Genomic DNA, 55,790 nt, shown 5'->3' on the forward strand with positions numbered 1-55,790 from the left:
CCGGGGCCCGGGTCGTCGAGCGCCGGCACCGGCGGACCGCCGTCCTCCGGGAGCGCCGTCGGCGGCTCGTCCTCGACCCGCAGCGCGGCGGTCGGCGCCTCCAGCCGACCGCCGGCGTCGGACAGGCTCACGGCTCGCTCCCGACCGCCATCGCCGGCTTCGCCCCGCCGGGGCCCTCGCCGAGAAGCTCGTGGCAGGCCTCGTCGGCCCGCTTGAAGCGCGGCGAGTCGGGCCGCGGGCCGCCGCCGGCCTTGCCCTTCGGTCCGCCGATCCGCATCGTCACCGCGCCGTCGCCGCTGAACTGCGGGTCGGGCATGTCGACGCCCTTCTGGCGCATGCAGCGCGTGTAGCGCAGGAAGCGGTCGCGCATCTTCGCCTGCTCGGCGGGGGAGGGCGGCGGCCCGGCGCCCTCCTGCAGGAACTTCTGGCAGGCCTTGTCGGCGGCCTGCATCTTGCCGTCGTCGGGGCCGTCGCGTCCGGCCCGCTTCGAGGTGATCGCGATCCCGCCGTTGCCCTGGCGCTTCGGGTCGGGCATGTCGACGCCGTGCTCGCGCATGCACTTGGCGAACTTCAGCGCGCCGTCGTAGGCGCGGTCGGCCTGGGCGGTCGGGTCGTCCTTGGCGTCGGCGCCGCAGGCGGCCAGCGTGGCCGCGCAGAGCGCGACGGCGGCAAGCCGCGCCAGCCGCGCGGGGGTGGGGGTCGTGCGGAGGAGCTGCATCGTCGCCCGATCCCACCGCCCGCGGGTGAGGAGACGATGAGCCGCGCCGAGGACGCTCGTGAGCGGCGCCTAGGAATCCGCTGAGGACGGCGCCGCGACCGTCGGCAGCGTCAGCCGCAGCAGCGCCCCGCCGCCGGCGGCGTTGGCCGCCTCGACCCGCCCGTCGTGGCCCTCGGCGACGTGGCGGACGATCGCCAGCCCCAGCCCCGACCCGGGCAGGCCGCGGGCGGCGGGGGCGCGCCAGAAGCGGTCGAAGACGTGCGGCAGGTCGCCGGGGTCGACGCCGGGGCCGTGGTCGCGGACGGTGACCGTCCCGTCGCGCACGTCGACCTCCACCGTCGCCCCGTCGGGGCTGAACTTGGCCGCGTTGTCGAGCAGGTTGGAGACCGCCCGCGTCAGCCGCATCCGCGAGCCGCGGACGACGGTCGGCGCCCGCTCAAGCGCGAACCGGACCCGCGGCGCGTTGCGCTGGGCGCGGGCGACGGCGTCGGCCACCAGCGCGTCGAGGTCGAGCTCCTCGGGCTCGTCGACCAGCTGCTCGCGCGGGCGCGCCAGGTCGACCAGGTCGCCGACCAGCACGGTCAGCTCCTCCAGCTGCCGGCGGACGTCGCCGAGCGCCGTCGCCCGCTCGTCCGCCGGAAGGTCGGGCGCCCGCTGCAGCAGCTCGATGTTCGCCCGCGCGCTGGTCAGCGGGGTCCGCAGCTCGTGCGAGGCGTCGGCCACCAGCGCCCGCTGGGCGTCGCGCGAGGCCTCCAGCGCGCCCAGCATCCGGTTGAAGGAGCGGGCCAGCCGCCCCAGCTCGTCCTCGCCGGGCTGATCGATCCGGTGGCCCAGGTCGCCGGTCTCCGTCACCTGCTCGGCGGCGTCGGTCAGCCGCGCGACCGGCCGCACCGTCGCCCGCGAGACGCCGAGCCCGAGCCCGCCGCCGACCACCAGCCCGCCGAGGCAGACGGCCAGCAGGATCCAGCGCAGGCGGGCGAGCGCGTCGTCGACCTCGGTCAGCGGCCGCGCCACCTGGAGCGCGCCGCCGAAGCCGTCGCGGACGGTCAGCACCCGCACGTGGCGGCCGCGGACGGTCTCGTCCCGCAGCAGCAGCTCGTCGTCGCCGCGGGCCACCGCGCGGGCGGCGCCGTCGACCGGCAGCATCGGCGCCGCCATCGTGCTGACCACCACGTCGCCGGTCGGCGTGACCACCTGGGCGACCCCGCTGGCGCCGCCCAGCTCGTCGCGGGGGACGCGGATCCGCAGCTGCGTGATCGGCTTGCCGGGCTCGCCGCCGACCCGCTCGACCTCGGCGCTGAGCGCGTCGAGCGCCTTGCGCCAGGCCCGCTCGCCGGCGGGGTCGTCGGCCCGCCGGCCCTTGGGATCGAGCAGCCGCAGCGCCGCCTCGGGACGGACGGCGGTGCGACCCGCGCGGCGGGCCCCCGTGGTCGCGCTCGGCGGCGACAGCGCGCCGTCGACGGCCCGCGGGTCGAGCGGGGCGTCGGCGGTCGCCGGCAGCGCGGGGGCCACCGTCACCTGCGGGGCCAGCTGCTTGAGCGCGGTGTCGACCTGGTCGCGGAGGTTGCCCCGGACGACCGCGTAGGTGACCACCGACGCCAGCACGATCGCCAGCGAGACCGCGCCGGCGGTCAGCAGCACCAGGCGGCGGCGGAGGCTCATCCGGCGCTCGCGGATCGGAGCACGTAGCCGACCCCGCGGACCGTGTGCAGCAGCCGCGGCTCGCCCTCCGCCTCGAGCTTGCGCCGCAGGTAGCCGACGTAGACCTGGAGCGCGTTCGAGGTCGGGCCGAAGTCGTAGCCCCAGACCGCCTCGAAGATCTGCTCGCGGGTCAGCACCTGCCGCGGGTGGCGGAGGAACAGCTCCAGCAGCAGGAACTCGGTCCGGGTCAGCTCGATCGGGCGCTCGCCGCGGGCGACCTCGTGGGCGCGCGGATCGAGGGTCAGGTCGTCGACCCGCAGCGGCCGCCGGTCGCCCTCGTCGCCGTCGGCGTCCCACTGCGAGCGCCGCAGCAGCGCCCGCAGCCGGGCCAGCAGCTCGTCGAGCTCGAACGGCTTCGGCAGGTAGTCGTCGGCGCCGGCGTCGAGCCCGTCGACGCGGTCGCCGAGCTGGTCGCGGGCGGTCAGCATCAGCACCGGCACGTGGTCGCCGGCCGCCCGCAGCCGGCGGCAGACCTCGAGCCCGTCGCAGCCGGGCATCATCACGTCGAGCAGCAGCACGTCGGCCGGCGTCGCCGCGTGCTGCTGGAGCGCCTCGATCCCGTCGGCGGCCAGCCGCACCGCGTAGCCCTCGTGGTGCAGCACCCGCTCGAGCGCCGTGCGGACCGCCGGCTCGTCGTCGACGACCAGGACCGTCATGGCCGCCATCTTCCCGCAGCATTGTGAGAGCCGTGTGAGCGGCGCGGAGGCCCGCGCCGCTCCGGCCCGGCCTAGCGGCGGACGGTCCGCTGGGCCTGCACCGTCCGCGTGCGGCCGCTGGTGCGGCCGGTGGCGCGGACGGTCACCCGGTAGCGGCCCGCGGGCAGCCGCCGGAGCGTGCGCCGGATCGTCGTCGCCCGCCGCGGCGCGGTGGCCGAGAGCCGCCGCACGGTCCGCCAGCTGGTGCGGGTCCGGACCCGGCCGCCGCTCCGCACCCGCCGCACGCCGCGGCGGGCGATCGCCACCCGGACGGTCGCCGGCGAGGAGACGCGCAGCGACAGCCGGCGGGCGGCGAGCCGGATCCGCGTCACCCGCGGGCGCGCGCGGCTGGCGGCGGCGCCGGGAGCGGTCGGCAGCGCGGCGCGGACGGTCGGCCGCTGGTCGGCGAGCGGCACCACCGGGATCCGCAGCGGCGACGGCACGCCCGGCTGGAGGCTGATCGAGACCGGCGTCGGCACCGTCGACCCGCGGAAGGCCAGGTCGCCGCCGGCGACGACCAGCCGGAAGCGGTGGCCGCGCGGGAAGCGGTGGACGATCCCCGGCAGGCTGACGGTGATCGGGCGGCCGTCGGTCGGCACCCGCACCGGCGCGGTCTGCTCGGCCGGCAGCTCGACCGTGCCGTCCGGATGCAGATCCTCCAGCCGCACGAAGACGACGGCCTGGCCCAGCTCGCCGAGCAGCGCGCCAGTGACGCCGGCCAGCCCGGGGTTGATCCGCAGCCGCACCGTCGGGATCCCGACCACGTCGGTGTCGGCGGTCAGCGGCGCGCTGGTGAAGCTGGTCGAGGTGCCCGGCAAGTCGACCGGCTGCGAGCCGAGCTCGAAGAGGCTGAAGGTCGTGAGACCGGTCGGCAGCCCGGCGACGGTGGTCAGGAAGCTCGGGTCGCCGGTCTTCGTCGGTGCCCCCTCCGGCTGCAGCGTGCCGTCGGCCGAGAGCGAGTAGGCGGCGGTCCGGCCGGGCGGCGGGAAGCTGGCCGAGCGGGCGTAGGCCGGCGTCGCGTCGCCGCGGTACGGGGCCCACTCGCGGAAGTAGCTGAAGTCGAGCGAGGGGACCTTCGGGTCGTCCTTCAGCCAGTGCGCGAACCAGTCCAGGAAGGCGGTGCTCTCGTAGGCGGGGGTCCGGAACGAGACGTCCTGCTCGCCGGGGACGCGGCCGCCGCTGTGGCCGGCGTGGTGCCAGATCAGCTTCACCGGCACGCCCTGGGCCCGCAGCGCGTCGTAGGTGGCGACCGACTCCTGGAGGTTGAAGAGCGAGTCCTCCTGGCCCTGCGCCAGCAGCGTCGGGATCCGGATCCGCTGCACGTAGTCGGCGACCGAGGCGTGGCGGAGGATCCGCGCCAGCCCGGTCGGCGGGTAGCCCTGGACGAGCGCGGCGCCGGCGGCGGCGCACAGCTGGAGGTCGAAGCCGGGGCAGACGAGCGCCCGCTGGCCGGGATCGACGGTCAGCCCGTTGACCCCGTTGACCAGGCCCATCGTGAAGAAGCCCAGGCTCCAGAGCAGCTTCAGCGCGCCGGGCTCGGCCGACTGGACGCCGGGCCGGAGGTCGGCGTTGTTCGGCGCCAGTGCGTAGCGGAGGTCGTTCCAGGTGTTCTGGGGGACGATCGTGTCGAGCCGGGGATCGACGCCGGCGGTGGCGAACTGGATCTGGCCGCCGTAGGAGCCGCCGATCATCCCCGAGCGCGGGTCGTTCGGCCGGACCGTGCCGTCGTGGGCCTTCTGGTCGCGGCGGACGAAGTCGACCGGGCGGCCGCCGGGCACGCGGGCCCCGCCCAGGTAGGAGAGCAGCGCGCTGGCGGCGCGGCCGTCGTAGTCGGGGTCGTCGAGGGTGATCTTGCAGCCCGAGTTGCCCCAGCCGAGGCCGGAGTACGGCAGCGTCACGTAGCCCTTGCGGGCCAGGCCGGCGGCCTGCGAGCGCTCGCCGGCGACGTTGCCGCCGAAGCCGTTGGTGATCATGATCGCCGGCGCCGGACGGGCCGCCGTGGCCGAGCTCGGGCGGAACAGCTCGGCCTCGAGCTGGCAGGTCTGGACGTCGCCGACGCCGACCCGGACGGTGAACATCAGCGGCTGGACGCTGTAGCCGTCCTTGCGCTCGATCGGGCCCTCGACCACCCGCACCGGCACCGGCAGGTCGGCCGCCGCCGCGCTGCTGACGCCCACGCCGGTCGCCGCCGCGGTCGCCGCCAGCAGCAGCCCCGCGCGCACGGCGCGTCCCCTCCCGATCCCGCTCATCGCACAGCTCCCTCTGCGCCCGCGCCCAGTGCGCGGACCTCCCGCCGGCGAACCTACCACCGGTCGCGTCTTGGCGCGTACGGCCGTCCGTCGGGGCCGGCGCTAACGTTGCACGGGTGCAACCTTCGCGGGAGCCTCGATGAGCAGCCGCCGGACCGCCGCGCCGATCGCCTCGGTCGGCGGGCACCCGAACGGCCAGGTGCCGCGGGCGCTGCGCGAGGAGCAGCTGCTCGACACCGCGCTCAGCGTCTTCGCCGAGCAGGGCTACGAGGCGACCTCGATCGTCGACATCGCCGCCGCCGCCGGGATCACGCGGCCGGTGGTCTACAAGCACTACGGCTCGAAGGACGGCATCTACCTGGCCTGCCTGCGGCGCGCCCGCCAGCAGCTGGAGCAGCAGCTGGCCGAGGCGATCGACCCCGACGACGACGCCGAGGGCCAGCTGCGGGCGGGGATCGACGCCTACTTCCGGTTCGTCGAGGACAACGGCCGCGAGTGGGACGTGCTGTTCGGCAACGGGATGCCGGTCTCCGGCCCGGCGGCCGACGGCGCGCTCGAGCTGCGCCAGACCACCGCCTCGGTGATCGGCGCGCTGCTGGCCCAGACCGCGCCGGGGATCGACGCCCAGTCGATCGACGCCTTCGCCCAGGGGCTCAACGGCAGCGGGGTCGAGCTGGCGCGCTGGTGGCGGCGCAACCCGCACCTGACCCGCGAGCAGGTCGTCGAGTACCACCTGACCTTCGCCTGGGCCGGGCTCGGCAGCGTGGTCCGCGGGACGACGGCGCCGCGATGAGCGGGCCGATCCTCGTCACCGGGGCGACCGGCACCCAGGGCGGTGCGGTCCTGCGCGGCCTGCGGGCGGCCGGCCACCAGGTCGCGGCGCTGGTCCGCGACCCGGACGCGCCGCGGGCGCGGGCGCTGGCCGCCGACGGCGTCGAGCTGCGGCGCGGCGACCTGACCGACGTCGACGGGCTGCGCGCGGCGTTCGCCGGCGCGGCGGCGGTCTACGCGGTCACGACCCCGTTCGGCGACGGCGCCGACGCGGAGGTCGCCCAGGGCGAGGCGATCGTCGCCGCCGCCGAGGCCTCGCGGCTGCCGTGGCTGATCCTGGCCTCGGTCGCCTCCGCCGGCCGCGCGCCGGTCCCGCACTTCGAGAGCAAGGCCCGGATCGAGCAGCGGCTGCGGGCGGCCGACGTCCCCTGGACGATCGTCGCGCCGAGCTACTTCTACGAGAACGTCGCCCGCCCCGAGGGCCCGGACCCGGTGCTGTCGCTGGCGCTGCCGGCCGACGCCCCGCTCCACCAGCTGGCGCTCGACGACCTGGCCGCCGCCGCCGCCGCGATCGCCAGCCGCCGCGAGGAGCACCTCGGCGCCCGGGTCGAGCTGGCCGGCGACGCCCCGACCCCGCAGCAGATGGCCGCCGCGCTCGGGGCCCGCTTCGAGCGCCGCCCGCTGGCCGAGGTCGAGGCCCGCAGCCACGACCTCGGGGCGATGTACCGCTTCCTGACCGAGACCGGCTACGGGATCGACGTCGCCGCCGTGCGGGCCCGCTACCCCGAGGTCGCCTGGCGCTCGTTCGCGAGCTGGGCCAGCGGCGGCGCCGTCCCGCGGTAGCGGATCAGCTGCGGGGCCCAGGCGCTCAGCGCCAGCAGCACCGCGACGAACAGCAGCGCGCTGACGAAGGTCGTCGGCCCGACGCCGTGGCGGTCGGCGAGCACGCCCAGCACCAGCGAGGAGAGCGGGATCATCCCGATCGCCAGCTCCTGGAGGCCGAGCGCGCGACCGTGGACGGCGGGCTCGGTGGCGGTCAGCAGCAGCGTGGTCTGGAGGACGCCGAACGAGGCCCCGGTGGCCCCGATCCCGACCATCAGCGCGAACGCGACGGCGACGTCGTGGGAGAGGGCGAAGAGCGCCCACAGGAGCCCCCAGGCGACCGTGCCGAAGACGAACAGGCCGCCCTTGAAGCGGAAGTCGCCGAGCCCGGCGACGACCACCGACCCGATCAGCCCGCCGACGCCGGCGCAGGTCAGCAGCCAGCCGAGGCCGGCGGCGTCGAGGTCGAGCGAGCGGGCGGCGAAGACCGGCATGAACGCCTGCGAGACCGACCACAGGAAGATGTTCGCCGCGACGGTGATCAGCAGCACCGCGACGGCGATCCGGTTGCGGGAGATCGCCCGCAGGCCGCCGCCGACCATCGCCAGCAGCGACTCCGCCGCCCGCGGCCCGGCCGCGGCCGCCGCCCCGCCGCGGTCGCGCAGCGGCAGCAGCAGGAGCAGCGAGACGGCGTACCAGGCACCGGAGATCCAGAGCGCGGTCGCCGCCCCGACCGCGCCGATCAGGACCCCGCCGATCGCCGGGCCGGCGACCTGGGTGGCGCTGAGGGCGATCGAGTTCCAGGCGTTGGCGGTGCTCAGCCGCTCGCGGCCGACCAGGTCGAGGACCAGCGCCGAGCGGGCCGGCTGCGACGGCGAGTGGGCCATCCCGATCGCCAGCCCGCCGACCAGCAGCGCGCCGTAGGGCGCCGCGTCGAGCGAGACCAGCAGCGCCAGCGCCACGGTCGCCGCCAGCGCCCAGCCGCAGGCGACCACCAGCAGCCGCACCCGGTCGTGGTGGTCGGCCAGCGCGCCCGCCAGCGGCCCCAGCAGCAGCGGCGCCAGCCGGGCGGCGGTGAAGATCGCCACCAGCAGCTCCGACCCGGTGGTGTCGAAGACCAGCCAGCCGAGCACCAGCGTCTGGGTCCAGATCCCGCCGAAGAAGAGCAGGTTCGAGCACCACAGCAGCCGGAACGGGCGGTTGCCGCGCAGCGACGCTGGCGCGTCGGGGCGCGGGGGCGGGGGTGGGCGATGCGCCAAGCGGCCTCCTCGTCGGTCGGTGCCGGGAGGGCATGGCCAGCCGGCGACCCGTCTCCCGCCGCGAACCGCCGGGGCCGGCCGTCCGCGGGCGCGATCGTGGCAGGAGGGCGTCCGGGCCCGCCGGGCGCCCGACCGTTCCAGGCATAACCGCTGGTTCTGTCGCGGCCGGTGGGCGGCGGCAACCGAACGGCAACCGGAGCGCCGCGGCCGTGCTCTAGCGTCGCCCGCCATGCCGATCGCCGACCGCCCCGACCCGTCGCTGGCCGCGATCGGCCGCGCGTGGGGGCGGATCGGCTGCCTCGGCTTCGGCGGGCCGCCGGCCCACGTCGCGATGCTGCGCGAGACGGTGGTCGAGCGCCACGGCTGGATCGACGCCGAGGCCTTCGAGGACGCCGTCGCGATCACCAACCTGCTGCCGGGCCCGGGCTCGACCCAGCTCTCGATCCTCTGCGCCTGGCGGCTGCGGGGCGCCGCCGGGGCGCTGGTCGGCGGGCTCGCCTTCGTCTTCCCCGGCCTGCTGCTGATCGTCGCCCTCGCCGCCGCCTTCCTGGCCGACGCGCCGCCCGCCTGGCTGCGCGGCGCGGGCGCGGGGGCCGGCGCGGTGGTGGCCGCGATCGCGCTCCACGCCGGCTGGGGGCTGCTGGGCCCGAGCTGGACCCGGGCCGCGGGCGACCGCCGCGTCCGCTGGCTGGCCTACGTCGCGCTGGGGGCGATCGCGGCGGTCGTCGCCGGGCCGTGGCTGGTGCTGGTGCTACTGGCCTGCGGGGCGGCCGAGCTGGCCGTCCGGCGGCCGCCACGGCCGGCCGGCGACGGCGCGTCGGGCGCGCCCGGCGGGTCCGGCCGGCTGGGCCTCCACGCCTGGCCGCTGCTGGCCGCGGCGGCGGTCGGCGCCGGCGGCCTCGGCGCGCTCGCCTGGACGGCGCTGAAGGTCGGCGCGCTCTCCTACGGCGGTGGCTTCGTGATCGTGCCGCTGATGCAGGCCGACGCCGTCGACCACCACCACTGGATGAGCGCCGCCCGCTTCCTCGACGCGGTCGCGCTCGGCCAGGTGACGCCCGGCCCGGTCGTCCACACCGTCTCCGCCGTCGGCTACGCGGCGGCCGGGATCGGCGGGGCGCTGCTGGCGGCGGTGGTCGCCTTCTCGCCCTCGTTCGCCGTCGTCCTGCTCGGCGGCCGGCGGCTGGAGCGGCTGCGCGGCGACGCGCGCGTGCGGGCCTTCCTCGACGGCGCCGGACCGGCGGCGCTGGGCGCTATCCTCGGCGCCGCGGTGCCGCTGGCGGCCGCGATCGGCGAGCCGTGGCAGGCCGGCCTGCTGGCCGCCGCCGTGGTCGTGCTGCTGGTGCTGCGGGGCGGGGTGGTGACGACGCTGCTCGGGGCCGGCGCCGTCGGGGCGCTGGTCGCCGCGGCCGGTGGGCCGCTGCCGACCTGAGGTGCGCTCGCGCGGCGCCGCGCTCGGCTGAGCGCGGCGCCGCTACGGAGCCCCCCCGGGCTGGTGCCCCCCCGGGCTGCTCCTCGAGCCGGTCGCGGCCAGGCCATGACCGGCGAGGAACACGTTCTGCGGGTCCCAGGCGGCCTTGACCGCCTGCAGCCTGCGGAACGATTGGTCGCGGAAGGCGCGCGCCGAGTCCTCGGCGCGGTCCGCGAAGTTCAGGTAGCGGCGGCCCTGGCCCCAGGGCGCCACCGCGGCGGCGACCTCGGCCACCCGCCGCTCGGCCGCGCGGGTCGCGGCGTCGTCGGCGGCCGCGACGTGGGCCACCGCCAGCAGCGCGAACGCGGCGTCGATCGTGCCGAGCGCGCCGTGGTCCGCGCGCGGGACCGCCAGCGCCCCGCCCAGCTGCCGCAGCTCGACCGAGGCCAGCGGCGAGCCGCCGGCGTCGAGCACGGCGCCGGCGAGCGCGTCGAGCGCGGCGTCCGGCAGCTCGTCGAGCAGCACGTGGTCGCTGAGCAACGCCGTCGGCCCGCTCGGGTCCATGTGCAGGCCCCCGAGGGCCGGCGCGCCGACGGTCGCGACCGTGTCGAGCGCCGGGTCGAGCGCCCGCAGCGGGGCCAGCAGCGGGTCGGCGCTCTCGGCCGCCGCCAGGCAGGCGACCTCGACGACGACGAACGCTCCCGGGCCCAGCCGCTCGATCGGATGGCCGCCCTCGGCCGCTGCGGCCGGCGGCAGCCAGACCACGCGGCCGACCGAGGTGATCTCGTCGGGGACGGTCGCGCACCAGCCGCGCCAGGCCCGCAGCACCTCGCCGGTGCGCGCGGCCGGCCAGATCAGGGCACCGGCCTGGACGGCGACGATCGGGTGCAGCCGCAGCTCGACCGCGGTCACCACCCCGAGCCCGCCGCCACCCCCGCGGAGGGCCCAGAACAGCTCCGGCTCGTCGTCGGCGCCGACCCGCACCAGCGCGCCGTTGGCCGTCACCAGCTCGATCGCGACGACGTCCTCGGCCGCCAGCCCGTAGCGGCGCGCGAGCCAGCCGATCCCGCCGCCGAGCAGGTAGCCGACCACCCCGACGTCGTCGGCGGCGCCGGCGTGCGCGGCCAGGCCGTGCTCGGCCGCCGCGGCGGTCACCTCGCCCCAGCAGGCGCCGGCGGCGACCCGCGCCCGGCGGCGGGCGGGGTCGACGTGGACCCCGCGCAGGCCGCCGGTCCGTACCAGCAGCGCCTCGTCGAGCGGACCGAGCGCGCGGGCGCCGTGGCCGGTCGCCTGGACGGCGACCCGCAGCCCGGCGCGGCCGGCGGCCCGGACCAGCTCGGCGACCTCGCCGGCGCTGGTCGGCGCGGCGGCCGCGGCGGGCCGCTGGTCGACGGCCAGGTTCCAGGCCCGGCGGGCGTCGTCGTAGCCAGCGGCGCCGGGCAGCAGCAGGCCCGGCAGGCGGCGGCGGTCGAGGGTGGACACGGTCACGGACGGATGGAAGTGGGAGGAGACGCCCCGAGGCCGCGGCTGAATCGGCGTGTGCGTCCGCCAGATGGGACCCACCGGTTCACGGGGGAACGCGACCGGTGGAGGCCGCGGCCTCGGGGCGTGGATCGGCAATCTAGGAGCGCCCTCGGGGAGCGTCCAGGGGGCCGGACCCCAACCATCACCCTGATGTTCACGGCCCGGGTGAGGACGACCCCCCGAACGAGGTGCCGTCCTGGCGCGTACGACCATCTAGGATGCCCAGCGTCATGGGGGATCGGCCGCTGCTCGAACGTGAAGAGGAGCTGGACGAGATCGCGGACCTGGTCGCACGCGCCGCGGCCGGTGACGGCGGGGTCGCCATCGTCGAAGGCGCTGCGGGACTGGGCAAGACGGCGCTGTTGCGCGCCGGCCGCGAGATCGCCGGCACGAAGGGACTGACCGTCCAATGGGCGACGGCGTCCCGACTCGATCGCGACTTCGCCTTCGGCGTCGTCCGCCAGCTGCTGGAGCCAGCGCTGGCCGCGGCCACCGACGAGCAGCGCGAGCGGATCCTCGGCGGCTACGCCAGCCACGCCGAGCCGGTCCTCGGCGGCGCCCCGACCGGCCCGGCGGACGCCGCGCTCGGGCACGCCGTCCTCCACGGGCTCTACTGGGCGGTCGCGAACCTGGCCGAGGAGGGCCCGCTGGCGCTCTTCGTCGACGACCTGCAGTGGGCCGACGAGCCGTCGCTGCGGCTGCTGGAGTTCGTCGGCCGGCGGCTCGACGGCGTCCCGGTCGTGGTCGCCGGCAGCGTCCGGACCGGCGAGCCCGACGCCCCCCAGGAGCTGCTGGAGGCGCTGCGCAACGGCCCCCGGGCGCTGGTCCTGCAGCCCGACGCGCTCTCCGAGCAGGGCGTCGCCGCGGTCCTCGAGGAGCGGCTCGGCCAGGCGCCGGAGGAGCGCTTCGTGCGGACCGTGCGCGAGGCCTGCGGCGGCAACCCGCTGCTGCTGAACGAGGTCGCCCGCAGCGCTTCCGAGCGCGGCCTGCGCGGGATCGACGCCGACGCCGACCAGGTTCGCCGGACCGCCGGCAGCGACCTGGCCGCCACCATCCGCCGCCGGCTGACCCAGCTCGGCGACGCCGCGGCGACGGTCGCCCAGGCGATCGCGATCCTCGACCGGCGGGCGACCGTCCCGGCCGTCTCCGCCGTCACCGGGCTCGACGCCCAGGCCACCGCCCGCGCGATCGACCTGCTGATCGCGGCCCAGGTGCTGGCCGACGACGCGGTCGCCTTCGTCCACCCGCTCGTGCGCGAGGCGGTCGTGGCGACGCTGGCCCCCGGCCTGCGGGCCGCGCTCCACGGCGCCGTCGCCCGGCGGCTGGCCGACGAGGGCGCCGCCCCCGACGTGATCGCCCCGCACCTGCTGGCCGTCGAGCCGGCCGGCGACCCGTGGGTGGCCCGGACCCTGGCCGCGGCCGCCGACAGCGCCGCCAGCGAGGGCGCCGACCGCAGCGCCGTCGCGCTCCGCCGCCGGGCACTGGCCGAGCCGCCGCCGGACGACGAGCGGCTGCCGATGCTGATCGCGCTCGGCGAGGGCGAGCTGGCCGTCGGCGAGGCGTCGGGGATGCGGCGGCTGCAGGACGCGCTGGCCGCCGGCGCCGGCGGCGACCACGCCGCCCGCTGCTACGCGGCGATCGCCACCGTCCAGTTCGTCGGCTCCGACCCCGGGGCCGCGCTCTCGACGCTCGAGGCGGGGATCGCCGCGGCCGAGGACCCGGGCCTAGCCGACCGGCTGCGCGGGTCGATGCTGGAGGCGACGCTCTACAGCCTCAAGCTCGGCTCCCGCCACCGCCAGCTGCTGGAGCGGTTCGGGAACGAGATCCCCGACGCCCCCAGCGTGCTGCTCCACCAGGGCTACGACCTGGTGATGCGCGACCCCGCCGACCCGCGGGCGCTGGAGCTGATCCGGCGCGCGATCGGCGACGAGCGGCTGGTCGCGGTGCGGCAGCCGTTCTCGCTGCTGAACCTGGCCGTCCACGGGATGCGCCACCTGGAGCGCTTCGACCTGGTCGAGCCGCTGCTGACCCTCGGCGGGCGGCTGGAGCGCGAGCGCGGATCGCTGATGGGCCGCGGCTACAACGGCCACGCGCGGGCGATCACCCAGTGGTCGTTCGGCTCGCTGGCCTCGGCCGAGGGCGCGGCCCGCGAGGCGATGGAGGCCACGATCGAGGCCGACTTCGCGTTCGGCCGGCTGGCGATCGGCGGCGTCCTCTGCGACGTCCTGGTCGAGCGCGGCGAGCTGGAGGAGGCGACGGCGCTGATCGAGGAGATCGGGCTCGACACCCCGGTCCTCTACACCAGCACCGGGCCGGCGACGCTGGCCTGCCGCGGCTGGATCCGGCGGCTCAACGGCCGCCTGGAGGAGGCCGAGGCCGACCTCCGGCGCGCGATCGAGCTGAAGAACGACGAGCAGTGGATCTCGCCGACCAACGTCCGCGCGGGCGTCCGGCTGGTCGAGCTGCTGGCCTCGACCGATCGCCGCGACGAGGCGGTCGAGCTGGCCCGCGAGGAGGTCGAGCGCGGCCGTCGCACCGGCCTCTCCGGGGCGACCGGCGTGGCGCTCTCGGCGCTCGGGCTGGCGCTCGGCGACGAGGAGGGGATCGCGACCCTGCGCGAGGCCGAGGAGCTCCTGGCCGAGAGTCCGCTCGGGCTCGACCGCGCCTGGGCCCGCTACCGGCTGGGGCTGCTGCTGCGGCGGGCCCGCAAGGCGACCGAGGCCCGCGAGCCGTTGCGCGAGGCGTTGGCGGCGGCGGATCAGCTGGGGGCGGCGCGGTTGGCGGGGTTGGCGCGGGACGAGTTGGCGGCGGCGGGGGCGCGTCCGCGGCGGACGGCGTTGCGGGGTCCGTCGAGCCTGACGCCGGCGGAGCGGCGGGTGGCGGAGTTGGCCACCAAGGGGCTGGGCAATCGCGAGATCGCCGAGACGCTGTGGGTGACGCGCAAGACGGTCGAGGTGCACCTGGGCAACGCCTACGGCAAGCTCGGGATCCGTTCGCGCACGCAGCTGGCCGAGGCGCTGGGCCTGCGGTCGACCACCGACGAGCCGGCCGTCGCGGCCACGGGCGCCGAGTGACCGGTCACGGCTCAGGCCGCCCGGTGGCGTTCGGCGCCGCCGGGTGAGGGGTAGGAGGGTCGGGGGTGCTGCTGGAGCGGGAACGCGAGCTGGCCGAGATCCGGGCCGCGACCGACGCGGTGACGGGCGGCGACGGCCGGGTGCTGATCGCCACCGGCGCCGCCGGGCTGGGCAAGACGGCGCTGCTGCGGACGGCCCGCGCGCAGCTGGTCGAGGCCGGGCTGGCCGTCCACTGGGCGACCGCCTCGCGGCTCGATCGCGACTTCGCCTTCGGGATCGCCCGCCAGCTGCTGGAGCCCGCGCTGGCCGGCGCCGCGCCCGAGCGCCGCGGCCGGATCCTGGGCGGCTACGCCAGCCACGCCGAGCCGGTCCTCGGCGGCCGGCCGGTCGCCCCGGCCGACGACGCGACGCTCGGCCACGCGGTCCTCCACGGGCTCTACTGGGCGATCGCGAACCTGGCCGAGGAGCGGCCGCTGGCGCTGCTGGTCGACGACCTGCAGTGGGCCGACGAGCCGTCGCTGCGGCTGCTGGAGTTCCTCGGCCGGCGGCTCGACGGAGTGCCGGTGCTGCTGGCCGCGACGGTCCGCAGCGGCGAGCCGGACGCCCCGCAGGTGCTGCTGGGGGCGATCGAGGAGGGTCCCCGCGCGCGCCTGCTGCAACCGGCGGCGCTGTCGCCGCAGGCGGTCGGGACGCTGGTCGAGCGGGCCCTCGGCGCGCCGCCCGAGCCGCCGTTCGTGACCGCCGTCCACCGCGCCTGCGGCGGCAACCCGCTGCTGCTGAACGAGGTCGCCCGCAGCGCCGGCGAGCGCGGCCTGCGGGGCGTCGCCGCCGACGCCGACCAGGTCGAGCGGACCGCCGGCAGCGACCTGGCCGCGACCGTCCGCCGGCGGCTGGCCGACCTCGGCCCCGACGCCGCCCGGGTCGCCCAGCTGGTGGCGCTGCTCGGCCGCCAGGCGACGGCGCCGCGGATCGCCGCGGTCGCCGGGCTCGACCTGGCCACCACCACCCGCGCGCTCGACCGGCTGACCGTCGCCGAGGTGCTGGCCCGTGACGAGCTGGCCTTCGTCCACCCGCTGGTCCGCGAGGCGGTCGGCGCGACGATGCGCTCCGGCGAGCGGGCGGTCCTCCACGGCACGGTCGCCCGCGCGCTCGGCGACGACGGCGTCGAGCCCGAGCACCTGGCCCCGCACCTGCTGGCGACCGCCCCTGCCGCCGACCCGTGGGTGGCGTCGACCCTGATCGCCGCCGCCGACGCCGCGGCCCGCGGCGGCGGGCTGGCCAGCGCGGTCGCCTACCGTCGCCGGGCGCTGGCCGAGCCGCCGGCCGCCGAGGCGCGGCTGGAGCTGCTGGTCGCGCTCGGCGAGGGCGAGCTGGCGCTGGGTGAGCCCGAGGGCATGCCGCACCTGCAGCAGGCGCTGGCCGGGGGCGCGTCCGGCGACCTCGCCGCGCGGGCCTACGCGGCGATCGCCAGCGTCCAGTTCGTCGGCTCCGACCCCGGCGCGGCGCTCTCGACGCTGGAGGCCGGGATCGCGGCCGCCGAGGATCCGGGCCTGGCCGACCGGCTGCGGGGGTCGATGCTGGAGGCGACGCTCTACAGCCTGCCGCTGGCCGACCGCCACCGGCAGCTGCTGGAGCGGTTCGGTCGCGACACGCCCGGCGCGCCGGCGGTGCTGCTGCACGAGGCGTACGACCTCAGCACCCACGCCCCCGACGACCCGCGGGCGGTCGAGCTGCTGCGGCGGGCGGTCGCCGACGAGGCGCTGCTGCGCGCCGGTCAGCCGTACTCGCTGCTGAACCTGGCCGTCCACGGGCTCCGGCACCTGGAGCGGGCGGACCTGATCGAGCCGGTGCTGATGCTGGCCGGCCGCGAGGAGCGGCTGCGCGGATCGCTGCTCGGGCGGGCCTACAACGGCAACGGGCGCGCGATCACCCAGTGGTGCTTCGGCTCGCTGGCCTCGGCCGAGGGCGCCGCCCGCGAGGCGCTGGCGGCGACCGACGAGGGCGGCTTCGCGTTCGGCCGGCTGGCGATCGGCGGCGTCCTCTGCGACGTCCTCGTCGAGCGCGGCGAGCTCGACGAGGCGGCGGCGCTGGTCGAGGAGATCGGCCTCGACACGCCGCTGCTCTACACCTCGGCGGGTCCCTCGACGCTGGCCTGCCGCGGGCGGATCCGGCGGCTGACCGGCCGCACTGAGGAGGCCGAGGCCGACCTGCGCCGGGCGCTGGAGCTGAAGCGCGACGCCGGCTGGGTCTCGCCCAGCAACTGCCGCGCGGGCCTGCGGCTGGTCGAGCTGCTGGCCGCGACCGGCCGCCGCGACGAGGCGGTCGCGCTGGCCGAGGAGGAGGTCGCCCTCGGCCGCCGCAGTGGGCTGGCGGGGGCGACCGGGATGGCGCTGGCGGCGCTCGGGCTGGCTCAGGGCGGCGAGGCCGGGATCGCCACCCTGCGCGAGGCCGGCGCGGCGCTCGACCGCAGCCCGCTGGCGCTGGAGCGGGCCTGGGCGAGCTTCCGGCTCGGCGTGCTGCTGCGCCACGCCCGCCGCACCGCCGAGGCCCGCGAGCCGTTGCGCGAGGCGTTGGCGGCGGCCGATCAGCTGGGGGCGGCGCGGTTGGCGGGGTTGGCGCGGGACGAGTTGGCGGCGGCGGGGGCGCGTCCGCGGCGGACGGCGTTGCGGGGTCCGTCGAGCCTGACGCCGGCGGAGCGGCGGGTGGCGGAGTTGGCCACCAAGGGGCTGGGCAATCGCGAGATCGCCGAGACGCTGTGGGTGACGCGCAAGACGGTCGAGGTGCACCTGGGCAACGCCTACGGCAAGCTCGGGATCCGTTCGCGCACGCAGCTGGCCGAGGCGCTCGGCCTGACCGACGACGCCGACGACGCGGCGGTCGCGGCGGCCGGCTGAGGGCGGTCAGCGGGCCGCCAGCCGGGCGGCGATCCAGGCCACCATCGCGGGGCCGGCCTGGCCGTCGCCGGTGATGTCGACGTGGCTGGCGGTCAGGTGGCGGACGTACTCCAGGTCGGCGCCGCGCTCGCGCTGGACCCGCACGATCTCCTCCGTGTTGGTGAACGGCGCCACCAGGTCGAGCAGCCCGTGGTCGATCCGGACCGGCGTCCGCCCGAGGTCGATCCGGCGCACGTCGTTGGCGTCGAGCGCGCGGTAGAGCAGCGGCTGGGCCTCCGCGAACCGCGGGCCGGGGATCGCCGCCGGCGCCAGCCCGCCCCACGAGTCGGAGTGGCCCAGCTCGACCAGGCAGCGCTGCTCGACGTGGGCCAGCAGCGCCGTCGCCCGCGGGCTGAGCGCGCCCTCGCGGACCAGCCGGCCGAGCGCCGGATCGGCGTCCGCGACCCCGGCCACGACCAGCCCGCCGAGCGCCGTCATGGCGTCCAGCGGCGGCAGCGACAGCGGCACGTGGCGGAGCGTGTCGAGCGTCTCCCGCATCGCCGTCACCGGCGCCGCGGCCGCCGCCCCGCGCAGGTCCAGGTCGGGCGCCAGCTGCCGGGCGAGGCTGGCGCTGAAGAGCGACGAGACCGCGCCCTCGGAGTGCCCGGCCGCGACCCAGCGGCGGGCCAGCCGCGGCTCCAGCTGGCGGGCGGCGCGCACGATCTCGGTCTGGGCGCGGGCCAGCGACGGGCCGACCAGGTAGGGGTGGGGACCGGGCGTGCCGATCCCCTCGCCGTCGCTGCGGACGACCGCGATCCCGGCCGCCAGCAGCCGGCTGGTGATCGCGTCGCCGCGGGTCATCCGCTCCCGCTCGGGGCTCTCCGGCGTCACCCGGCTGGGGGCGCAGGAGTCGGCCGAGCCGGTGGTGACGTGCTGCCACGAGACCACCGGCCAGCCGCCGGCCGGCGGCGTCCCGTGGGGCACCAGCAGCACGCCGGAGACGGCGATCGGGCGCCCGGCCAGGTTGCGCGAGCGGTAGAGCAGCAGCCGGCTGCGGGCGGCCGCCGGCAGCGCCGCCAGGCCGGTCGCCGGCCGCGACCAGATCAGCGAGCCGGCCGGACCAGGCACCAGCGCCGCCGGCGGCACGTAGAAGCGGTCGCCGGCCGGGCCGGCCAGCGGTGGCGGGGACGTCGGGGCGGGGGCGACGGCGACCGGCCGTCGCCCGTGGCCGTGGACGCCGGCGCTGGCCGCGGCCAGCCGCGCGTCGCGGATCGCGGCCGGCGATCCGCCGGCCGTCGCGGCCGGCGTCAGGGCGACCGCCAGGGCGGCGACGAGGGCGATCCGGGGCGGGCGCGGCACGGCGGTCAGTCTCGCGCCGCCGCCGTTGTGCGCTCCCACAACCAGGCGGCCACGGCGCGGGAGCCGGTCACAGCCCGTCCCGCGTCAGGCTGCGCCGAACGGGTCGATGGGGCCCGGGACGGAGAGAGGACGCGGGATGAGGACGAGGACGGTGCCGGGCGCCGGCGCGATCGGGCGCTGGCTGCTGGCGACGGTGGTCGCCGTCGTGGGGCTGGGCTTCGTGACCGGCACGGCCGTGGCGGCGCCGACGGCGACCCCGACCCCGGCGGCGCCCGGCGTGCCGTCGACCGCCGAGATCCTCGGCTGGACGACCGACCTCGTCGACCTCGGGCCGCGCCGCACCGGCACCCCCGGCGGCCGCCGCGCGGCCGACTACGTGGCCGACCACTTCCGCCGCTTCGGGCTCCAGGACGTCCACTTCGAGGAGGCCACCTCGTACCGCTGGCAGGCCGAGCGGCACGGGCTGCGGGTCGGCGGCACCGCCTTCGACAGCTTCCCCTCGCAGCACTCGTTCATCGGCGGGCCGACCTGGACCGGCCGCTTCTCGACCGGCCCCGGCGGCCGCAGCGCCGAGCTGGTCGACGTCGGCGACGGCGACGCGTCCGGCTTCGGCGGCAAGGACGTGCGCGGCAAGATCGTGCTCTTCAACCTCCGCTTCCAGGTTCCCAACCTGCTGCTGGCGCTGGTGATGGAGCACCTCTTCGACCCTCAGCTGAGCCTCTTCACCGAGCCCGAGACGGTCCTCCAGGCGAACCCCTACCTGACCAACTACGTCACGGCCCTGAACCGCGCGCAGGCGGCCGGCGCGGTCGGCTTCGTCGGCGTCCTGGCCGACTACTTCGACTCCAACCGGTACCACAACGAGTACTACCGCCGGCAGCCGGTGACGGTCCCCGGGCTGTGGGTGACCGCCGGCGTCGGGGCCCAGATCCGCTCGCGGCTGCGCGACGGCCAGCGCCAGGCCACGATCGACCTCGAGGGCGACCGCCGCGCCGTCACCGCCCGGACCGTCGTCGGCGCCCTGCCCGGCAGCAGCCGCGAGACGATCATGATCCAGTCGCACCACGACTCGATCGGCCCGGGCGCGGTCGAGGACGCCACCGGCACCGCCGAGGTGCTGGCGCTGGCCAAGCGGTTCGGCGCCGAGCCGGCCGGCCGCCGCCGCAAGACGCTGCTCTTCACCACCTTCGACAGCCACTTCACCGGCTACCAGAGCCACGAGGCGTTCGTCCGCAAGTACCTGTGGGCGCGCAGCACGCCCTACGACATCGTCGCCAACGTGACGCTCGAGCACATCGCCCGCAACGGCCGGGTCAAGGACGGCCGGCTGCTGGTGACCGACAAGCCCGAGCCGCGCGGCGTCTTCCGCGGCGCCGGCCTGGCTACCTGGCCGATCGTCAACCAGGCGATCGCCGAGCACGGGCTCGACCGGACCCTGACGCTGTCGGCCGCGACCCTCGGCGGGATGCCGACCGACGCCGACCCGATCTACCGCGCCGGCGGCGTGCCGACGATCAGCCTGATCTCCGGCCCGGTCTACATGTACGACGACCTCGACACGATCGACAAGGTCCACGTGCCGTCGCTGCGGCCGGTCGCCGCGGCCTTCAGCCAGGTCGTCGACCGGATGGACGCGCTCAGCAAGGCGCAGCTGCGCGAGCCGCCTCACTGAGCCCGGCTCCGCCGGGACCCGTCACTCGGCGCGCTGCTCGAGGGCGGCGCGCCGCAGGGCCAGCTCGATCCCGGTCAGGGCGGCGGGCGAGCGGAGCGAGGCGCCGGTCGCCTGCTCGTAGCGGTGCAGCCGGTTGCGGACCGTGTTGGCGTGGACGAACAGCGCCCGCGCGGTCGGCTCGACGGCCAGGTCGTGGGCCAGGTAGGCCCGGACCGTGTCGAGCACCTCACCGGCGCCGGCCAGCGGCGCGACGTAGCGGGCCAGCAGCTCGCCGGCGACGTCGGCGTCGGCCAGCGCCAGCGCCTCCAGCGGCAGGTCGGCCAGGGCCAGGACCCCGCTGCGTCCGAACGCGGCGGCGGTCTTCACCACCCGCGACGCGATCGCGAACGACCGCGGCAGGTCGCCGAGCGCGACCGCAGGACCGACCCCGATCACCACCCCGGGCGCGGGGACGATCGTCGGCCGCGCCGCGGCGAAGCCGACGATGTCGTCCTCGTACGGCGCCACGGCCGCGTCCTCCAGCGCGCCCGGGACCTGCAGGTCGAGCAGCAGCTCGCGGGCGTCGCCGTCGGGGTGGCGGGCCCGCAGCGCCACGAAGCGCCCGCCCGGGGTCACCCACGAGGCCAGCGCCGCCGCCGACGAGGTTCCGCCCGGGGTCAGCAACACGCTGTGGACGAGCGCCGTCCGCCGCTGGCTGTCGGCGACGGTCTGGCGCAGCTCGCGGTGGCGGTACGAGGAGACCGCCACGTCCATCATCGGGTCGGCGTAGCGCCAGACGTCGCGCATCAGGCCCAGCACCTGGCCGTGGTCGAGCCGGCCGTCGCGGCTCTCCTCCCACAGCAGGCTGAAGATCTCGTCGATCGTGAACCGGTAGACCCGCAGCATCGCCTCCATCGGCACCCGCTGGCGGGCACGGGTGTCGCCGATCGTCCCCATCGCCGCGCGCTCGTCGTCGGTCAGCGGCCGCCCCTCGACCATCGCGGCCATCCCGCGGGCCAGGTCGGCGGCGATCCCGGCGGCGATCTCCCGCTCGTCGATCCGCTCGTACTCGGGCAGCTCGCGCTTGGCCCGCCGGGCGGCGTTGGCGACCACGTCCGGCAGCCGGTGCGCGACCGCCGCGAGCAGCGACTGGCGCTGATCGTCCTCGACCTCCATCGCGCGACTGTATCCGCCGCGCGAGGGAGGCCGAGGGGCGGCTCAGGCGCTCGCCGGGGCGTCGCCGCGCTCGGCCCGGAAGGAGCGCAGGCGGAGCGAGTTCGAGACGACGAAGACGCTGGAGAACGCCATCGCCGCGCCGGCGAAGAGCGGGTTCAGCAGCCCCGCGACGGCGACCGGGATCAGGACCACGTTGTAGGCGAAGGCCCAGAACAGGTTGCCCTTGATCGTGCGCAGCGTCCGCCGCGCCAGCCGGATCGCGTCGGACGCGCCCCGCAGGTCGCCGGAGACGAGCGTCAGGTCGGAGGCCTCGATCGCCACGTCGGTGCCGGTCCCGATCGCCAGGCCGAGGTCGGCGCGAGCCAGCGCGGGGGCGTCGTTGACCCCGTCGCCGACCATCGCCACCACCCGGCCGGCGGCCTGCAGGCGCGCGATCTCGGCGTCCTTGTCGGCCGGCAGCACGTCGGCGATCACCTCGTCGATCCCGACCTCCCGCGCCACCGCCTCGGCGGTCGCGCGGTTGTCGCCGGTCAGCAGCACCGGGCGCAGGCCGAGCGCCTTCAGCCGCGCGATCGCCTCAGCGCTGGTCGGTTTGACGCGGTCGGCGACCACGAACAGCGCGCGGGCGGCGCCGTCCCAGCCGGCGGCGATCACCGTCCGTCCCTCGGCCTGGGCCGCGGCCAGGGCCCGCTCCAGCTCGCCGTCGAGCGGCATCGCCCACTCGGCCAGCAGCGCCGGCCGGCCGACGACCAGCGCGCGGCCCTCGACGACGCCCTCGACGCCGAGCCCCTCGCGGTTGCCGAACGACTCCGGCGCGGGCAGCGGGGCGCCGCCACTGGCCTCGGTCGCGGCGCGGGCGATCGCCTGGGCGATCGGGTGCTCGGAGGCGTCCTCCAGCGCGCCGACCAGCCGCAGCGCCTCGCCGCGGTCGACGCCGGGCGCGAGGACGACGTCCTGCAGCTCCATCCGGCCGGTGGTGACGGTGCCGGTCTTGTCGAGCACGATCGTGTCGATCCGGCGGGTCGACTCCAGCACCTCGGGGCCCTTGATCAGCAGCCCGAGCTGGGCCCCGCGACCGGTGCCGACGAGCAGCGCGGTCGGGGTCGCCAGGCCGAGGGCGCAGGGGCAGGCGATGATCAGCACCGCGACCGCGGCGCTGAAGGGGAAGGCGACGCCGTCGCCGGACCCGAGCCAGAAGCCGAGCGTGGCCACGGCCAGCACCAGCACCACCGGCACGAAGACGCCGGAGATCCGGTCGGCCAGCCGCTGGACGGGGGCCTTGCCGGTCTGGGCGTCCTCGACCAGCCGCGCGATCTGGGAGAGGGCGGTGTCGGCCCCGACCTTCGTCGCGCGGACGACCAGCCGCCCGCCGGCGTTGACGCTGGCGCCGACGACTTCGTCGCCGATGTGCTTCTCGACCGGCAGCGACTCGCCGGTCAGCAGCGACTGGTCGACGGCCGAGGAGCCCTCCTCGATCGTGCCGTCGGTGGCCACCCGCTCGCCGGGACGGACGACGAAGCGGTCGCCGACCTCCAGCTGCTCGACCGGCACCCGCCGCTCGCGGCCGTCGTCGTCGAGCACGGCGACGTCCTTGGCCCCCAGCTCCAGCAGCGCCCGCAGGGCGGCGCCGGCGCGGCGCTTGGCGCGGGCCTCGAAGTAGCGGCCGGCCAGGATCAGCGTCGTCACGACGCCGGCCGCCTCCAGGTAGATGTGGTCGGTCGAGGCGCCGCGGTCGAGCACCACCTCGAAGGGCATCCGCATCGTCGGGTCGCCGGCGCCGAGGAAGAAGAGCGCGACGACGCTCCAGGTCCAGGCGGCCAGCGTGCCGAGCGAGATCAGCGTGTCCATCGTCGCGGTGCCGTGGCGCAGGTTCTGCCAGGCGGCGCGGTGGAAGGGCCAGCCGGCCCAGAAGACGACCGGAGTGGCGAGCTGCAGGGCCAGCCACTGCCAGGCGTCGAACTGCAGCGGCGGGACCATCGAGATCAGCAGCAGCGGGATCGACAGCAGCGTCGAGCCGATCAGCCGCTGGCGCAGCGAGCGCGTCGGGTCGTCCTCCGGCGCGTCGACGTCCGCGGGGGCGGCGCCGGCGGCGGCGGGCAGGGTCGCGTGGTAGCCGGCGGCCTCGACCGTGTCGAGCAGCAGCTGCGGGTCGACGGTCGCCGGGTCGAAGCGGACGGCGGCCTTCTCGGTCGCGTAGTTGACGGTCGCCTCGACCCCGTCGAGCTTGTTCAGCTTGCGCTCGATCCGGTTGGCGCACGACGCGCAGGTCATGCCCTGGACCGGCAGCTCCAGCCGCTCGTTGGTGGTGGTCGCGCTCATCGCTCCACCTCCACGGTACGCGCCACCGTCCGGACCCGGCCCTCGGTCTGGAACTGGAGGAAGAGCCGGTAGCGGCCGGGGGTGGGGAAGGCGGTCGCGAAGCGGATCTCGCCGGCGGGTCCGCCGCCCTCCTCGGGGTGGACGTGGAGGTAGGCCAGATCGCCCTCGCGGAGGGCGACGAGGTGGCCGCGGGCGCCCAGGTAGGGCTCCAGCTCCGGCGCGCGCCCGTCGCGGCGGACGGCGAAGGCCAGCTCGGCGGACTTGCCGGCGTGGAGGGCGGCGTCGGGCAGGGCGACGTCGAAGCCCTCGCCGCGGGCGACGGCGGCGGGCGCGGGCCACGGCTCGGGCCGGAAGTCGCCGGGGGCGAAGAGGTCGACCCCGAGCGTGCGGCGCTTGCCGCCGACCACGAAGTCGGCGAAGGCGCGGTGGACGCCGGCGCGCGGCAGCCGCAGGTCGACCGACCAGGTGCCGTCGGCGGCGCGGGTCGGGTGCAGGTGCAGGAAGTCGCCGGTGTCGCGGCGGACGACGACCAGGTGCAGCTCGCGCTCGGACTCGAGCTCGTAGCCGCGGCGGACGGGGCGGCCGTCGGGACCGAGGATCCGGAACGTGAAGCGCGTCCGGCGGCCGGCGGTCAGGGTGGTGGTGGCGGGGGCCAGCCGGTAGCCGTCCTGGGCGGCGGAGAGGCCGCCGGGCTCCTCGGCGCCGTGGCCGCCGTCGCCGCTGCCGCCGTGCTCGCCGGCGGGCATCGCGTCGGCGTCCGCGGCGCCGTGGTCGTCCCCGGAGCGGTCGTCGCGGGCCATGTCGCCGTGACCGGCGGCGGGCTTGGTGGTCTCCTCGGGGCCGAAGGCGGCACCGGCGGCGACCGCGATCCCGAAGGTCGCGGCCAGCAGCGCGGCGAAGGCGAGCAGCTTGGCGGGAACGGACATGGTGGAGGGGAGGGGTGGTGGGTGGTGGACCCGCGCGGCTCAGGCGGCCACGCGGTATCCGGCGGTCTCCACCGCCCGGCGGATCGCGTCCGCTCCGGCGGTGCCCTGGACGACCAGCCGGCCGTCGCGATGGCTGGCCTCGGCGGCGACGACGCCCTCGACCTCGAGGACCTCCTCCCGCACCGACAGCTCGCAGTGCCCGCAGGTCATGCCCTGGACGGTGAAGGTCTGCTCGGTGGTGCTCATGTCGTCTCCTGGAATGGTACGGGCGGGGGGTACTTGCAGAACAACCGTAGCATACCCCCCGGGGGTAGGACGGGCCGGCCCGATGTGACGTTCCGGTCGCTGAGCGACCGGAAGGTGCGGGTGGACGCCGCCCCCGCCGACCTCCAAGAACCCCCCGGGGGTACTGATACCATCAGCTCATGGCGACCACGAAGCCGACTCGGGGCTACAGCGCGACCAAGGGGCAGCTCACCGACCGCCTGGTGCGGATCGAGGGGCAGGTCCGGGGGATCCAGCGGATGGTCGAGGAGGATCGCTACTGCATCGACGTCCTGACCCAGATCTCGGCGATCCAGGCGGCGCTCGACAAGGTCGCGCTGGGGCTGCTGGACGACCACGCGCGGCACTGCGTGATCGGGGCCGACGGCGAGCAGCTGCAGGCCGATCGCACCGACGAGCTGATGGCCGCCGTCGGGCGGCTGATGCGGCGCGGGTAGCGCCCGCTCCCGACGCGGAATCCCTCCCGTCGGGGACCATGGGACGCGATGGGGCACGGGGGACGCAGGCGCACGACGATCGGGATCGCGACGGTCCTGACCACGACCGTGGCCGTCCTCGCGGCGCCGCCCGGCGCGGCCGTCGCCGCCATCCCCAGCCTGCCGCTGCCCAGCGCCCACCAGGTGATGGGCCCCTCGCTGATCGACTCCTGGTGGCGTCCCGCTCCGCGCCCGACCCTCGCCCAGCAGCGCACCCTCCGCTTCGTCCCGCGGGCCGCCGTCACCGCCCGCACCAACGACCTGCTCGTCCCGCTGCTGACCGCCGGCGATCCCGACTGGTACCGGGTCGTCGTCGAGCGCGAGGGCATCCGCGGCGGCGGCTACGCCCTCAGCTTCCGCGGCTTCGTCCGCCGCTTCGGCGGCTCGAACCGCAACCTCGCCGACGGCGTCGCCGGCTACTACCTGGTCTCGTGGCTCGCCTACGCCCAGCGGGCGCCGACCTCCGAGACCCGCGCCGCCACCGCCGCCCAGCGCGCCGGTGGCCGCCGCTTCCTGCTCGGCGTCCGCCGGACCCTCGCCCGCGACCGCGGCGTGCGGCGGCTCTCCGACGGCGACCAGCAGCAGCTGTTCGAGCTGCTCGGCGCCGTCGCCGCCCACTCGTGGGACGTCCACCAGCAGCAGCTCGACGCCGGCCTGGTGAAGGAGGCCGCCGCCACCCGCCAGGCGATCCGGGTCGCCGTCCAGCGGACCACCGGCGTCGACCTGGCGCGGCTGCGGCTGACCGCGGCCGGCCTCCGCGCCCGCTGACCGGGCCGGTCTCAGCGCGCCTTGGCCGTGAACCGCGCCGATCCGCTGCAGATGAACACGTACGACTGGTAGATCGACGGTCCCGGGCGCAGGTACGAGAAGTTCACCGCCAGCTTGCCGCTGATCGCGCGCTTCCCGGCCGACTTCAGCGTCACGGTGTAGTTCTTCGTCGCCTTCGTGCCGGAATTCATCGCGGCCGGCTGCAGGGCCTTCACCTTCGCCGTCCGTCCGACGGTGAACGAGCCCGGTGGCTGGAACAGCTCCGCCCCGACCGCGGTGCCGAAGCTGCCGGTCGTCTCGACGCAGCTGGTCGGCACCAGCGTCTTGATCCCGCTGACCCGCTTGCCGGAGACCGAGAGCTGGATGCTGGTCCCGCCGGACGTCTTCCCGCGGTAGCTGGCGGCGCCGGCGCTGCTGGGGGCCATCGCCAGCAGCAGGCCGCAGGTGGCCACGGCGGCGGTCCGCCGGAGGGTCGTCGTGCTCATGCCGCCAAGGATCGACCAGCCCGCGGGCGCGCGCATCGGGAGCCGCCCCTGACCGCTCCCCGAGATTTGCGGGTCGGGCCCGGACCACGGGGCTGCTAGAACCTCGCGGATGGCGACCGATGGCGCACGACGGCGGGTCTCCGACGTCGTCCACGAGCGGCTGCGGGGCGACATCCTCGAGGGGCGCCTGGCCGCCGGCGACGCCGTCCCCTCCGAGCGGGTGCTGGCCGAGGAGCTGGGCGTCAACCGCCACGCCGTCCGCGAGGCACTGAAGCGGCTCCAGCAGGCCGGCCTGGTGCGGATCAGCCAGGGCGGCGCGACCCGGGTGCTCGACTGGCGCGAGAGCGGCGGGGTCGAGCTGCTGCTCGACCTGATCCGCAACGGCGCCGCCGCGCCCCCGCGCGAGGTGATCCGGGCGGTGCTGGAGCTGCGGGCGCTGATCGGGGTCGACGCGGTCCGCCGCTTCCTGGCCCGGGCCGACGACCGCGACCGCGTCCGGCTGGCCGACGACGTCGAGCGGACCTTGGCGGCGATCGAGGACCCGGCCACCCCCGACTCGATCGTGGTCGTCGACTACGAGCGGCTGTGGCGGACGCTGGTCGCCGGGGCCGACAACGTCGCCTACCGGCTGCTGCTGAACTCGCTGATCGTCGCGGTCCACGCCTACGCCGACCTGGCCGTGGCGCTGGTCCCGCGCGACGCCGCCCGGATGCGGCGGCTGGCCCGGGCCGTCCGCGACGGCGACGGTGAGACGGCGGCCACCCTGGTCGCCGCCCAGCTGGAAGCCGACGCGCTCGCGTTCGGCTGATCCGCCGCTGGCGCCCGGCCCGATCGGCTGGTATAACCAGCTCCAACAACTGGTACAACCAGTGACGAGCGGCGGCGCCCGAACGGCGCGACGCCACCCGACGACGGACCGCCATGGACGCCCTGATCCTCACCGCCATCCCGTTCTTCTTCGTCTTCATGGCGGTGGAGATCCTGACCCTCCGCCACGTGGCCCACCACCACGGCGACGGGGCCGACGCGATGGTCGGCTACGAGGCCCGCGACACCGCCACCAGCCTGACGATGGGCTCGGGCAACGTGATCATCTCGGCGGTCTGGAAGCTGGTCGCGATCGCCGCCTACGCCGGCCTCTACGAGCTGACGCCGCTGCGGATCCCCGAGGACGCCTGGTGGGCCTGGGTGGCGCTGTTCTTCGCCGACGACCTGGCCTTCTACCTGTACCACCGCGGCCACCACCGGGTGCGGATGTTCTGGGCCACCCACGTCGTCCACCACAGCTCGCAGCACTACAACCTGTCGACGGCGCTGCGGCAGGACTGGTCGCCCTTCACCGGCCTCGTCTTCTGGCTCTGGCTGCCGCTGCTGGGCTTCAAGCCGTGGATGATCGTCCTGGCCCACACCTGGAGCCTGCTGTACCAGTTCCTGCTCCACACCGAGACCGTCGGCAAGCTGCCGCGGCCGATCGAGTGGATCTTCAACACCCCCAGCCACCACCGGGTCCACCACGGCGTCCAGGACCAGTACCTGGACAAGAACTACGGCGGGATCCTGATCGTCTGGGACCGGCTGTTCGGCACCTTCGAGCCCGAGGGCGAGCGGGTCCGCTACGGCCTGACCACGAACATCGAGACCTTCAACCCGATCCGCGTCGCCTACCACGAGTGGGCCGCGCTGGCCGGCGACGTCCGCCGCGCGCGCTCGTGGCGCGACCGCTTCGGCTACGCCTTCCGCGGGCCGGGCTGGAAGCCGGCCGGCGGCGACCCCGCGGCGACCGCTCCGCCGCCACCCGCCACCACGACCGCGACCGCCTCCGCCCCGGCCCTCCCCGCCGGCGACCGCTGATCGGCGAGGATCGGGCGATGGAGCGGACGGCGATCGTCACCGGCGGCACGGGCGGGCTCGGAGGAGCGGTCGTCGCCGCCTTCCTCGACGCCGGCTGGCGGGTGGTCGCGCCGTGGCGCGGCGACGGCCGCGGCCGGCTGCCCGAGCACGAGCGGCTGGCGGCGGTCGAGGCCGACCTGCTCGATCCCGACGCCGCCGCGCGGCTGGCGGCCGAGGCCGGCACCGGGCTGCGGGCGGTGGTCAACGTCGCCGGCGGGTTCGCCGCTCCCGGCCGCGTCCACGAGGTCGCACGGACGGCCTTCGACGACCAGCTGCGGCTGAACCTCGACACCGCCTACGCCGTCACCGCCGCGGGCCTGCCGGCGCTGCTGGCCGCCGGCGAGGGCAGCGTCGTCTGCGTCTCCTCGCGCGCCGCCCGCCACCCGTTCGCGGGCGCGGCCGGCTACGTGGTCGCCAAGGCCGCGATCCTGGCCTTCGTCGACGCGCTCGACGCCGAGTACGGCGACGACGGGATCCGCGCCTCGGCCCTGATCCCGTCGGTGATCGACACCCCGGCCAACCGCGCCGCGATGCCCGACGCCGACCGCGCCGGCTGGCAGTCCCCGGCCGACCTGGCGGCCACGATCCTCGCCCTCTGCGGCGACCCGGCGGGCGACCGCCGGGCTGATGTCCACGTCCCGGCGGAGGTCGCCCGATGAGCGAGAGAACCCGTTCCTGGTGGGGGTGGGGCTGGGAGCAGCAGGCCCTGCCCGACGCCGAGTGCCTGGGCTTCGGGGCGATGCTGCCGGGCCTTCGCAGCACGCCGCGGCCGGTCCCGCGGATCGCCGACCTCGACCTGCCGGCGCCGCGGATCGCGCCGCCGGCCGCGCTCGCCGACCGCTGCTCCGACGACCCGGCCGACCGCGCCGCCCACGCCAAGGGCCAGGCCTACCGCGACGTCGTGCGAACCCTGCGGGGGCGGATCGACCACCCGCCCGACCTGGTCGCCCGGCCGCGCGACGAGCGCGACGTGATCGACCTGCTCGACTGGGCCGCCGGCGCCGGCGTCGCGGTGATCCCCTTCGGCGGCGGCTCGTCGGTCGTCGGCGGGGTCGAGTATCGCGGCGACGAGCACGGGGCGGCGGTCGCGCTCGACCTGACCGGGCTCGACCGGGTGCTCGAGGTCGACCCCGTCAGCCAGGCGGCGCGGATCCAGGGCGGCGCGCTCGGGCCGGTGCTGGAGGACCAGCTGCGCGAGCACGGTCTGACCCTCCGCCACTTCCCGCAGAGCTTCGAGTTCTCGACCCTCGGCGGCTGGCTCGCGACCCGCGCCGGCGGCCACTTCGCCACCGTCGAGACCCACATCGACGACCTGGTCGAGTCGATGCGGGTGGTCACCCCGAGCGGCATCAGCGCCTCGCGGCGGCTGCCCGGATCGGGCGCAGGGCCGTCGCCGGACCGGCTCTTCCTCGGCTCCGAGGGCACGCTCGGCGTGATCACCGAGGCCTGGATGCGGGTCCGTCCGCGGCCCGACCGGCGGGCCTCGGCCAGCGTCCGCTTCGACGACTTCGACCGCGCGCTCGACGCCGCCCGGGCGTTGGCGCAGTCCGGCCTGCGGCCCGCCAACTGCCGCCTGCTCGACCCCGGCGAGGCCCAGCTGAGCGGGGCCGGCGACGGTCGGGTCAGCGTGCTGGTGCTGGGCTTCGAGTCGTTCGGGGTCGCGGTCGACGAACGGCTGGCGCTGGCGCTCGAGCTGGCCGCCGACCACGGCGGGATCGTGCCCGAGCGGCCGGCCGGCGACGGCGGCCGCGACGCCGCGGCCGACGCCTGGCGCGCGACCTTCCTGCGGATGCCCTACGTCCGCGACGGCCTGGCGCGGATGGGCGCGATCGCCGAGACCTTCGAGACCGCGATCACCTGGGACCGGATCCACGAGCTGTGCCGGGCGCTGCGGTCGACGCTGGCCTCCGCGATCGACGAGGTCTGCGGCGCGCCGGGGCTGGTCAACTGCCGCCTGACCCACGTCTACCCGGACGGGGCCGCGCCCTACTTCACCGTGATCGCGCCCGCCCGTCCCGACACCGAGCTGGAGTCGTGGGACGCGCTGAAGGTCGCCGTCAGCGAGGTGCTCGACGCGCACGGGGCGACGATCACCCACCACCACGCCGTCGGCCGCGACCACCGGCCCTGGTACGACCGTCAGCGCCCGGAGCCGTTCGCCGCCGCGCTCGGGGCGGCCAAGCGCCAGCTCGACCCGGCCGGGATCCTCAACCCCGGCGTCGTGATCGGTTGACGCGCCCGCCGGCGGCCGCTACCCCTTGGCCATGAGCCTGCCTCCCGGCCCGCGCGCGCCCGGCCTGGTCAACCTGGCCCGCTTCGTCCACCGGCCGCTCGACGCGCTGGTCGGCTGGCAGGCCCGCTACGGCGACGTCTTCAGCGTCCGCCTGACCGGCTTCGGGGTCGGGGTCTACGTGGCCGAGCCGGAGCAGATCAAGCGGCTGCTGACCGGCGACCAGTCGGACCTGCGGGCGGGCGAGGCGAACGCGATCCTCTCGCCGATCCTCGGTCCGCGCTCGGTGCTGGTGCTCGACGGCGCCGAGCACCTGCGCCAGCGCAAGCTGCTGCTGCCGCCCTTCCACGGCGACCACCTGGCGGCGATGCGGGGCCTGGTCGCCGACGCGGCCGCGCGCGAGTTCGCCGGCTGGACCCCGGGCCGGCGGCTGGTGGTCCGCGAGCGGATGCGGGCGCTGACCTTCGACGTGATCGCGCGGGTCGTCTTCGGCGTCGAGGACCCGGCCCGGATCGCGCGGCTGCGGCAGGCGCTGGTGCGGGTGATCGACGGCTCGTCGGTGGCGCTGCTGGGGCCGCTGCGGACCGACCTCGGCCGCTGGAGCCCCGGCGGCCGCTTCCGCCGCCGGCTGGCGGTGGCCGACGCGCTGCTGCACGAGGAGATCGCCCGCCGCCGCGCCGCGCCCGACCTGGAGCAGCGCGGCGACGTGCTCTCGCTGCTGCTGCGGGCGCGCGACGAGCAGGGCCGGCCGATGACCGACGGCGAGGTCCGCGACGAGCTGATGACGATGCTCGCCGCCGGCCACGAGACGACGGCCACGGCGCTGGCCTTCGCGGTCGAGCTGCTGTGGCGCGACCCGGCCGCGCTGGCGCGGGTGCGGACGGCGATCGACGAGGACGGCGGCGACGCGATGCTCGACGCGGTCGCCAAGGAGACGCTGCGGCTGCGGCCGGTGATCGACGCCGCCCAGCGGCGGCTGACCGCGCCGCGGACGGTCGGCCGCTTCGAGCTGCCGGCCGGGATCCGCGTCTATCCCGCGATCGCCCTGGTCCAGCGACGGCCCGACCTCTACCCCGAGCCCGACGCCTTCCGCCCCGAGCGGTTCCTCGACGCCCGCACGCCGGCCTACGGCTGGCTGCCCTTCGGCGGCGGGATCCGCCGCTGCATCGGGGCCGCGCTGGCCCAGATGGAGCTGGTCGAGGTGCTGCGGATCGCGGTCGCGACGCTCGACCTGCGGCCGCTCCGCGCGCAGCCCGACCCGGTGGTCCTGCGCGGGATCACGGTCGTCCCGCGGCACGGCGTGCCGGTCGAGGTGACCGGCGTCCGCGCACCGGTGGCGCGGCGCGCGCCGGCGGTCGCCGCAGGCTGACGTGCACCGCCGTCGCCCGCGGCTGCGACGCTTCGCGCCATGGCCAAGGAGGAGACGACGATCGAGGCCGGCGGCCGGCAGCTGCGGCTGTCGAGCCCGAGCAAGGTGTTCTTCCCCGCGAAGGCCGACCGCGACGACGGGCTCGGCCCCGAGCGGGCGATCACCAAGCTCGACCTGGTCGAGTACTACCTGGCCGTCGCCGACGCCGCGCTCGTCCACCTGCGCGAGCGGCCGGGCAGCCTCAAGCGGTTCGTCGACGGGATCACCAAGAAGCCGTTCTTCCAGAAGCGGATCGCCGACAGCGCGCCCGACTGGCTGGAGACGGCGGTCGTCACCTTCCCCTCGGGCCGGCAGGCGCGCGAGCTGGTGGTGAACGACGCAGCGCACCTGATCTGGGCGGTCCAGATGGGGGTCGTCGACTTCAACCCGTGGCCGGTCCGGCGGCCCGACCTCGACCGTCCCGACGAGCTGCGGATCGACCTCGACCCCGAGCCGGGCGTGGCGTGGGACGTCGTCCGGCGGGTGGCGCTGGTCGTCCGCGAGGTGCTGGAGGACCACGGGCTGATCGGCTTCCCGAAGACCTCGGGCTCGCGCGGGATCCACGTCAACGTCCGGATCCGGCCCGAGCACGACTTCTTCGCGGTCCGGCGGGCGGCGATCGCGCTGGCCCGCGAGGTCGAGCGGCGGGCGCCCGACCTGGCCACCACCAGCTGGTGGAAGGAGGAGCGCCACGGCGTCTTCATCGACTTCAACCAGAACGCGCGCGACCGCACGGTCGCCTCGGCCTGGTCGCTGCGGCCGACGCCGGACGCGCGGGTCTCGATGCCGCTGACCTGGGACCAGGTGCCGGACGCCGAGCTGGAGGCGTTCCGGATCGACACCGTCCCCGACCTGCTGGCCGCCGACGGCGATCCGCACGCGGCGATCGACGAGCACGCCGGCTCGCTGGCCTCGCTGCTGGAGCTCTCGCGCGAGGACGAGGAGCAGCGGGGGCTGGGCGACGCGCCGTGGCCGCCGAACTACCCGAAGCAGCCGGGCGAGCCGAAGCGGGTCCAGCCGTCGCGGGCCCGCAAGGACGACTGACGGCGGCTCAGCCGTCGGCGGGGCGGTAGCGGAGCCCGTCGAGGACCAGCTCCAGCAGCCGCTCGACCTCGTCCTCCTCGCTGGTGGCGGTGCCGATCGCCGCGATCAGCCGCCCGACCTCGAGGAAGCGCGCGTCGGGCCGCACGGCGCCGGCCTCCTGGGCGCGGCCGAGCAGCGCGTCGCCGGCGCGGGTGATCGTCCCGCGCGAGGCCGCGAAGACCGCCGCGTCGCGGTCGACCTGGGTCAGCATCTCGGTCGCCAGCGCTCGCTTGGTGGCGGAGAAGCGGACGAAGTCGCGCAGCCAGTCGCGCAGCGCCTCCCACGGCGGCAGCCGCGCGGCCAGCTCGTCGGCGGCCCGCGCCATCGCCTCGACCTCGTCGATGTAGACCGCCTCCAGCAGCTGCTGGCGGGTCGGGAAGTGGCGGTAGAGCGTGCCCGACCCGAGCCCGGCGCGGCGGGCGATGTCGTCGAGCTTGGCGTCGGGCCCGTCGTCGGCGAACGCCTCGCGCGCGGCGGCCAGCAGCTTCTCGTAGTTGCGGCGGGCGTCGGCCCGCTTCGGCGGCTGGGGGAGGGCGGGGGCGTCGGGGCCAGGGGAGGTCATCGGGGCACGGCGGTTGACAAAGCGGGGAGTCTCTCCGTATTCTGTCGGAAAGAAGCGGGGATGCTCTCCGGTTGATCCGGGGACCGTCTCCACTTTAGCGCGGCGACCGCCCTCCGTGGGGCCGCTCGCGCCACGCGAAACGCGGCCCGCGCCGCGTCGCCCTCCCGCTGCCCTCTTCCCGAAGGACCCGCTCGATGCCCTCGATCGCTCGCCCGCGCGCGCCGCGCGCCCGGGCCGACGCCGGTGCGCCCAACCGCTCGCTGGTGCTGGCCCTGATCCTCGCCTGCCAGCTGATGCTGGTGCTCGACGTGACGGTGATCATCACCGCCCTGCCCGACATCCGCTCCGCGCTCGGCTTCTCCGACACCGGCCTCTCGTGGGTCCAGAACGCCTACGCCCTGACCTTCGGCGGCCTGCTGCTGCTCGGCGCCCGCGCCGGCGACATCCTCGGCCGGCGGCGGGTCTTCGTCGCCGGCATCGCCCTCTTCACCCTCGCCTCGCTGGCCGGCGGGCTGGCGCAGTCGCCGACCGCGCTGCTGGTCGCCCGCGCGATCCAGGGCGTCGGGGCGGCGATCGCCGCGCCCTCGACGCTGGCGCTGCTGACCACCACCTTCCGCGAGGGACCCGAGCGGACCCGCGCGATCTCCTGGTACGCCGCGGTCGCCTCGGCCGGCGGCAGCGTCGGGCTGGTGGTCGGCGGGCTCCTGACCAGCGCGATCTCGTGGCGCTGGGGGCTGTTCATGAACGTCCCGCTGGGGCTGCTGCTGATCGTGCTCGCGCCGCGGGTGCTGCCGGAGACCGAGCGCCATCCCGGCCGCTTCGACCTGGCCGGCGCCGTCACCTCGACCCTCGGCATGAGCACGCTGGTCTACGGCTTCGTGCGCGCCGCCGAGCAGGGCTGGGGCGATCCCGGCACCGTCCTCGCCTTCGCCCTCGGCGTGACGCTGCTGGCCGTCTTCGTCCGCACCGAGGCCCGCGTGCCGCAGCCGATCACGCCGCTGCGGCTGTTCGCTGACCGCGAGCGCTCGGGCGCCTACCTGGCCCGGGTGCTGGTGGTCGGCGGCAACTTCTCGACCTTCTTCTTCCTGACCCAGTTCCTCCAGGGCGTGCTCGGCTTCAGCGCGCTCGAGGCCGGGCTGGCGTTCCTGCCGATGACGGTCGCGATGTTCGCGATGGGCCGGGTGGCGCCGGCGCTGACCGCGCGCTGGGGCGACCGCCCGGTGCTGCTGGTCGGCCTGGCCGGGGCGCTGGCCGGGATCGCGTGGCTCAGCCGGGTCTCGCCCGAGACGGCCTACTTCCCCCAGATCGTGGTCGCGATGCTGCTGTTCGGGACCGGCACCGGGATGGCGTTCGGCCCGCTGACCGTCGCCGGCCTGAAGGGCGTCGCCGCGCGCGACGCGGGGGCGGCGTCGGGGCTGCTGAACGCGGCCCAGCAGATGGGTGCCTCGCTCGGGGTCGGGATCCTGGTGACGGTCTTCGCCGCGGCCGGGCGGCGGGCGGCCGAGCACCCGGTCGCCGGCGCCCTCGCCGAGGCCCGCCACGAGCTGTCCGAGTCGGTGGCGACGGCGCTGGCCGGCTCGGCGGTCTTCCTGACGCTGGCGCTGGCGGTGATGGCGTTCGCGACCCGGCCGCCGGCGGCCGAGCGGGCACCGATCGCCGACGCCGAGGTCGCCGGCTAGGGCCGGCGCGGCCGGGCGCGGTGTCAGCGGCGGGCGATGCCGTCGAACATCAGCCGCAGCCCGGCCTCGGCCGTCCGCCGCTGGGCCTCGCGGTCGTCGGGCGCCTTCAGGCCCTGGATCAGGTTGGCCAGGATCACCCCGACCACCGCCTGCGCCGTCCCCTCGTCGTCGAGGTCGGCGCGCAGGTAGCCCAGCTCGCGTCCGTGGGCGAAGTAGGCGGCGGTCAGCGTGGCGGCGGTGTCGAACAGGCCCAGCACCCGCTCGGTCAGCGCCTCGTCGATCGAGGTCGCCTCCAGCAGCAGCATCCGGGCCACCCGCGGGTCGGCGGCGAAGATCTCGTTCAGCGCGTCGCCGATCCGCCGGCACTGAGCGACGTAGTCCTCCAGCGTGTCGACCGCGTCGGGCGCGTTCTCGGCCGCCAGCGCCTGCATGATCCGCGCCATCAGGCGGTCGACGACGTGGTCGAGGATGTCGCGCTTGTTCTTGAAGTGGCGGTAGAAGGTGCCGTGCCCGATCCCCAGTCGCTGGGCGATGTGGGCGATGCCGGTGTCGTGGTAGCCGCGCTGCGAGAACTCGGCGAAGGCGGCGTCGACGATCTCCTCCCGCAGCTCCTGGCGCAGCCGTTCCGCGCGCGTTCGGGTGGTCGGTGCCATCGCGTCGATGATAGCCGTCGTGACGATGGATTCAAGAAGTGACACGCCATTCCGGAACGGTGGTACGGTTCCGCAGCATGAGCCTCCCCGCCCCCTCCGCCGGCACGATGGTGCTCGTCACCGGTGCCGCCTCCGGCATCGGCGAGCAGCTGGCGCGCCAGCTCGCCGGCCGCGGCCACGGCCTGTTGCTCGTCGACCGCCAGGCGGCCGCCGTCGAGGCCCTGGCCGCCGAGCTGGACGGCCCGGTTCGCGTCGAGGCCGCCGTCTGCGACCTGACCGTCGCCGCCCAGCGCGACCGCCTGATCGCCCGGGTGCAGCAGGACGAGCGGGCGCTGGTCGGGCTCTGCAACAACGCCGGGATCATGCTCGTCGGGGCCGCGCTCGAGATCCCGCTCGACGCCGACCGGGCCCAGGTCGCCGTCAACGCGGTCGCCGTCCACCACCTGGCGCTGGCGCTCGCCCCGCTGATGGTCCGCCGTGGCGAGGGCGCGATCCTCAACACCGCCTCGCTGGCCGCCAACCAGCCGCTGCCGGGCCTGGCCACCTACGCCGCCTCGAAGGCCTTCGTCCACACGCTCTCCGAGGCGCTGCACGCCGAGCTGCGCGGCAGCGGCGTCTCCTGCACCTCGCTCTGCCCGGGCGCCACCGACACCCACCTGATCGACACCGACAACGGCCAGCGGGCGGCGCGCTGGGTGCCGGGCGCGCTCTGGGCCCAGCCCGCGTTCGTCGCCGCCTGCGGGATCGAGGGGATGGTCAAGGGCCGGCGGACGGTGGTCCCGGGCCTGGCCAACCGGGCGCTGCTGGCGCCGCTGGGCCGCTACGTGCCGCGCAAGGCCGGGCTGCCGGTGATCCGCGGCACGGTCCGGCGGATGCTGGCCGCCGAGGGGCGGTGAGCACGGTGCCCGAGCGTCCCGACCACGAGGTGGTGGTGATCGGCGCCGGCCCGGGCGGGATCGGCGTCGCGGTCCGGCTGCTGCAGGCCGGGATCGACGACTTCGTGCTGTTGGAACGGGCCGACGACGTCGGCGGCAGCTGGCGCGACAACCGCTACCCGGGGATCGGCGTCGACATCCCGTCGCTCGCCTACCAGTACTCGTTCGCCCGCAATCCGAACTGGAGCCGGATCTTCGCCAAGGGCGCCGAGGTCCAGGCGTACCACCGCGACGTGGCCGAGCGGTTCGGGGTCCTGCCGCACGTCCGCTTCGGCTGCGAGGTCGTCGGCGAGCGGTGGCAGGAGCAGGGGCGCCACTGGCGGCTGGAGCTGGCCGACGGCCGCACCGTCACCAGCCGCTTCGTGATCACCGCGGTCGGGGCGTTCCTGCGCGCGAAGGAGGATCCGGGGATCCCGGGCCTGGAGGACTTCGCGGGCGTGGTCCAGCGGCCCGACGCCTGGGACGAGCGTCACGACCACCGCGGGCGGCGGGTGGCGGTGATCGGCACCGGGGCCAGCGCGGTCCAGATCGTGCCGTCGATCGCGCCCGAGGTCGCGCACCTCGACGTCTACCAGCGGACGCCGGTCTGGTGCCTGCCGAAGCCGGACGCGGCGATCCCGCCGGCCGTCCAGCGGGCGCTGGCCGTGCCCGGGGTCGCGGCGGGCCTGCACGGGGTCGGGCTGCTGGGGGTCGAGGCGGCGCTGCGGTTCCTGGTCTCGACGCCGCCGGTGGTCGCGCGGCCGTTGCTCTCCGGCTTCGATCGCGGGGCCAAGGCCGCCTACCGGGCCTACCTGCGGGCGCGGGTCGAGGACCCGCGGGACCGCGCGGCGCTGACGCCGGAGTTCGGGCCGCTGACCAAGCGGCCGACGCTCTCCAACACGTTCCTGCGGGCCTTCAACCGCGACGACGTCGACCTGATCACGACGCCGATCGAGCGGATCACCCGCGACGGGATCCGGACCGCCGACGGGGTCGAGCGGCCGGTCGACCTGCTGGTGCTGGCGACCGGCTACGAGCTGTTCTCCGACCCGGAGAGCTACCGGCCGGGACAGGTGGTCGGGCGCGACGGCTTCGACCTCGGCGACTTCTTCGCCCACGAGGGGCTGCAGGCCTACGAGAGCGTCAGCGTGCCGGGGCTGCCGAACCGCTGGATGCTGGTCGGGCCCTACTCGTGGACCGGCACCGGCTGGCACGTACTGGTCGAGGTCGCGGCCGGTCACGCGGTGCGGGCGATCACGGCGGCCCGCGAGCGCGGTGCCGACCTGGTCGAGGTCCGGCCGCACGCGCATCAGGCCTACCACCGGCGGATCCGGCGCCGCGGCCGCAACATCGCCCACTACTTCGGCGAGCTGAACGGCGGGGTCCGGACCTACTACGTCAACTCCCAGGGCGACGTGCCGTACATCCGGCCGTCGACGGTGCTGGAGGCGCGCTGGCGCAGCCACCATTTCCCGTTGGAGGACTACGCCTTCGAGGGGACGCGGACGCCGGCCGCGGCGCTGACCGCCGTCGAGTGAACCGCGGGGTGGGACGGGGCGGGGCGACGCGGCGACGCCCTGATCGCCGTCTCGCCGCCCGCGGCCGGCGCGAGCCCGCGATTCGACGTCCCGGCGACGCCCGAACGCGGTCTCGTCGACCACGGCCGGGCGAGACCGCGATTCGACGTCCGTCGACGCACGATCGTCGTCTCACCGGCCGCGGCCGAGCGAGACGACGATTCGACGTCCCGGCGACGCACGAACGCGACCTCGCCGAACCCCGGCGAGGCGAGACGGCGATTCGCCCGCGGCCCGTCGGTGGCGATCCTCCCTCTGACCCCGTCCGACGGCGTGCTACCTGGGGTAGGATTGGCGTCATGTCGCTCGCCCGCTCCGCCTTCCTGACCGCGCTCAGGACCCACCAGGCGATCTACCAGCGGAGCGGGGGCCTGCTCGGCCACCGGCTCTTCATGGGGATGCCGACGCTGCTGCTGCGGACCACCGGGGCCAAGAGCGGCGCCACCCGCACCAATGCCCTGGTCTACGCCAAGGACGGCGACCGCTGGATCGTCGTGCCCTCCAACGGCGGCGCGCCCCGCCACTCGGCCTGGCTCCACAACCTCCGTGCCCAGCCGCGGGCCGAGGTCCAGGTCGGCCGCCGCCGGACCCCGGTCGAGGCCCACGAGGTCCGCCGCGGCGAGCCCGACTTCGACCGCTTCTGGGCAGAGGCAAACCGCGCCAACCACGGCACCTACGACAAGTACCAGGCGAAGACCGAGCGCCAGATCCCGGTGGTGGTGTTGACGCCGGTGGGGTGAGGGCTTCGAGACAGGACACGCCGCTGGCTGCCGGAGGCCGCGACGACTAGTCTCCCGACGTGCCGGACGATCACGATGTCGAGCTGCGCCGGGCCGCTCTCGAGCGGGTTCGCGAGCTGTCGCGGCGGTACGACGACCTGATCCCGGTCGCCGCGTTGCGTGAGGGATTCGCGTTCCGCGGTCAACGGATCTCGTTCGGGTCGTTCTACAGCGGCATCTACCGGCCGCGGCAGATGCATGGTCCGGCGGCGCTGACCCTCGTCACCGCGGCGCCGAAGGTCGGCGGCCGGGCACCCTACGACGACGGGTTTGACGAAGCGACCAAGACCTTCGTCTACCACTACCGAACGGCCACGTCCGACACGGCGCAGGCGCGCCTGATGGCCGAGGCCGACAATCGCGCCCTGCTCGCCGCCAAGGAACTCGGGGTCCCGGTCATCCACTTCCACGGGATGGCCCCTGGGCAGTACACGCCGGTCGCACCGACGTTCGTCACGGCTGACCACCCCGACCGCCGCGTGGTGACGCTGGAGGCGGCGATGCCGCTGTCCGACATCACCACGGCCGGCTTGCAGTCGAGCGCCGAGCTGCGCCGCTACGCGACGATCGAAGCGCGCGTGCGACTCCACCAGCATCGCTTCCGGGTCGAGGTGATGCGGGCCTACGGCGGACGCTGCGCGGTCTGCGCGCTGCGCGAGGCGTCGCTCGTGCAGGCAGCGCACATCATCGAGGACGCCGACCCACGCGGGGCGGCGGCGGTCGTCAACGGCATCGCCCTGTGCGCGATCCATCACCTGGCCTACGACCGCAACGTGATGGGCATCGATCCCCGCGGCGTCGTCCACATCGCCACGCGGCTGCTGCACGAGGTCGACGGACCGATGCTCCGCACCGGCCTGCAGGGGTTCCACAACGAGGCGATCACGCAGCCGCGCCGGCGCGCCGATCGCCCCGATCCGGATCGGCTCGAAGCCCGCTACGAGGCCTTTCGGGCCGCGGCGTAGCCGGGCCGAGCCCCCCTCACCCCTCCAACTGCTCCACCAAGCACTCCTTCGGCGCCTTGTCCTCGCGCCACCGCAGCACCTTCGCCCCGTGGCGGATCCGGCCGGCCGAGACCTGGTCGAAGCTGACCTCGATCACCAGCTCGGGCCGCAGGCCGACCCAGGCCAGGTCCTTGTCGTTGCGCCAGCGGCTGGGGTCGGCGCTGCCGCTCTCGCCCGATGCGTAGGGCTCGAGCTTGGCGACCAGGGAGCGCTTCTCGGCCGCCTTGAAGCCGGAGGTGTGGCCGACCACGCGGAGGTCGCCCTCGGGGGTGTACAGGCCGAGGATCAGGGAGCCGACCGTGCCCTCCTCCTTGCCGGGCCGCCAGCCGACGGCGACGGCGTCGATCGTGCGCAGGCGCTTGATCTTCACCATCCCCTTGCGCGCGCCGGGCAGGTAGGGCGCGTCCAGCTCCTTGGCGATCACGCCCTCGGTGGTCCGCAGCCACGGCTCGGCCTCCGCCGGCGTCCGCACCGACGGCGTCAGGTGGACGATCGAGCCGCCGAAGTCGACGCCGTTCTCGCCCCCGATCAACGCCTCGAGCGCGGCCCGCCGCTCGCCGTACGGGGTCTCCAGCAGCACCTCGTCCTCGCGCGCCAGCAGGTCGAAGGCGATGAAGCGGGCCGGGATCTCGCCCGACAGCCGCTCGATCCGCGACGCCGCCGGGTGGATCCGCTGCGAGAGCGCGTTGAAGTCCTGGGGATCGCGGCTGCGGTCGCCCTCCAAACCCGTTCCCCCGCCCTGCTCGATCGAGGTCGCGTCGATCACGATCTCGCCGTCGAGCACGTAGCGGCCGGCCGGGAACACCAGCTCCGGGAAGTAGCGCTCCAGCTCCTTGCCCCCGCGCGAGAGCAGCGTCAGCGCCTCGCCGTCGACGAAGGCGATCGCGCGGAAGCCGTCCCACTTCGGCTCGTACGACCAGTTCTCGCCCTCGGGCAGGGCGTCGCGACCGCGGGCGAGCTGGGGCGCGAGGGGCGGGGACAGCGGCAGGCTCACGGACGCGAGCGTAGCGCCGGGTCCGGCCGACCGGTCAGCGGAGCGCCGGCCGGACCGCGGTGGTCGTCGCCGGTCGCTGCTCGTGGCCGGCCTTGTCGCGCGCGGCGATGCTCAGCCGGTACGTCCGGCGCCCCAGCGTCGGGGTCCGCAGCGACCAGCGCGAGCCGCCGATCACCGTCGCCCGGATCGTCCGCCGGTGCGCCGTTGGGCAGGTCGTCGTCCGGCCGCCCTGCCGGCAGCGGCTGCGGGTGGTCCAGCGGAGCGTGCCCCGCACCCGCCGGATCCCCGACGACGGCGACGGGTCACCCACCGTCAGCGTCAGCACGCAGCGGCGGCGGTCGCAGCGGCGGCCGGCGATCCGGGTCGTCGGCCGGGCCGTGTCGGCGGTGATCGGCGGCACCACCGGCGGTGGCGGCGGCGGGTTCGGCGTCGTCGGGACCGTCACCGGCGGCGTCACCGGCGGCGGGTCGGGCAGACCCGCCGCGGAGCGCACGAAGGCCCCGACCCCGGCGTCGGCCACCCGGGTGTAAATGCCCGGCAGGTTCGGCTGCGCGCAGCCGGCGCCGAAGCTGACGATCCCGGCCAGCACCGGCACGCCCGCCGCCGTCGCGGTCAGCGGGCCGCCGCTGTCGCCCGCGCACGAGTCGCGGCCGCCGGCCGGCTCGCCGGCGCACAGCATCCGCTCGCTCAGCCAGACCTGGAACAGCGTCCCGACCAGGTAGTTGCTGCGGCAGGCCTCGAACGGCTGGACGTGGAGCTCGACCGCGTGGAGGTCGAGCGGATAGTCGTGCGCGCCGCTGCCGATCACCGGCTGGGCGTTGCGGTCGCCCCAGCCGCTGACCCGGACCGCCGCCCCGTCGGCCGTCGCCGTCGCCGCCTCGGCCGGCGCGATCGGACGCAGCGGCGCGATCGCCGTCGTGCCGTCGACCGCCGGGGTGCCGGAGTAGAGCGGCGTCGCCAGCGTCAGCACCGCCGCGTCGCCGTCCTCGCTGCCCGCCGCGTAACCCGGGTTGGGGGTGATCGAGGCCACCGCGACGTCGGCGACCCCCGCCCCGTAGACCGGATCGGTCGCCCGGCGCAGGCGGGCGGTCCCGGCCAGGACCCGGATCTTGTCCGGCTGCTGCAGCTTCCCGGTCTGCTGGTCGAAGACGCAGTGGCCGGCGGTGACGACCTTGGTCGGCGCCACGATCGTGCCGCCGCAGAACTGGCCGATCGCCGGCGAGGGCTGGCTGTTCGGCTCGAGCGTGGTCGGGTTCCAGAGCGCCACCTGGAACGGCGCCGCGGCGATCCCGATCGGCCCGCCGCCGACGATCCGCGGCTGCGCCCGGCCCTCGGCCGACGCACCCGCCGGCAGGGCGGCGGCCAGCGCCGTCGCCAGCAGCGCGGCGAGCAGTGCCGACCTCCGTCGCCCTGGTCCTCCGGCGGTGCCCGCCGCCGCGCTCGCTGTCGTACCGGTGACCCCCACCGGATCAGCTTGCCACGGCGAGCGCGCGCCGCGGGAGAACTCTCCCGCTCAGACCGCGACCGGCTCCGCCGCGGGCGCGGCGACCGGGGCGACCGGGGCCGGGCGCTCCCGCTCCAGCTCGTAGTCGGCCAGGGCGAAGCGGGCCGTCCGGCGCCGGTAGAGGAAGGTGAAGTCGGGCCACAGCGTGCTGTTGCGGCCCTCGGCGTCCAGGTACCACGAGCGGCAGCCGCCGGCGTTCCAGACCGTGCCCTCCAGCCGCCGCTGCAGCTCCTCCTGCTCGGCCGCCTGCAATGCCGCCTTCGGGGCCAGCGCGCCGATCGCCTGCGCGCGAGCCTGGCGCAGCGCGTCGCGGACGTAGGCCATCTGCGACTCGATCATGTAGATGATCGAGTTGTGGCCGAGGCCGGTGTTCGGGCCGACCATCAGGAACAGGTTCGGGAAGCCGGCGACGGTGGTGCCGCGGTAGGCGCCGATCCCGTCGGCGGCCCAGCGGTCGGCCAGCCGCACGCCGTCGCGGCCGCGGGCGATCTCGGCGATCGGCTGGTCGGTGACGCGGAAGCCGGTGCCGTAGATGATCGTGTCGACCGGGTGCTCGACCCCGTCGGCGTCGACGATCGAGTGGGCGCGGACCTCGCGCACGCCGCTGGTGACGACCTCGGCGTTGGCGGCCCCCAGCGCCGGCAGGTAGTCGTTGGAGAGCAGCACCCGCTTGCAGCCGAGGTCGTAGTCGGGGGTGACCTTCGCCCGCAGCTCCGGATCGGGGACCTGGGCCTGAACGTGGCGCAGCGCCATCCGGCGGGCGAGCGGCCGCAGCGCCGGCACGTGGTTGAACATCAGCACCCGGCTCTCGAGCGTGGCGTAGATGCCCAGCCGCCGCAGCTGCCGGAGTCCCGGGACGGTCCGCAGCAGGAACCGCTCGCGGGGGCCGATCGGGCGGTCGGGGCGGGGCATGATCCACGGCGGGGTCCGCTGGAAGAGCGTCAGCCGCTCGACCTGGGGCTGGATCCGGGGGACAAACTGGATCGCCGACGCGCCGGTGCCGATCACGGCCACCCGCTCGCCGGTCAGGTCGTGGTCGTGGTCCCAGCGGGCGGAGTGGAAGGCCGTGCCCTCGAACCGCTCCAGGCCCGGCAGCTCGGGGTACTTCGGCTCGCAGAGCGGGCCGGTGCCGGCGACCAGGAACCGCGCCCGCACGGTCCCGCGCGCGGTCTCGATCCGCCACCGCTGGGCCTCGTCCTCCCAGGCGGCGTCGAGCACGCCGGCGCCGGTGCGGACGTAGGGCGCGACGCCGAAGCGGGCGACGACGTCCTGCTGGTAGTCCCAGATCTCGGCCTGGCTGGCGAAGCTGCGGCTCCAGTTCGGGTTCGGCGCGAACGAGTAGGAGTACATGTGCGACGGCACGTCGCAGGCACAGCCGGGGTAGGTGTTGTCGCGCCAGGTGCCGCCGATGTCGTCGGCCCGTTCGAGGACCACGAAGTCGCGCTCACCGTCCTCCAGCAGGCCGATCGCGATCCCGAGGCCGGAGAAGCCGCTGCCGACCACGGCCACGCGCACCTCGGCCGGCAGCGGGTCGCGGTAGGCGGGGGCGGGAGAACGGCGGGCGCTGGTCATCGGGTTCCTCTCGGCGATCTACTGAGAAGTAGGTTACGCACGAGTAGGGCGGTTGTCCAGCGGGCCTGTGCGAGCCTTGGTCGCATGGCTCGCCCGATGGACCCCGACGAGCGCCGCGCCTTCCTCGCGGCGGGAACCCGGACCGGCATCCTCGCCACCGTCCGTGCCGACGGCCGTCCGCACGCGGTCCCGATCTGGTTCGTGGTCGACGGCGACGACCTGGTCTTCAACACCGGGGCCGAGACGGTCAAGGGCCGCAACCTGCGGCGCGACCCGCGGGCGGTGATCACCGTCGACGACGGCGCGCCGCCGTTCTCGTACGTGACCGTCGAGGGGCGGGTGGAGATCGGCGACGAGCTGGCCGAGGTCCGCCGCTGGGCGACCGCGATCGGCGGCCGCTACATGGGGCCCGAGCGGGCGGAGGAGATGGGGGCGCGCAACGGCGTCCCGGGCGAGCTGGTGGTCCGGCTGCGGCCGGACCGGATCCTCGCCTGGGCCGGCGTGGCCGACTAGCGGTCACGCCGGCCCGGCGGCGCTCGGCCGGCCCCCGGACGGGGCCCGCCGACGTCGCTGCTCCACGGGAGAGGGCAGGAGCGGCGACGTGGGCCGAGTTCGGGTCCACCGTCCCGCGTGATGAGGTGGGGTTCGTCGGGGCGGGACGGTGGGGGTGTTGGTGGATCGGGCCTGGACCTCCGATCGTCGGGGACGGCGGCGCGGACGACGCGCCTGAGCACACGTGTGTCTACCAGATTTACGGGACGGATGGACGGGAATGTGCGCGGACCGGCCACCCCGGCCCTGGACGTCGTCCGACGGAGGCGCATATCCTCAGTCATGCACCAGTTCGACGCGATCGCCGGCGGCTGGGACGCGGTCTGCCGCGAGTCCGGCTCGCACGGGGTGGTGCGGCTGACCGCCTTCCGCCGGGTCGAGCGGCTGCCGGGCGCCGGAACGCCCCCGGCCCACGTCGTCACCTACCGCTGCGGCGAGGGTTGCGGCGGCCAGCACCGGGTGCTGATGTCGAGCGAGGAGCTGGACTGGCTGCCGATCGCCACCGGCTTCGCGCCCCACTACGACCTGATGACCGGGCGGATGGCCCACGACCCGGACGCCGGGATCGACCTCTGGTGGCGGGCGATGCGGCGCGGTCGCTGGCCGGTCACGGTCGCCTGCGAGCACCACCCGACGCCGGTCCCCGCCTGGCCCAGCTGCCTGCGCGCGCTGGAGCCGGACGCGGAGCCCGAGGGCCACTGGTTCCTCGTCCACTTCACCTGCCCCGCCTGCGGGCGCCCGGGCAGCCAGGTGATGCGCCCGCGCGCGCTCGAGCTGGTGCCGCGCCCGCTCTAGATCGCCCGCGGGCCGGACCGCGCCGCGCGCCGCGGGCGATTCCGATTAGGGTGCCCTTATGAAGCGCGTCCTGCTCCTACCCCTCCTGCTGCTGGCGACGGCGGTCGCCGGCTGCGGTGGCGACGACGGCGGGTCGTCGTCGACCGCGGCCCCCGCCGCCAAGGCCGACAGCGGCGCCTTCCCGGTCACGATCCGGCACGCCCGCGGCGAGGCGACGATCCCGTCGGCACCGAAGCGGGTGGTCGCGGTCGGCCTGCGCGACCACGACACGGCGCTCGCGCTCGGCGTCAAGGCGGTCGGGGCGATGGACTGGTTCCAGCAGGGCACCTTCGCCAAGTGGCCGTGGGAGGACTGGGGCGGCGCGCCGCCGCAGGTCGTCAGCGACAGCTCCATGGACATCAACTTCGAGCGGCTCGCCGGCCTCGCGCCCGACCTGATCCTCGGCGTCTACCAGGACCTCGACAAGGCCGCCTACGGCAAGCTCTCGCGGATCGCGCCGACCGTCGCCCAGAGCGGCGACTTCAAGCCGTACACCATGCCCTGGCGCGACGAGACCCGGGTGATCGCGAAGGCGCTCGGTCGCAGCGACGAGGCCGAGAAGCGGATCCGCGCGATCGACGCCCGCTTCGCCGAGGTCCGCGAGCAGCACCCGGAGTTCCGCGGCAAGCAGGCGGTCTTCGTCGACCCCGAGGGCGGCAAGTTCTTCGCCTTCGCCTCGACCGACCCGCGCGGCCAGTTCCTCCGCGAGCTGGGCTTCAGCGGCGCCCCGCGCGTCGACCAGGCGGCGAAGGGGTCCTACGGGACCGAGATCAGCCCCGAGCGGCTCGACCTGCTCGACGTCGACTACCTGTTCCTGCTGATGGACCAGAAGCACCGGGCCAAGGTCTACGGCCAGTCGCTCTTCACCCGGCTCGACGTGGTCGAGCGCGGCGATGTGATCGAGGTCCCGTACTACGACAAGCCGCAGTACGGCGCCGCGATCGCCTTCAACAGCGTGCTCAGCCTGCCCTACGCGATCGACGGCACGCTGAAGCTGATCGACGCCGCGGCGGCCAAGAAGAAATCGCGCTGAGCGGGGCGCCGGCCGCCGCCCCGGGCCGCTCAGCGGAGCAGCTCGAAGGCGGCGGTCAGCAGCACCAGCTCGCGCTCGGGCAGGTCGCCGGCCAGCGTCACGGCGAAGCCGGGAGCCGTCCGCCGGTGGGGGCGGAGCGACGCGTGCAGCCGCGCGGCGCTGATCGACCCGGCCCCGGGCGCGGACCCGCCGCGGCGCCAGGCCATCGGCGCCGCCGGACGCTCGGCGAGCACGATCTCGCCGTCGTCCAGGTGCAGCTCCAGGTCCTGCTCGTCGCGCCACGCCTCGAGCCGCGAGCGACCGGTCGCGGGCCGCAGCGTCCAGCTCCGCTCGCCGACCCGGGCCTCGGCGCGGCCGGGGGCGCCGGTCCAGGCCAGCGAGCCGATCGCGGCCCCGCTCGACCCGCGCAGCTCGTAGCGGGGGCGGAAGCGGGCGGTGCGGATCAGGTCCAGCTGCTCCAGCTCGTCGATCATGGTCCCCACTCCACCATCGCCGGGGCCGGCGGTCGTGGGCCGCGCGGACACGATCGACGGCGCGTGGTTCGCCCGCTGGCCAAGCGCTCAGCGCCCGAGTCCGTCGAGCTCGTCGAGCAGGCCGACGGCGAAGCTGCCCGGTCCGCGGGCGCCGCTGACCGCGCGCTCGGCCGCCTCGGCCAGCAGCGCCGAGGCCGAGGCCGCCGCTCGCAGCGGGTCGGGCACCGCCGCGCAGGCCGCCGCCACCAGCGCCCCGAGCGCGCAGCCGGCGCCGGTCACCCGCGTCAGCAGCACGTCGCCGCCGCGGACCGTCACCAGCCGCTCGCGGTCGACCACGTGGTCGACGGGGCCGCTGACCGCGACCGCCGCCCCGGTCCGCTCGGCCAGCGCCCGCGCCGCGTCGACCGCCGCCTCCGGTCCGTCGGTGGCGTCGACCCCGCGGCCGCCGCGGCCGGCGCCGGCGAGGGCGAGGATCTCCGACGGGTTGCCGCGGATCGCCGTCGGCCGCTGCTCCAGCAGCTCGTGGGCGAGCGCGGTTCGCAGCGACAGCGGCCCGACGGCGACCGGGTCGAGCACCCACGGGACGCCGTGCTCGCGGGCGGCGGCGACGGCGATCCGGGCCGCCTCGGCCTGCTCGGCGGTGACGGTCCCCAGGTTGACCAGCAGCGCCCCGGCCGCCGGCACCAGGTCGGCGACCTCCTCCGGCGCGTGGACCATCGCCGGCGCGGCGCCGGCCGCCAGCAGCGCGTTGGCGGTGAAGGCCGAGACCACCACGTTGGTGATGCAGTGGACCAGCGGGGCGGCCGCGCGGAGGGCGGCCAGGTCGGCGGCGATCTCCGGATCGGGCCAGGAGCGGTCGGTGGCGGGCATCGACCGACGCTAGCGCGCAGGGCCTCGCGCGTCGCGGCAGCCACTGGTACCGTGCGGTACCAGTTCGACCGAGAGGCCCCGATGGACTTCGCCCCGACCGCGCGCGCCCAGGAGCTGCTGGCGCGCGTCGACACCTTCATCCGCGACCGGATCGAGCCGGTCGAGGCCGCCTACCTGGCCGAGGTCGTCGCCCAGCGCGAGGGCGAGTTCGCCGTCCCGCCGCTGCTCGGCGAGCTGCAGGCAGCGGCCCGCGACGCCGGGCTCTGGAACCTGTTCCTGCCACAGGCGGTCGAGGTCCCCGGCGGGCCGACCTCGCCGGGGCTGCCGAACGCCGACTACGCGATCCTGGCCGAGCGGATGGGCCGCTCGGCGATCGCGTCCGAGGTCTTCAACTGCAGCGCCCCGGACACCGGCAACATGGAGGTGCTGCTGCACTTCGGCAGCGAGGCCCAGCAGCAGCGCTGGCTGCACCCGCTGCTGCGGGGCGAGATCCGCTCGGCCTTCTGCATGACCGAGCCGGACGTCGCCTCCTCCGACGCCACCAACATGCGGGCCACGGCGACCGTCGACGGCGACGAGATCGTGCTCAACGGCCGCAAGTGGTGGAGCACCGGGATCGGCCACCCCGACTGCGACGTGCTGATCTTCATGGGCCTGACCGACCCGACGGCCCACCGCTACGCCCAGCACTCGATGGTCTGCGTGCCGCGCGACACGCCCGGGGTGACGGTCGAGCGGATGCTGCCGACGATGGGCTTCCTCGACGGCCCCCACGGCCACGGCGAGGTCGCCTTCGAGGACGTGCGGCTGCCGCTCGACGCGGTGATCGGGACCCCGGGCGGGGCCTTCGGGATCGCCCAGGCGCGGCTGGGACCGGGGCGCGTCCACCACTGCATGCGGCTGATCGGGCTGGCCGAGCTGGCGCTCGAGCACGCCTGCCGGCGGGCGATGTCGCGGACCGCGTTCGGCAAGCCGCTGGCCAACCTCGGCGGCAACCGCGAGCGGATCGCCGACGCGCGGATGGCGATCGACCAGGCGCGGCTGCTGGTGCTGCAGGCCGCCTGGCTGCTCGATACCCAGGGCCTGCAGGGAGCGCTGGGGGCGGTGTCCCAGATCAAGGTCGTGGTGCCGAACATGGCTCAGCGGGTGATCGACATGGCGATCCAGCTGCACGGCGGCGGCGGGCTCTCGAACGACTTCCCGCTCGCCGGCGCCTGGACGATGGCCCGCGCGCTGCGGCTGGCCGACGGCCCCGACGAGGTCCACCGCGGCGTCGTCGCGCGGCTCGAGCTGGCGCCCTACAAGGCCGCCGCCGAGGGGGCCGGGGCGTGAGCCGGCGGGTCGTGATCACCGGCGCCGCGTCCGGCCTGGGGTTGGCGCTGGCGCACCGCTTCCACGCCGCCGGCGACCGGCTGCTGCTGACCGACCTCGACGGCGAGCGGCTGGAGGCGGCCGTCGCCGCGGTCGGCGAGCGCGCCGCGGGGCTGGCCCACGACGTCCGCGACGACCGGCAGTGGGCCGCGGTCCGCGCGTGGTGCGAAGAGCGGTGGGGCGGGGTCGACGTGCTGGTCAACAACGCCGGCGTCGCCACCGGCGGCCGCTTCGCCCACCAGCCGATCGAGGACTGGCAGTGGGTGCTCGACATCGACCTGCTGGGGGTGGTCCGCGGCTGCCGGGCGTTCGTCCCGCTGATGACGGCCCAGGGCCACGGCCACCTCGTCAACGTCGCCTCGCTGGCCGGCCTCATCAACCCGCCGGCGAACGCCTCGTACAACGCGGCCAAGGCGGGCGTGGTGTCGCTCTCCGAGACCCTGCGGCTGGAGCTGGAGCCGGCCGGGATCCGCACCACCGTCGTCTGCCCGAGCTTCTTCCGGACCGGGCTGACGGCGACCTTCCGGACCGGCGACGACGCGATCCGGGGGCTGATGGGCAAGCTCGTCGACGGCTCCGACGTGACCCCCGACGCGATCGCCGAGCGGGTGGTGGCGGCGGTCGACCGTGGTCGCTTCCTGGTCCTGACCGACCGCGACGGCCGCTCCTCCTACCTGGTCAAGCGCTGGCTGCCGCCGCTCTTCCGGGCCGTCGCGCGCAAGCGCACCGCGAGCCTGCTGGCGCGGCTGGAGGGCGCGCGGTGAGCGGCGACGAGGCCGGCGCCGTCCGCGCCGAGGACGGCTTCGACCCGGCCCCGCTCCACGGTTGGCTGCGCGAGCGGATCGACGGGCTCGGCGACGCCCCGCCCGAGGTCCGCCAGTTCGCCGGTGGCGCGTCGAACCTGACCTACCTGCTGCGCTACCCCGCGCGCGACCTGATCCTGCGGCGGCCGCCGGCGGGCGACCACCAGGGCGCCGCCCACGACGTGCTGCGCGAGGCGCGGATCCAGCAGCGGCTGAAGCCGAGCTACCGCTACGTGCCCGAGGTGCTGGCGCTGGGCGAGGACGACGACGCCCGGGCGCTGCTCGGCGAGCGGCCCTTCTACGTGATGGAGCGGCTGGCGGGGACGATCGTCCGCGGCCGGCTGCCGGAGGGGATGGCGCTGGCCCCGGCCGACGCACGGCGGGTCGGCGAGGCGGCGATCGACGCGCTGGTCGAGCTGCACGCGGTCGACGTGGCCGCGGCCGGCCTGAGCGACCTCGGCCGTGGCGCCGGCTACGTGGAGCGCCAGGTCGAGGGCTGGTCGCGCCGCTACCGGGCGGCCCGCACCCCGCGCTCGCCGAGCTTCGAGCGGGTGATCGGCTGGCTCGACGAGCGGCGTCCCGACGACCTCGCGACGGTCGTGATCCACAACGACTTCCGGCTCGACAACCTGGTCCTCGACCCCTCCGACCCGGGCCGGGTGGTCGGGGTGCTGGACTGGGAGATGGCCACCCTCGGCGACCCGCTGATGGACCTCGGCAGCGCGCTGGCGTACTGGATCGAGGCCGGCGACGGCCGCGGGATGCGGCTGCTGAAGCGCCAGCCGACCGACCTGCCGGGGATGCCGACCCGCGACGAGGTCGTCGACCGCTACTGCCAGCGGGCGGGGATCGCGCGGCCGGACTGGACCTTCTACGAGGTCTTCGGGCTCTTTCGGCTGGCGGTGATCGTGCAGCAGATCTACGCCCGCTACCACGCCGGCCAGACCACCAACCCGGCCTTCCGCAACTTCTGGATCGCCGTCCGCTACCTCGATCTGCGCTGCCGGCGGATCATCCGGAAGGCCGGCTGATGCCCGCGATCCTGCTCGTCCGCCACGGCCAGGCCAGCTTCGGGCTCGGCGACTACGACCGGCTCTCCGACCACGGCCGCGCCCAGGCCCGGGCGCTCGGCGGCGACCTGCGGCGGCGCGGGCTGCGGATCGGCTCGCTGACCACCGGCGAGTTGCGGCGCCAGCGCGAGACCGCCGACGAGCTGCTGTCCGGCTACGCGACCGCGCCCGGCCCGGTCGCCGGCGGCGATCCGCCGCTGCGGCGGGTCGACGGCCGCTGGGACGAGTTCGACCACGAGGGGCTGGTCGCGCGGCTGCCCGACCTGGCCCGGCGGCGGGCCGCGCTGGTCGCCGACACGGTCCGCCGGCGCAACCCCCAGGAGGCGTTCCAGACGCTGCTGGAGGCGGCCCTGACCCGCTGGATCAGCGGCGAGGACGACGACGTCCAGGGCTCGTTCCTCGCCTTCGCCGCCGGCGCGCGGGCGGCGCTGGAGGCGGTCGCCGCCGCGGCCGCCGACGAGCAGGGGACGCCGGTGGTGGTCTCCTCCGCGGGCACGATCAGCGCGGTCTGCGCCGGCCTGCTCGGGGTCGACGGCGACGGCTGGCTGGCGCTCAACCGGGTGCTCGGCAACAGCGGCGTGACGACGATCGTCAGCGGCCGCCGCGGCCTCTCGCTGATCAGCTTCAACGAGCAGGCGCACCTGGAGGGCCCCGGCCGCCCCCACCGCACCACCCGCTGAGGCCGAGGCCGGCCGCCGCCCCCGCCCGCTGTGACGTTCCGGTCGCTGACCGACCGGAATGTCGCAGCCGGCGACGGGCCGGCGACGGGCGATGGGCGGCAGCTACCCTGGATCGGTGCCCCGCCCGCTGCCGACCTGGCTCGTCGCCGCCCTCTCGCTGCTGGTCGGCTTCGCCGTCGCCGACCTGACCGGCGTCCGCCCGCTCGGCGGCCTGGTGCTGTTCGCGGCCGCGCTCTGGTGCGGGCTGGCCTGGATGCGCCAGCGCGGGCTGCCGGTCGCGCTCGGCCTGGTGGCGGTCTACCTGGTCGCCTTCGCCGGATCGCACCCGCTGGGCAAGGCGATCGGCTCGTGGCCGGCGGTGCTGGTGGTCAGCGTGCTGGTCGGCGCGGTCGTCTGGTGGACGACCGAGGGCGGCCGGCGGCTCGATCCGGCCTAGCCGTGGCCGGCCCGGCCGAACGGGGGAAGCTGGCGCTGCGGCGTCCTTGACTTGGAGCGCGCTCCAACTCCTACTCTGGAGGCATGGCCACCACCGCCGCCCTCGACCGCGGGATCTCGGACGCCGCGCGGGAGACGGGCCTGACCGCCCACACCCTGCGCTACTACGAGCGGGCCGGGCTGATGCTCGAGCCGGTCGGCCGGGCGCCCTCCAGCCACCGGCGCTACAGCGACGCCGACGTCCGCTGGGTCGTGCTGCTGACGAAGCTCCGCCGGACCGGGATGCCGATCCGGCAGATCAAGCAGTACGCCGACCTCGTCCGCGCCGGTCGCGGCAACGAGGAGCGGCGGCTGGCGCTGCTGGAGGAGCACCGCGCCCAGGTGCTCGACCGCCTGCGCGAGGTGCAGCAGAACCTGGAGGCCATCGACCACAAGATCACCGTCTACCGCGAGTGCTCGCTGGAGCGCTCGGCGGCGGCCGGCAACGACCAGAGGACCGCCGCCTGATGCCCGTCACCACCGTCCCGTCCGTCCCGCTCGGCCGCCAGGGCCTGACCGTCTCCCGGCTCGGCCTCGGCTGCATGGGCATGTCCGAGTTCTACGGCGAGAGCGACCAGGCCGAGTCGATCGCCACCGTCCACCGCGCGCTCGAGCTGGGGGTGACCTTCCTCGACACCGCCGACATGTACGGCTACGGCGCCAACGAGGAGCTGGTCGGCCGCGCGATCGCCGACCGCCGCGACCAGGTCGTCCTGGCCACCAAGTTCGGCAACGTCCGCAACCCCGACGACCCGCGCGAGCGCCGGATCGACGGCTCGCCCGAGTACGTGCGCCAGGCCTGCGACGCGTCGCTGCGGCGGCTGGGCCTCGACCACGTCGACCTGTACTACCAGCACCGCGTCGACCCGAAGACGCCGATCGAGGAGACGGTCGGGGCGATGGCCGAGCTGGTCCAGGCCGGCAAGGTCCGCTACCTGGGCCTGTCCGAGGCCTCGGCCGAGACGATCCGCCGCGCCCACGCCGTCCACCCGATCAGCGCGCTCCAGACCGAGTACTCGATCTGGACCCGCGACCTCGAGGCGGAGATCCTGCCGACCCTCCGCGAGCTGGGGATCGGCCTGGTGCCCTACAGCCCGCTCGGCCGCGGCTTCCTGACCGGCACGATCCGGACCCTCGACGCGCTCGACGAGGGCGACTTCCGCCGTCACAACCCGCGCTTCCAGGGCGAGAACCTGCGCGCGAACATCGCGATCGTGGAGCAGATCGATGCGCTCGCGGAGCGCAAGGGCGCGACCGCGGCACAGGTCGCGCTGGCCTGGGTGCTGGCCCAGGGCGAGGACGTCGTCCCGATCCCCGGCACCAAGCGCCGCAGCTACCTGGAGCAGAACGTCGGCGCGCTCGACGTGACGCTGGACGCGGAGGACCTGGCCTCGCTGTCCGCCGTCGCCGGCCAGGGCGACCGCTACCCGGACATGTCGAGCGTCGAGTCCTGAGCCGTCCCCGTCCCGCCCGTCGCGGATTGCGACGGGCGGGGCGCTCGCGCGGCCGTACGGTCGCTCCCGTCCACCCGACGAGGAGCGAGCGCGATGCGCGTGATCCCGGTCCCCGAGACCGACCTCAACCCCGAGCTGGCGGCCTTCGCCGACGGCCTGATGCCGCTGGTGTCGTCCGACTGGCAGCCGGTCTGGGACCGGCTGATCCGGATGATGGCCCAGGCGCCCGAGCAGGCGCTGCGGCTGTTCCCCTACTACGAGGGCGTCTGGCTGCGGAACCGGCTCGGACCGCGGCTGACCGAGCTGGTCCGGTTCGCGATCGCCAACCAGACCCGCTGCCCGCTCTGCCTGGACATCCGCTACGAGCACGCGATGCGCGACGGCATCAGCGAGGACGACATCGCCGCCGTCGGCCGTCGCGACGAGCAGCCGTTCAGCCCCGCCGAGGCCGCCGCGCTGCGGTTCGCGACCGACTTCGGCGGCAACCACCACGCGATCGGCGACGAGCACTTCGCGGCCCTGCGCGAGCACTTCGACGACGAGCAGATCGTCGAGCTGCTGCTGCTCTGCGCGCTCGCGCTCGGGATCGGCCGGATCCTGATGATCACCGACCTGCTGACCGCGGCCTGTCCCGCCCGCCCGGCGGTCGCGGGCTGAGGCGGGCGGCGGCCGGGGCCGGCGGTCGGCGCGCGCGTCGCAACCTGCGACGCGCTTGCCCCGCCGCGGGCCGGTGGTCGATGATCGGCGCGGAGGGCGCGGTGGCGAACGAACCGGAGCAGATGCACGCGGCGTGGGAGCGCTTCCAGCGCGGCGAGCGGCCCGCGCTGCCGGTGCGGCCGGTGATCCTCGCCTCGTGGACGCGCAGCCGCGCCGCCCGCGTCCCGCCCGAGCTGCGCGCCGCCGAGCTCGCCGGCCGCCGCGACCGCGGCACCCGTGGCCAGCAGCTGATCGCCGTCCACGGCACCGCGGTCGCGCGGCGGCTGGCCGACGACCTGCGGGGAGCCCGCTGCGTCGTCGTCCTGGCCGACGCCACCGGCGCGGTGCTGCTGCGGGCCGGCGACCGCAAGCTGACCGTCCGCACCGACCGGGCGAACATGGTTCCCGGTGCGGTCTGGAGCGAGGACGCCGCCGGCACCAACGGGTTGGCGCTGGCGCTCGCCACCGGCGCGGTCGCGGTGGTGCTCGACGCGGAGCACTTCTGCGCCGGTTGGCACGGGTACGGCTGCAGCTCGGCGCCGATCCGCCACCCGGCGACCCGCGAGCTGCTGGGGGCGCTCGACATCACCACCCCCTCGCGCGTCCACCAGGCGCCGGCGGTGGCGGCGCTGGTCGCCCGCGCCGCGCGCGAGGTCGAGGCGGCGGTGCGCGCCGGCCTGCTGGCCGAGGACCGGTCGGGTGGGGCGCGGCTGCACGACCTCGAGCGGCAGGCGATCCTGCGCGCGCTCGACGCGGCCGGCGGCGATCCGACGGCGGCGGCCGCGGCGCTCGGCATCAGCCGCGCGACGGTCTACCGGCGGCTGCGGGCCTACCGCGCGCTGGCGCAACTCTAGTTGCGGATTCGTGCCGAAAGTCGTGACACTTGGCACGAAGTGGTGTATCTGACGGCACAACGTCGTGACCAACAAGGAGGGTCTCGATGGACGGTCTGTCCAATGCGCACCACTTCCGTCGCCTGGTGGCGGCGTGGTGCATGATCACGGCACCGCTGGCGGTGCTCGTGGCGATGATCGCCGAGTCGGCGATCGGCACGACCGAGCGGGCGTACGTGATCGGCAAGGTCGGCGACCC

General features: G+C 75.9%; 52 protein-coding genes (2 of these 52 cut by a window edge). 32 read left to right on the plus strand and 20 right to left on the minus strand.

Annotated features, from left to right (window positions below):
* The 5 genes from SH587_RS13525 to SH587_RS13545 form a co-directional block, all read right to left on the minus strand.
* Positions 1–131, minus strand: partial view of a peptidoglycan-binding protein gene (locus tag SH587_RS13525; protein WP_320671156.1) — the 5' end (the start) only. Its footprint begins 1,132 nt before the window's first position; the window shows 131 of its 1,263 coding nt (coding positions 1–131); it begins with the start codon at positions 129–131; the stop codon falls past the left edge of the window.
* Entirely contained in the window at positions 128–718 is a 591-nt protein-coding gene (locus tag SH587_RS13530; protein ID WP_320671157.1) for a hypothetical protein, read from the minus strand. The genes SH587_RS13525 and SH587_RS13530 overlap by 4 nt, the downstream gene beginning before the upstream one ends.
* A 69-nt stretch (positions 719–787) precedes the next feature.
* Positions 788–2,380, minus strand: coding sequence for an ATP-binding protein (locus tag SH587_RS13535; RefSeq protein WP_320671158.1), 1,593 nt, complete (start codon positions 2,378–2,380; stop codon positions 788–790).
* Entirely contained in the window at positions 2,377–3,075 is a 699-nt protein-coding gene (locus SH587_RS13540; RefSeq protein WP_320671159.1) for a response regulator transcription factor, read from the minus strand. The genes SH587_RS13535 and SH587_RS13540 overlap by 4 nt, the downstream gene beginning before the upstream one ends.
* A gap of 71 nt (positions 3,076–3,146) precedes the next feature.
* Complete coding sequence (locus SH587_RS13545; protein WP_320671160.1) at positions 3,147–5,363, minus strand: CocE/NonD family hydrolase; 2,217 nt, start codon at positions 5,361–5,363, stop codon at positions 3,147–3,149.
* Positions 5,364–5,502: 139 nt separating this feature from the next.
* On the opposite strand from SH587_RS13545, the gene SH587_RS13550 reads away from it, so the two are divergent.
* Both SH587_RS13550 and SH587_RS13555 read left to right on the plus strand, forming a co-directional pair.
* The gene (locus tag SH587_RS13550) at positions 5,503–6,156 is read left to right on the plus strand and encodes a TetR/AcrR family transcriptional regulator (RefSeq protein ID WP_320671161.1); all 654 of its coding nucleotides are present in this window, start codon (positions 5,503–5,505) and stop codon (positions 6,154–6,156) included.
* Positions 6,153–6,977: an NmrA family NAD(P)-binding protein gene (locus SH587_RS13555; RefSeq protein WP_320671162.1), complete on the plus strand. Its 825-nt coding sequence runs from the start codon at positions 6,153–6,155 to the stop codon at positions 6,975–6,977. The genes SH587_RS13550 and SH587_RS13555 overlap by 4 nt, the downstream gene beginning before the upstream one ends.
* On the opposite strand, the gene SH587_RS13560 is transcribed toward SH587_RS13555, so the two are convergent.
* On the minus strand, positions 6,914–8,215 hold the full coding sequence (locus tag SH587_RS13560) for an MFS transporter (protein ID WP_320671163.1): 1,302 nt from the start codon (positions 8,213–8,215) through the stop codon (positions 6,914–6,916). The two genes, SH587_RS13555 and SH587_RS13560, sit on opposite strands and share 64 nt — an antisense overlap.
* Before the next feature lie 229 nt (positions 8,216–8,444).
* On the opposite strand from SH587_RS13560, the gene chrA reads away from it, so the two are divergent.
* The gene (gene chrA / locus SH587_RS13565; RefSeq protein ID WP_320671164.1) at positions 8,445–9,644 is read left to right on the plus strand and encodes a chromate efflux transporter; all 1,200 of its coding nucleotides are present in this window, start codon (positions 8,445–8,447) and stop codon (positions 9,642–9,644) included.
* Between the two features lie 42 nt (positions 9,645–9,686).
* Here the strand turns inward: chrA and SH587_RS13570 are convergent, their stop codons facing one another.
* Positions 9,687–11,111, minus strand: a complete 1,425-nt coding sequence (locus tag SH587_RS13570; RefSeq protein ID WP_320671165.1) for an FAD-binding protein — start codon at positions 11,109–11,111, stop codon at positions 9,687–9,689.
* Between the two features lie 266 nt (positions 11,112–11,377).
* On the opposite strand from SH587_RS13570, the gene SH587_RS13575 reads away from it, so the two are divergent.
* Both SH587_RS13575 and SH587_RS13580 read left to right on the plus strand, forming a co-directional pair.
* Positions 11,378–14,221 (plus strand): helix-turn-helix transcriptional regulator, encoded by a 2,844-nt coding sequence (locus tag SH587_RS13575; protein WP_320671166.1) that lies wholly within the window; start codon positions 11,378–11,380, stop codon positions 14,219–14,221.
* Positions 14,222–14,286: 65 nt separating this feature from the next.
* Entirely contained in the window at positions 14,287–17,115 is a 2,829-nt protein-coding gene (locus SH587_RS13580; protein WP_320671167.1) for an ATP-binding protein, read from the plus strand.
* Positions 17,116–17,121: 6 nt separating this feature from the next.
* Here SH587_RS13580 and SH587_RS13585 read toward each other — a convergent pair whose 3' ends face one another.
* Complete coding sequence (locus SH587_RS13585; protein ID WP_320671168.1) at positions 17,122–18,453, minus strand: lipase family protein; 1,332 nt, start codon at positions 18,451–18,453, stop codon at positions 17,122–17,124.
* A 136-nt stretch (positions 18,454–18,589) separates the two neighbouring features.
* Between SH587_RS13585 and SH587_RS13590 the strand changes: the two genes are divergently transcribed.
* Positions 18,590–20,125 carry a M28 family peptidase gene (locus SH587_RS13590; RefSeq protein ID WP_320671169.1) on the plus strand — a complete coding sequence of 512 codons (1,536 nt, stop codon included), beginning with the start codon at positions 18,590–18,592 and terminating at the stop codon, positions 20,123–20,125.
* Positions 20,126–20,146: 21 nt separating this feature from the next.
* Here SH587_RS13590 and SH587_RS13595 read toward each other — a convergent pair whose 3' ends face one another.
* From SH587_RS13595 to SH587_RS13610, 4 genes are read right to left on the minus strand one after another with little or no spacing between them, the layout of a single operon-like run.
* Positions 20,147–21,280: a PucR family transcriptional regulator gene (locus SH587_RS13595; protein ID WP_320671170.1), complete on the minus strand. Its 1,134-nt coding sequence runs from the start codon at positions 21,278–21,280 to the stop codon at positions 20,147–20,149.
* A gap of 42 nt (positions 21,281–21,322) precedes the next feature.
* Complete coding sequence (locus tag SH587_RS13600; RefSeq protein ID WP_320671171.1) at positions 21,323–23,599, minus strand: heavy metal translocating P-type ATPase; 2,277 nt, start codon at positions 23,597–23,599, stop codon at positions 21,323–21,325.
* A complete protein-coding gene (locus SH587_RS13605; protein WP_320671172.1) occupies positions 23,596–24,525 on the minus strand; it encodes a DUF8832 domain-containing protein in 930 nt (309 codons plus the stop codon). Before SH587_RS13605 ends, SH587_RS13600 begins: the two co-directional genes overlap by 4 nt.
* Positions 24,526–24,564: 39 nt before the next feature.
* Positions 24,565–24,771, minus strand: a complete 207-nt coding sequence (locus SH587_RS13610) for a heavy-metal-associated domain-containing protein (RefSeq protein ID WP_320671173.1) — start codon at positions 24,769–24,771, stop codon at positions 24,565–24,567.
* Positions 24,772–24,950: 179 nt separating this feature from the next.
* On the opposite strand from SH587_RS13610, the gene SH587_RS13615 reads away from it, so the two are divergent.
* Both SH587_RS13615 and SH587_RS13620 read left to right on the plus strand, forming a co-directional pair.
* Entirely contained in the window at positions 24,951–25,247 is a 297-nt protein-coding gene (locus tag SH587_RS13615) for a metal-sensitive transcriptional regulator (protein ID WP_320671174.1), read from the plus strand.
* A 48-nt stretch (positions 25,248–25,295) separates the two neighbouring features.
* Complete coding sequence (locus tag SH587_RS13620; protein WP_320671175.1) at positions 25,296–26,054, plus strand: DUF6683 family protein; 759 nt, start codon at positions 25,296–25,298, stop codon at positions 26,052–26,054.
* A gap of 11 nt (positions 26,055–26,065) precedes the next feature.
* On the opposite strand, the gene SH587_RS13625 is transcribed toward SH587_RS13620, so the two are convergent.
* Positions 26,066–26,539, minus strand: a complete 474-nt coding sequence (locus tag SH587_RS13625) for a hypothetical protein (protein WP_320671176.1) — start codon at positions 26,537–26,539, stop codon at positions 26,066–26,068.
* Between the two features lie 109 nt (positions 26,540–26,648).
* Between SH587_RS13625 and SH587_RS13630 the strand changes: the two genes are divergently transcribed.
* The 6 genes from SH587_RS13630 to ligD all read left to right on the plus strand — a co-directional run bounded on the left by SH587_RS13630 (position 26,649) and on the right by ligD (position 33,111).
* The gene (locus SH587_RS13630; RefSeq protein WP_320671177.1) at positions 26,649–27,347 is read left to right on the plus strand and encodes a FadR/GntR family transcriptional regulator; all 699 of its coding nucleotides are present in this window, start codon (positions 26,649–26,651) and stop codon (positions 27,345–27,347) included.
* A 113-nt stretch (positions 27,348–27,460) separates the two neighbouring features.
* Entirely contained in the window at positions 27,461–28,390 is a 930-nt protein-coding gene (locus tag SH587_RS13635) for a sterol desaturase family protein (RefSeq protein ID WP_320671178.1), read from the plus strand.
* Positions 28,391–28,407: 17 nt separating this feature from the next.
* Positions 28,408–29,088, plus strand: a complete 681-nt coding sequence (locus tag SH587_RS13640) for an SDR family NAD(P)-dependent oxidoreductase (RefSeq protein WP_320671179.1) — start codon at positions 28,408–28,410, stop codon at positions 29,086–29,088.
* Positions 29,085–30,662 carry an FAD-binding oxidoreductase gene (locus SH587_RS13645; RefSeq protein WP_320671180.1) on the plus strand — a complete coding sequence of 526 codons (1,578 nt, stop codon included), beginning with the start codon at positions 29,085–29,087 and terminating at the stop codon, positions 30,660–30,662. The genes SH587_RS13640 and SH587_RS13645 overlap by 4 nt, the downstream gene beginning before the upstream one ends.
* Positions 30,663–30,693: 31 nt before the next feature.
* A complete protein-coding gene (locus SH587_RS13650; RefSeq protein WP_320671181.1) occupies positions 30,694–32,028 on the plus strand; it encodes a cytochrome P450 in 1,335 nt (444 codons plus the stop codon).
* Between the two features lie 39 nt (positions 32,029–32,067).
* Complete coding sequence (gene ligD, locus SH587_RS13655) at positions 32,068–33,111, plus strand: non-homologous end-joining DNA ligase (RefSeq protein ID WP_320671182.1); 1,044 nt, start codon at positions 32,068–32,070, stop codon at positions 33,109–33,111.
* Between the two features lie 7 nt (positions 33,112–33,118).
* On the opposite strand, the gene SH587_RS13660 is transcribed toward ligD, so the two are convergent.
* Positions 33,119–33,712, minus strand: coding sequence for a TetR/AcrR family transcriptional regulator (locus SH587_RS13660; protein WP_320671183.1), 594 nt, complete (start codon positions 33,710–33,712; stop codon positions 33,119–33,121).
* 194 nt (positions 33,713–33,906) lie between these two features.
* Here SH587_RS13660 and SH587_RS13665 point away from each other — a divergent pair, with 194 nt between their 5' ends.
* Entirely contained in the window at positions 33,907–35,391 is a 1,485-nt protein-coding gene (locus SH587_RS13665; RefSeq protein ID WP_320671184.1) for an MFS transporter, read from the plus strand.
* 23 nt (positions 35,392–35,414) lie between these two features.
* On the opposite strand, the gene SH587_RS13670 is transcribed toward SH587_RS13665, so the two are convergent.
* Positions 35,415–36,044, minus strand: a complete 630-nt coding sequence (locus SH587_RS13670) for a TetR/AcrR family transcriptional regulator (RefSeq protein WP_320671185.1) — start codon at positions 36,042–36,044, stop codon at positions 35,415–35,417.
* A gap of 77 nt (positions 36,045–36,121) precedes the next feature.
* Between SH587_RS13670 and SH587_RS13675 the strand changes: the two genes are divergently transcribed.
* From SH587_RS13675 to SH587_RS13690, 4 genes are all read left to right on the plus strand, one after another.
* Positions 36,122–36,940, plus strand: coding sequence for an SDR family NAD(P)-dependent oxidoreductase (locus SH587_RS13675; protein WP_320671186.1), 819 nt, complete (start codon positions 36,122–36,124; stop codon positions 36,938–36,940).
* A complete protein-coding gene (locus tag SH587_RS13680) occupies positions 36,937–38,496 on the plus strand; it encodes a flavin-containing monooxygenase (RefSeq protein WP_320671187.1) in 1,560 nt (519 codons plus the stop codon). The genes SH587_RS13675 and SH587_RS13680 overlap by 4 nt, the downstream gene beginning before the upstream one ends.
* A gap of 338 nt (positions 38,497–38,834) precedes the next feature.
* Entirely contained in the window at positions 38,835–39,275 is a 441-nt protein-coding gene (locus SH587_RS13685; RefSeq protein WP_320671188.1) for a nitroreductase family deazaflavin-dependent oxidoreductase, read from the plus strand.
* Between the two features lie 59 nt (positions 39,276–39,334).
* Positions 39,335–40,279: an HNH endonuclease gene (locus SH587_RS13690; protein ID WP_320671189.1), complete on the plus strand. Its 945-nt coding sequence runs from the start codon at positions 39,335–39,337 to the stop codon at positions 40,277–40,279.
* A 16-nt stretch (positions 40,280–40,295) separates the two neighbouring features.
* Here SH587_RS13690 and SH587_RS13695 read toward each other — a convergent pair whose 3' ends face one another.
* Genes SH587_RS13695 through SH587_RS13705 form a run of 3 tightly spaced genes read right to left on the minus strand, consistent with a single transcriptional unit; the run spans position 40,296 to position 44,388 of the window.
* Complete coding sequence (locus tag SH587_RS13695) at positions 40,296–41,312, minus strand: ATP-dependent DNA ligase (RefSeq protein WP_320671190.1); 1,017 nt, start codon at positions 41,310–41,312, stop codon at positions 40,296–40,298.
* Positions 41,313–41,346: 34 nt separating this feature from the next.
* A complete protein-coding gene (locus SH587_RS13700; protein ID WP_320671191.1) occupies positions 41,347–42,777 on the minus strand; it encodes a serine protease in 1,431 nt (476 codons plus the stop codon).
* Between the two features lie 48 nt (positions 42,778–42,825).
* Positions 42,826–44,388, minus strand: coding sequence for a flavin-containing monooxygenase (locus tag SH587_RS13705; protein ID WP_320671192.1), 1,563 nt, complete (start codon positions 44,386–44,388; stop codon positions 42,826–42,828).
* Positions 44,389–44,472: 84 nt separating this feature from the next.
* Between SH587_RS13705 and SH587_RS13710 the strand changes: the two genes are divergently transcribed.
* The 3 genes from SH587_RS13710 to SH587_RS13720 all read left to right on the plus strand — a co-directional run bounded on the left by SH587_RS13710 (position 44,473) and on the right by SH587_RS13720 (position 46,807).
* Complete coding sequence (locus SH587_RS13710; RefSeq protein WP_320671193.1) at positions 44,473–44,901, plus strand: PPOX class F420-dependent oxidoreductase; 429 nt, start codon at positions 44,473–44,475, stop codon at positions 44,899–44,901.
* 321 nt (positions 44,902–45,222) lie between these two features.
* The gene (locus tag SH587_RS13715; RefSeq protein WP_320671194.1) at positions 45,223–45,735 is read left to right on the plus strand and encodes a hypothetical protein; all 513 of its coding nucleotides are present in this window, start codon (positions 45,223–45,225) and stop codon (positions 45,733–45,735) included.
* 58 nt (positions 45,736–45,793) lie between these two features.
* Positions 45,794–46,807 (plus strand): iron-siderophore ABC transporter substrate-binding protein, encoded by a 1,014-nt coding sequence (locus tag SH587_RS13720; RefSeq protein ID WP_320671195.1) that lies wholly within the window; start codon positions 45,794–45,796, stop codon positions 46,805–46,807.
* Positions 46,808–46,836: 29 nt separating this feature from the next.
* Here SH587_RS13720 and SH587_RS13725 read toward each other — a convergent pair whose 3' ends face one another.
* Entirely contained in the window at positions 46,837–47,280 is a 444-nt protein-coding gene (locus tag SH587_RS13725) for a hypothetical protein (protein ID WP_320671196.1), read from the minus strand.
* 87 nt (positions 47,281–47,367) lie between these two features.
* Complete coding sequence (thiM, locus tag SH587_RS13730; RefSeq protein ID WP_320671197.1) at positions 47,368–48,150, minus strand: hydroxyethylthiazole kinase; 783 nt, start codon at positions 48,148–48,150, stop codon at positions 47,368–47,370.
* Between the two features lie 81 nt (positions 48,151–48,231).
* Between thiM and SH587_RS13735 the strand changes: the two genes are divergently transcribed.
* The 10 genes from SH587_RS13735 to SH587_RS13780 form a co-directional block, all read left to right on the plus strand.
* A complete protein-coding gene (locus SH587_RS13735; RefSeq protein WP_320671198.1) occupies positions 48,232–49,482 on the plus strand; it encodes an acyl-CoA dehydrogenase family protein in 1,251 nt (416 codons plus the stop codon).
* Positions 49,479–50,285, plus strand: a complete 807-nt coding sequence (locus SH587_RS13740) for an SDR family oxidoreductase (protein WP_320671199.1) — start codon at positions 49,479–49,481, stop codon at positions 50,283–50,285. Before SH587_RS13735 ends, SH587_RS13740 begins: the two co-directional genes overlap by 4 nt.
* Positions 50,282–51,355, plus strand: coding sequence for a phosphotransferase family protein (locus SH587_RS13745; RefSeq protein ID WP_320671200.1), 1,074 nt, complete (start codon positions 50,282–50,284; stop codon positions 51,353–51,355). The genes SH587_RS13740 and SH587_RS13745 overlap by 4 nt, the downstream gene beginning before the upstream one ends.
* Positions 51,355–52,074, plus strand: a complete 720-nt coding sequence (locus tag SH587_RS13750) for a histidine phosphatase family protein (protein WP_320671201.1) — start codon at positions 51,355–51,357, stop codon at positions 52,072–52,074. Before SH587_RS13745 ends, SH587_RS13750 begins: the two co-directional genes overlap by 1 nt.
* Positions 52,075–52,189: 115 nt before the next feature.
* The gene (locus SH587_RS13755) at positions 52,190–52,510 is read left to right on the plus strand and encodes a hypothetical protein (RefSeq protein ID WP_320671202.1); all 321 of its coding nucleotides are present in this window, start codon (positions 52,190–52,192) and stop codon (positions 52,508–52,510) included.
* A gap of 83 nt (positions 52,511–52,593) precedes the next feature.
* Positions 52,594–53,016 (plus strand): MerR family transcriptional regulator, encoded by a 423-nt coding sequence (locus tag SH587_RS13760; RefSeq protein ID WP_320671203.1) that lies wholly within the window; start codon positions 52,594–52,596, stop codon positions 53,014–53,016.
* Positions 53,016–54,002: an aldo/keto reductase gene (locus SH587_RS13765; protein WP_320671204.1), complete on the plus strand. Its 987-nt coding sequence runs from the start codon at positions 53,016–53,018 to the stop codon at positions 54,000–54,002. Before SH587_RS13760 ends, SH587_RS13765 begins: the two co-directional genes overlap by 1 nt.
* Positions 54,003–54,095: 93 nt before the next feature.
* Complete coding sequence (locus SH587_RS13770) at positions 54,096–54,659, plus strand: carboxymuconolactone decarboxylase family protein (protein WP_320671205.1); 564 nt, start codon at positions 54,096–54,098, stop codon at positions 54,657–54,659.
* Positions 54,660–54,760: 101 nt separating this feature from the next.
* The gene (locus SH587_RS13775; RefSeq protein WP_320671206.1) at positions 54,761–55,552 is read left to right on the plus strand and encodes a helix-turn-helix domain-containing protein; all 792 of its coding nucleotides are present in this window, start codon (positions 54,761–54,763) and stop codon (positions 55,550–55,552) included.
* 86 nt (positions 55,553–55,638) lie between these two features.
* A protein-coding gene (locus SH587_RS13780) for a hypothetical protein (RefSeq protein ID WP_320671207.1) crosses the window boundary here: on the plus strand, positions 55,639–55,790 show its 5' portion. Its footprint extends 424 nt past the window's final position; 152 of the gene's 576 nt are visible here — the first part of the coding sequence; the start codon lies at positions 55,639–55,641; its stop codon lies beyond the right edge, outside the window.

The organism is Patulibacter defluvii, from assembly GCF_034096925.1.
Taxonomy (GTDB): domain Bacteria; phylum Actinomycetota; class Thermoleophilia; order Solirubrobacterales; family Solirubrobacteraceae; genus Patulibacter; species Patulibacter defluvii.

What these genes read in the sequence shown, in the direction of transcription:
- SH587_RS13530 (WP_320671157.1), bottom strand. Translation starts at nt 718, where the DNA reads ATGCAGCTCCTCCGCACGACCCCCACCCCCGCGCGGCTGGCGCGGCTT.
- SH587_RS13535 (WP_320671158.1), bottom strand. Translation starts at nt 2,380, where the DNA reads ATGAGCCTCCGCCGCCGCCTGGTGCTGCTGACCGCCGGCGCGGTCTCG.
- SH587_RS13540 (WP_320671159.1), bottom strand. Translation starts at nt 3,075, where the DNA reads ATGACGGTCCTGGTCGTCGACGACGAGCCGGCGGTCCGCACGGCGCTC.
- SH587_RS13545 (WP_320671160.1), bottom strand. Translation starts at nt 5,363, where the DNA reads ATGAGCGGGATCGGGAGGGGACGCGCCGTGCGCGCGGGGCTGCTGCTG.
- SH587_RS13550 (WP_320671161.1), top strand. Translation starts at nt 5,503, where the DNA reads ATGAGCAGCCGCCGGACCGCCGCGCCGATCGCCTCGGTCGGCGGGCAC.
- SH587_RS13555 (WP_320671162.1), top strand. Translation starts at nt 6,153, where the DNA reads ATGAGCGGGCCGATCCTCGTCACCGGGGCGACCGGCACCCAGGGCGGT.
- chrA (WP_320671164.1), top strand. Translation starts at nt 8,445, where the DNA reads ATGCCGATCGCCGACCGCCCCGACCCGTCGCTGGCCGCGATCGGCCGC.
- SH587_RS13575 (WP_320671166.1), top strand. Translation starts at nt 11,378, where the DNA reads ATGGGGGATCGGCCGCTGCTCGAACGTGAAGAGGAGCTGGACGAGATC.
- SH587_RS13590 (WP_320671169.1), top strand. Translation starts at nt 18,590, where the DNA reads ATGAGGACGAGGACGGTGCCGGGCGCCGGCGCGATCGGGCGCTGGCTG.
- SH587_RS13595 (WP_320671170.1), bottom strand. Translation starts at nt 21,280, where the DNA reads ATGGAGGTCGAGGACGATCAGCGCCAGTCGCTGCTCGCGGCGGTCGCG.
- SH587_RS13600 (WP_320671171.1), bottom strand. Translation starts at nt 23,599, where the DNA reads ATGAGCGCGACCACCACCAACGAGCGGCTGGAGCTGCCGGTCCAGGGC.
- SH587_RS13605 (WP_320671172.1), bottom strand. Translation starts at nt 24,525, where the DNA reads ATGTCCGTTCCCGCCAAGCTGCTCGCCTTCGCCGCGCTGCTGGCCGCG.
- SH587_RS13610 (WP_320671173.1), bottom strand. Translation starts at nt 24,771, where the DNA reads ATGAGCACCACCGAGCAGACCTTCACCGTCCAGGGCATGACCTGCGGG.
- SH587_RS13615 (WP_320671174.1), top strand. Translation starts at nt 24,951, where the DNA reads ATGGCGACCACGAAGCCGACTCGGGGCTACAGCGCGACCAAGGGGCAG.
- SH587_RS13620 (WP_320671175.1), top strand. Translation starts at nt 25,296, where the DNA reads ATGGGGCACGGGGGACGCAGGCGCACGACGATCGGGATCGCGACGGTC.
- SH587_RS13625 (WP_320671176.1), bottom strand. Translation starts at nt 26,539, where the DNA reads ATGAGCACGACGACCCTCCGGCGGACCGCCGCCGTGGCCACCTGCGGC.
- SH587_RS13630 (WP_320671177.1), top strand. Translation starts at nt 26,649, where the DNA reads ATGGCGACCGATGGCGCACGACGGCGGGTCTCCGACGTCGTCCACGAG.
- SH587_RS13635 (WP_320671178.1), top strand. Translation starts at nt 27,461, where the DNA reads ATGGACGCCCTGATCCTCACCGCCATCCCGTTCTTCTTCGTCTTCATG.
- SH587_RS13640 (WP_320671179.1), top strand. Translation starts at nt 28,408, where the DNA reads ATGGAGCGGACGGCGATCGTCACCGGCGGCACGGGCGGGCTCGGAGGA.
- SH587_RS13645 (WP_320671180.1), top strand. Translation starts at nt 29,085, where the DNA reads ATGAGCGAGAGAACCCGTTCCTGGTGGGGGTGGGGCTGGGAGCAGCAG.
- SH587_RS13650 (WP_320671181.1), top strand. Translation starts at nt 30,694, where the DNA reads ATGAGCCTGCCTCCCGGCCCGCGCGCGCCCGGCCTGGTCAACCTGGCC.
- ligD (WP_320671182.1), top strand. Translation starts at nt 32,068, where the DNA reads ATGGCCAAGGAGGAGACGACGATCGAGGCCGGCGGCCGGCAGCTGCGG.
- SH587_RS13660 (WP_320671183.1), bottom strand. Translation starts at nt 33,712, where the DNA reads ATGACCTCCCCTGGCCCCGACGCCCCCGCCCTCCCCCAGCCGCCGAAG.
- SH587_RS13665 (WP_320671184.1), top strand. Translation starts at nt 33,907, where the DNA reads ATGCCCTCGATCGCTCGCCCGCGCGCGCCGCGCGCCCGGGCCGACGCC.
- SH587_RS13670 (WP_320671185.1), bottom strand. Translation starts at nt 36,044, where the DNA reads ATGGCACCGACCACCCGAACGCGCGCGGAACGGCTGCGCCAGGAGCTG.
- SH587_RS13675 (WP_320671186.1), top strand. Translation starts at nt 36,122, where the DNA reads ATGAGCCTCCCCGCCCCCTCCGCCGGCACGATGGTGCTCGTCACCGGT.
- SH587_RS13685 (WP_320671188.1), top strand. Translation starts at nt 38,835, where the DNA reads ATGTCGCTCGCCCGCTCCGCCTTCCTGACCGCGCTCAGGACCCACCAG.
- SH587_RS13705 (WP_320671192.1), bottom strand. Translation starts at nt 44,388, where the DNA reads ATGACCAGCGCCCGCCGTTCTCCCGCCCCCGCCTACCGCGACCCGCTG.
- SH587_RS13710 (WP_320671193.1), top strand. Translation starts at nt 44,473, where the DNA reads ATGGCTCGCCCGATGGACCCCGACGAGCGCCGCGCCTTCCTCGCGGCG.
- SH587_RS13715 (WP_320671194.1), top strand. Translation starts at nt 45,223, where the DNA reads ATGCACCAGTTCGACGCGATCGCCGGCGGCTGGGACGCGGTCTGCCGC.
- SH587_RS13720 (WP_320671195.1), top strand. Translation starts at nt 45,794, where the DNA reads ATGAAGCGCGTCCTGCTCCTACCCCTCCTGCTGCTGGCGACGGCGGTC.
- SH587_RS13725 (WP_320671196.1), bottom strand. Translation starts at nt 47,280, where the DNA reads ATGATCGACGAGCTGGAGCAGCTGGACCTGATCCGCACCGCCCGCTTC.
- thiM (WP_320671197.1), bottom strand. Translation starts at nt 48,150, where the DNA reads ATGCCCGCCACCGACCGCTCCTGGCCCGATCCGGAGATCGCCGCCGAC.
- SH587_RS13735 (WP_320671198.1), top strand. Translation starts at nt 48,232, where the DNA reads ATGGACTTCGCCCCGACCGCGCGCGCCCAGGAGCTGCTGGCGCGCGTC.
- SH587_RS13750 (WP_320671201.1), top strand. Translation starts at nt 51,355, where the DNA reads ATGCCCGCGATCCTGCTCGTCCGCCACGGCCAGGCCAGCTTCGGGCTC.
- SH587_RS13760 (WP_320671203.1), top strand. Translation starts at nt 52,594, where the DNA reads ATGGCCACCACCGCCGCCCTCGACCGCGGGATCTCGGACGCCGCGCGG.
- SH587_RS13765 (WP_320671204.1), top strand. Translation starts at nt 53,016, where the DNA reads ATGCCCGTCACCACCGTCCCGTCCGTCCCGCTCGGCCGCCAGGGCCTG.
- SH587_RS13770 (WP_320671205.1), top strand. Translation starts at nt 54,096, where the DNA reads ATGCGCGTGATCCCGGTCCCCGAGACCGACCTCAACCCCGAGCTGGCG.